This window comes from Acinetobacter sp. ANC 3929 (assembly GCF_000369405.1).
In the GTDB taxonomy this organism is placed as follows: Bacteria; Pseudomonadota; Gammaproteobacteria; order Pseudomonadales; family Moraxellaceae; genus Acinetobacter.
Genome location: NZ_KB849996.1, coordinates 1 through 57,422 on the forward strand (window position 1 = coordinate 1; position 57,422 = coordinate 57,422).

51 protein-coding genes are annotated in these 57,422 nt (G+C 40.7%); 26 read left to right on the forward strand and 25 right to left on the reverse strand.

What is annotated here, in order from left to right:
* Nucleotides 1-349 precede the first annotated feature (349 nt).
* From F909_RS16570 to F909_RS16555, 4 genes are all read right to left on the reverse strand, one after another.
* The gene (locus F909_RS16570; RefSeq protein WP_212749608.1) at nucleotides 350-904 is read right to left on the reverse strand and encodes a peptidylprolyl isomerase; all 555 of its coding nucleotides are present in this window, start codon (nucleotides 902-904) and stop codon (nucleotides 350-352) included.
* 149 nt (nucleotides 905-1,053) lie between these two features.
* Nucleotides 1,054-2,124, reverse strand: coding sequence for an alpha/beta hydrolase (locus F909_RS16565; protein ID WP_212749609.1), 1,071 nt, complete (start codon nucleotides 2,122-2,124; stop codon nucleotides 1,054-1,056).
* A gap of 361 nt (nucleotides 2,125-2,485) precedes the next feature.
* Complete coding sequence (locus F909_RS16560) at nucleotides 2,486-2,725, reverse strand: hypothetical protein (protein WP_005146216.1); 240 nt, start codon at nucleotides 2,723-2,725, stop codon at nucleotides 2,486-2,488.
* A gap of 382 nt (nucleotides 2,726-3,107) precedes the next feature.
* On the reverse strand, nucleotides 3,108-3,962 hold the full coding sequence (locus tag F909_RS16555; protein WP_005146218.1) for an MBL fold metallo-hydrolase: 855 nt from the start codon (nucleotides 3,960-3,962) through the stop codon (nucleotides 3,108-3,110).
* Nucleotides 3,963-4,069: 107 nt separating this feature from the next.
* Between F909_RS16555 and F909_RS16550 the strand changes: the two genes are divergently transcribed.
* The 3 genes from F909_RS16550 to dnaK all read left to right on the forward strand — a co-directional run bounded on the left by F909_RS16550 (nucleotide 4,070) and on the right by dnaK (nucleotide 7,766).
* Nucleotides 4,070-4,963 carry a LysR family transcriptional regulator gene (locus tag F909_RS16550; RefSeq protein WP_005146220.1) on the forward strand — a complete coding sequence of 298 codons (894 nt, stop codon included), beginning with the start codon at nucleotides 4,070-4,072 and terminating at the stop codon, nucleotides 4,961-4,963.
* A 159-nt stretch (nucleotides 4,964-5,122) separates the two neighbouring features.
* Nucleotides 5,123-5,668 carry a nucleotide exchange factor GrpE gene (gene grpE / locus F909_RS16545; protein ID WP_005146223.1) on the forward strand — a complete coding sequence of 182 codons (546 nt, stop codon included), beginning with the start codon at nucleotides 5,123-5,125 and terminating at the stop codon, nucleotides 5,666-5,668.
* A 151-nt stretch (nucleotides 5,669-5,819) separates the two neighbouring features.
* Nucleotides 5,820-7,766, forward strand: coding sequence for a molecular chaperone DnaK (gene dnaK / locus F909_RS16540; protein ID WP_005146226.1), 1,947 nt, complete (start codon nucleotides 5,820-5,822; stop codon nucleotides 7,764-7,766).
* A gap of 72 nt (nucleotides 7,767-7,838) precedes the next feature.
* On the opposite strand, the gene F909_RS16535 is transcribed toward dnaK, so the two are convergent.
* Nucleotides 7,839-8,723 (reverse strand): MBL fold metallo-hydrolase, encoded by an 885-nt coding sequence (locus F909_RS16535; protein ID WP_005146229.1) that lies wholly within the window; start codon nucleotides 8,721-8,723, stop codon nucleotides 7,839-7,841.
* A gap of 176 nt (nucleotides 8,724-8,899) precedes the next feature.
* Between F909_RS16535 and F909_RS16530 the strand changes: the two genes are divergently transcribed.
* From F909_RS16530 to F909_RS16515, 4 genes are all read left to right on the forward strand, one after another.
* Nucleotides 8,900-9,811 carry a matrixin family metalloprotease gene (locus F909_RS16530; RefSeq protein WP_032877652.1) on the forward strand — a complete coding sequence of 304 codons (912 nt, stop codon included), beginning with the start codon at nucleotides 8,900-8,902 and terminating at the stop codon, nucleotides 9,809-9,811.
* Nucleotides 9,812-10,201: 390 nt separating this feature from the next.
* Complete coding sequence (locus tag F909_RS16525; RefSeq protein ID WP_005146232.1) at nucleotides 10,202-11,113, forward strand: matrixin family metalloprotease; 912 nt, start codon at nucleotides 10,202-10,204, stop codon at nucleotides 11,111-11,113.
* Nucleotides 11,114-11,499: 386 nt separating this feature from the next.
* Nucleotides 11,500-12,408 carry a matrixin family metalloprotease gene (locus tag F909_RS16520; protein WP_005146233.1) on the forward strand — a complete coding sequence of 303 codons (909 nt, stop codon included), beginning with the start codon at nucleotides 11,500-11,502 and terminating at the stop codon, nucleotides 12,406-12,408.
* A gap of 132 nt (nucleotides 12,409-12,540) precedes the next feature.
* Nucleotides 12,541-12,912, forward strand: a complete 372-nt coding sequence (locus tag F909_RS16515; protein ID WP_005146235.1) for a hypothetical protein — start codon at nucleotides 12,541-12,543, stop codon at nucleotides 12,910-12,912.
* A 59-nt stretch (nucleotides 12,913-12,971) separates the two neighbouring features.
* Here the strand turns inward: F909_RS16515 and F909_RS16510 are convergent, their stop codons facing one another.
* From F909_RS16510 to F909_RS0120155, 4 genes are all read right to left on the reverse strand, one after another.
* On the reverse strand, nucleotides 12,972-14,267 hold the full coding sequence (locus F909_RS16510; RefSeq protein WP_005146237.1) for a lytic murein transglycosylase: 1,296 nt from the start codon (nucleotides 14,265-14,267) through the stop codon (nucleotides 12,972-12,974).
* 597 nt (nucleotides 14,268-14,864) lie between these two features.
* Nucleotides 14,865-15,986 (reverse strand): 5-(carboxyamino)imidazole ribonucleotide synthase, encoded by a 1,122-nt coding sequence (locus F909_RS16505; RefSeq protein ID WP_005146239.1) that lies wholly within the window; start codon nucleotides 15,984-15,986, stop codon nucleotides 14,865-14,867.
* An 11-nt stretch (nucleotides 15,987-15,997) separates the two neighbouring features.
* The gene (gene purE, locus F909_RS16500; RefSeq protein ID WP_004776464.1) at nucleotides 15,998-16,510 is read right to left on the reverse strand and encodes a 5-(carboxyamino)imidazole ribonucleotide mutase; all 513 of its coding nucleotides are present in this window, start codon (nucleotides 16,508-16,510) and stop codon (nucleotides 15,998-16,000) included.
* Between the two features lie 135 nt (nucleotides 16,511-16,645).
* On the reverse strand, nucleotides 16,646-16,999 hold the full coding sequence (locus tag F909_RS0120155; protein WP_032877644.1) for a DMT family protein: 354 nt from the start codon (nucleotides 16,997-16,999) through the stop codon (nucleotides 16,646-16,648).
* 221 nt (nucleotides 17,000-17,220) lie between these two features.
* Here F909_RS0120155 and mpl point away from each other — a divergent pair, with 221 nt between their 5' ends.
* Nucleotides 17,221-18,582: a UDP-N-acetylmuramate:L-alanyl-gamma-D-glutamyl-meso-diaminopimelate ligase gene (mpl, locus tag F909_RS16495; RefSeq protein WP_005146245.1), complete on the forward strand. Its 1,362-nt coding sequence runs from the start codon at nucleotides 17,221-17,223 to the stop codon at nucleotides 18,580-18,582.
* A 505-nt stretch (nucleotides 18,583-19,087) separates the two neighbouring features.
* Here mpl and F909_RS16490 read toward each other — a convergent pair.
* The 4 genes from F909_RS16490 to F909_RS16475 are packed head-to-tail and all read right to left on the reverse strand — an operon-like array spanning nucleotide 19,088 to nucleotide 22,912.
* On the reverse strand, nucleotides 19,088-19,831 hold the full coding sequence (locus tag F909_RS16490; RefSeq protein ID WP_005146248.1) for an SDR family oxidoreductase: 744 nt from the start codon (nucleotides 19,829-19,831) through the stop codon (nucleotides 19,088-19,090).
* 19 nt (nucleotides 19,832-19,850) lie between these two features.
* Entirely contained in the window at nucleotides 19,851-20,549 is a 699-nt protein-coding gene (locus tag F909_RS16485) for a histidine phosphatase family protein (RefSeq protein WP_005146251.1), read from the reverse strand.
* Nucleotides 20,546-21,667, reverse strand: coding sequence for a phosphotransferase family protein (locus F909_RS16480; RefSeq protein WP_005146254.1), 1,122 nt, complete (start codon nucleotides 21,665-21,667; stop codon nucleotides 20,546-20,548). Before F909_RS16480 ends, F909_RS16485 begins: the two co-directional genes overlap by 4 nt.
* Before the next feature lie 15 nt (nucleotides 21,668-21,682).
* Nucleotides 21,683-22,912, reverse strand: a complete 1,230-nt coding sequence (locus F909_RS16475; protein ID WP_005146256.1) for an acyl-CoA dehydrogenase family protein — start codon at nucleotides 22,910-22,912, stop codon at nucleotides 21,683-21,685.
* A gap of 105 nt (nucleotides 22,913-23,017) precedes the next feature.
* Between F909_RS16475 and F909_RS16470 the strand changes: the two genes are divergently transcribed.
* Nucleotides 23,018-23,935: a LysR family transcriptional regulator gene (locus F909_RS16470; RefSeq protein WP_005146258.1), complete on the forward strand. Its 918-nt coding sequence runs from the start codon at nucleotides 23,018-23,020 to the stop codon at nucleotides 23,933-23,935.
* A gap of 60 nt (nucleotides 23,936-23,995) precedes the next feature.
* Here F909_RS16470 and F909_RS16465 read toward each other — a convergent pair whose 3' ends face one another.
* Complete coding sequence (locus F909_RS16465; RefSeq protein WP_005146262.1) at nucleotides 23,996-25,195, reverse strand: low temperature requirement protein A; 1,200 nt, start codon at nucleotides 25,193-25,195, stop codon at nucleotides 23,996-23,998.
* Nucleotides 25,196-25,575: 380 nt separating this feature from the next.
* Between F909_RS16465 and F909_RS16460 the strand changes: the two genes are divergently transcribed.
* Nucleotides 25,576-26,532, forward strand: a complete 957-nt coding sequence (locus F909_RS16460; protein WP_005146268.1) for a TerC family protein — start codon at nucleotides 25,576-25,578, stop codon at nucleotides 26,530-26,532.
* Nucleotides 26,533-26,582: 50 nt separating this feature from the next.
* On the opposite strand, the gene F909_RS16455 is transcribed toward F909_RS16460, so the two are convergent.
* Nucleotides 26,583-27,185 (reverse strand): nucleotidyltransferase family protein, encoded by a 603-nt coding sequence (locus F909_RS16455; protein ID WP_005146271.1) that lies wholly within the window; start codon nucleotides 27,183-27,185, stop codon nucleotides 26,583-26,585.
* 172 nt (nucleotides 27,186-27,357) lie between these two features.
* Between F909_RS16455 and F909_RS16450 the strand changes: the two genes are divergently transcribed.
* Complete coding sequence (locus tag F909_RS16450; protein WP_005146272.1) at nucleotides 27,358-27,747, forward strand: hypothetical protein; 390 nt, start codon at nucleotides 27,358-27,360, stop codon at nucleotides 27,745-27,747.
* Nucleotides 27,748-27,768: 21 nt separating this feature from the next.
* Nucleotides 27,769-28,929 (forward strand): glutathionylspermidine synthase family protein, encoded by a 1,161-nt coding sequence (locus F909_RS16445; protein ID WP_005146275.1) that lies wholly within the window; start codon nucleotides 27,769-27,771, stop codon nucleotides 28,927-28,929.
* A gap of 219 nt (nucleotides 28,930-29,148) precedes the next feature.
* Here F909_RS16445 and F909_RS16440 read toward each other — a convergent pair whose 3' ends face one another.
* Entirely contained in the window at nucleotides 29,149-29,622 is a 474-nt protein-coding gene (locus F909_RS16440; RefSeq protein WP_005146277.1) for a hypothetical protein, read from the reverse strand.
* Between the two features lie 187 nt (nucleotides 29,623-29,809).
* On the opposite strand from F909_RS16440, the gene guaD reads away from it, so the two are divergent.
* The 3 genes from guaD to F909_RS16425 all read left to right on the forward strand — a co-directional run bounded on the left by guaD (nucleotide 29,810) and on the right by F909_RS16425 (nucleotide 32,359).
* Nucleotides 29,810-31,126, forward strand: a complete 1,317-nt coding sequence (gene guaD, locus F909_RS16435; RefSeq protein WP_005146278.1) for a guanine deaminase — start codon at nucleotides 29,810-29,812, stop codon at nucleotides 31,124-31,126.
* Nucleotides 31,127-31,352: 226 nt separating this feature from the next.
* Nucleotides 31,353-31,883 carry a hypoxanthine phosphoribosyltransferase gene (gene hpt, locus F909_RS16430; protein ID WP_005146279.1) on the forward strand — a complete coding sequence of 177 codons (531 nt, stop codon included), beginning with the start codon at nucleotides 31,353-31,355 and terminating at the stop codon, nucleotides 31,881-31,883.
* Nucleotides 31,884-32,107: 224 nt separating this feature from the next.
* Nucleotides 32,108-32,359, forward strand: coding sequence for a GlsB/YeaQ/YmgE family stress response membrane protein (locus tag F909_RS16425; protein ID WP_005146280.1), 252 nt, complete (start codon nucleotides 32,108-32,110; stop codon nucleotides 32,357-32,359).
* A gap of 59 nt (nucleotides 32,360-32,418) precedes the next feature.
* On the opposite strand, the gene F909_RS16420 is transcribed toward F909_RS16425, so the two are convergent.
* Entirely contained in the window at nucleotides 32,419-33,117 is a 699-nt protein-coding gene (locus F909_RS16420; protein WP_005146281.1) for a DsbC family protein, read from the reverse strand.
* Between the two features lie 437 nt (nucleotides 33,118-33,554).
* Between F909_RS16420 and F909_RS16415 the strand changes: the two genes are divergently transcribed.
* Entirely contained in the window at nucleotides 33,555-34,736 is a 1,182-nt protein-coding gene (locus F909_RS16415) for a PilT/PilU family type 4a pilus ATPase (protein WP_005146282.1), read from the forward strand.
* A 57-nt stretch (nucleotides 34,737-34,793) separates the two neighbouring features.
* On the opposite strand, the gene mnmE is transcribed toward F909_RS16415, so the two are convergent.
* From mnmE to rpmH, 5 genes are all read right to left on the reverse strand, one after another.
* A complete protein-coding gene (mnmE, locus tag F909_RS16410; RefSeq protein ID WP_005146283.1) occupies nucleotides 34,794-36,149 on the reverse strand; it encodes a tRNA uridine-5-carboxymethylaminomethyl(34) synthesis GTPase MnmE in 1,356 nt (451 codons plus the stop codon).
* A gap of 114 nt (nucleotides 36,150-36,263) precedes the next feature.
* On the reverse strand, nucleotides 36,264-38,021 hold the full coding sequence (yidC, locus tag F909_RS16405; protein WP_005146288.1) for a membrane protein insertase YidC: 1,758 nt from the start codon (nucleotides 38,019-38,021) through the stop codon (nucleotides 36,264-36,266).
* A gap of 5 nt (nucleotides 38,022-38,026) precedes the next feature.
* Nucleotides 38,027-38,347 carry a membrane protein insertion efficiency factor YidD gene (gene yidD / locus F909_RS16400; protein WP_005146289.1) on the reverse strand — a complete coding sequence of 107 codons (321 nt, stop codon included), beginning with the start codon at nucleotides 38,345-38,347 and terminating at the stop codon, nucleotides 38,027-38,029.
* 9 nt (nucleotides 38,348-38,356) lie between these two features.
* The gene (gene rnpA, locus F909_RS16395; protein ID WP_004656857.1) at nucleotides 38,357-38,752 is read right to left on the reverse strand and encodes a ribonuclease P protein component; all 396 of its coding nucleotides are present in this window, start codon (nucleotides 38,750-38,752) and stop codon (nucleotides 38,357-38,359) included.
* A gap of 27 nt (nucleotides 38,753-38,779) precedes the next feature.
* Nucleotides 38,780-38,914 carry a 50S ribosomal protein L34 gene (rpmH, locus tag F909_RS16390; RefSeq protein ID WP_000831329.1) on the reverse strand — a complete coding sequence of 45 codons (135 nt, stop codon included), beginning with the start codon at nucleotides 38,912-38,914 and terminating at the stop codon, nucleotides 38,780-38,782.
* Between the two features lie 671 nt (nucleotides 38,915-39,585).
* Here rpmH and dnaA point away from each other — a divergent pair.
* From dnaA to gyrB, 4 genes are all read left to right on the forward strand, one after another.
* Nucleotides 39,586-40,980, forward strand: a complete 1,395-nt coding sequence (gene dnaA, locus F909_RS16385; protein ID WP_005146292.1) for a chromosomal replication initiator protein DnaA — start codon at nucleotides 39,586-39,588, stop codon at nucleotides 40,978-40,980.
* A 286-nt stretch (nucleotides 40,981-41,266) separates the two neighbouring features.
* Nucleotides 41,267-42,415 carry a DNA polymerase III subunit beta gene (gene dnaN / locus F909_RS16380; RefSeq protein WP_005146294.1) on the forward strand — a complete coding sequence of 383 codons (1,149 nt, stop codon included), beginning with the start codon at nucleotides 41,267-41,269 and terminating at the stop codon, nucleotides 42,413-42,415.
* Between the two features lie 23 nt (nucleotides 42,416-42,438).
* Nucleotides 42,439-43,521: a DNA replication/repair protein RecF gene (gene recF / locus F909_RS16375; protein WP_005146297.1), complete on the forward strand. Its 1,083-nt coding sequence runs from the start codon at nucleotides 42,439-42,441 to the stop codon at nucleotides 43,519-43,521.
* Between the two features lie 46 nt (nucleotides 43,522-43,567).
* Complete coding sequence (gyrB, locus tag F909_RS16370) at nucleotides 43,568-46,036, forward strand: DNA topoisomerase (ATP-hydrolyzing) subunit B (RefSeq protein ID WP_005146299.1); 2,469 nt, start codon at nucleotides 43,568-43,570, stop codon at nucleotides 46,034-46,036.
* Nucleotides 46,037-46,511: 475 nt separating this feature from the next.
* Here gyrB and F909_RS16365 read toward each other — a convergent pair whose 3' ends face one another.
* Together F909_RS16365 and F909_RS16360 are read right to left on the reverse strand one after the other, a co-directional pair.
* Nucleotides 46,512-47,069: a VTT domain-containing protein gene (locus F909_RS16365; protein WP_005146304.1), complete on the reverse strand. Its 558-nt coding sequence runs from the start codon at nucleotides 47,067-47,069 to the stop codon at nucleotides 46,512-46,514.
* Between the two features lie 339 nt (nucleotides 47,070-47,408).
* Nucleotides 47,409-49,331 carry an ATP-binding cassette domain-containing protein gene (locus F909_RS16360; RefSeq protein ID WP_005146308.1) on the reverse strand — a complete coding sequence of 641 codons (1,923 nt, stop codon included), beginning with the start codon at nucleotides 49,329-49,331 and terminating at the stop codon, nucleotides 47,409-47,411.
* A 212-nt stretch (nucleotides 49,332-49,543) separates the two neighbouring features.
* On the opposite strand from F909_RS16360, the gene F909_RS16355 reads away from it, so the two are divergent.
* The 5 genes from F909_RS16355 to erpA all read left to right on the forward strand — a co-directional run bounded on the left by F909_RS16355 (nucleotide 49,544) and on the right by erpA (nucleotide 54,733).
* Nucleotides 49,544-50,551: a putative solute-binding protein gene (locus F909_RS16355; protein WP_005146310.1), complete on the forward strand. Its 1,008-nt coding sequence runs from the start codon at nucleotides 49,544-49,546 to the stop codon at nucleotides 50,549-50,551.
* 204 nt (nucleotides 50,552-50,755) lie between these two features.
* A complete protein-coding gene (locus tag F909_RS16350; RefSeq protein ID WP_005146312.1) occupies nucleotides 50,756-51,757 on the forward strand; it encodes a putative solute-binding protein in 1,002 nt (333 codons plus the stop codon).
* A gap of 217 nt (nucleotides 51,758-51,974) precedes the next feature.
* Nucleotides 51,975-52,982: a putative solute-binding protein gene (locus F909_RS16345; protein WP_032857880.1), complete on the forward strand. Its 1,008-nt coding sequence runs from the start codon at nucleotides 51,975-51,977 to the stop codon at nucleotides 52,980-52,982.
* Between the two features lie 288 nt (nucleotides 52,983-53,270).
* Entirely contained in the window at nucleotides 53,271-54,275 is a 1,005-nt protein-coding gene (locus tag F909_RS16340) for a putative solute-binding protein (RefSeq protein WP_005146317.1), read from the forward strand.
* A gap of 122 nt (nucleotides 54,276-54,397) precedes the next feature.
* Complete coding sequence (gene erpA / locus F909_RS16335; RefSeq protein WP_005146324.1) at nucleotides 54,398-54,733, forward strand: iron-sulfur cluster insertion protein ErpA; 336 nt, start codon at nucleotides 54,398-54,400, stop codon at nucleotides 54,731-54,733.
* A gap of 50 nt (nucleotides 54,734-54,783) precedes the next feature.
* Here erpA and F909_RS16330 read toward each other — a convergent pair whose 3' ends face one another.
* On the reverse strand, nucleotides 54,784-55,917 hold the full coding sequence (locus tag F909_RS16330; RefSeq protein ID WP_005146326.1) for an anhydro-N-acetylmuramic acid kinase: 1,134 nt from the start codon (nucleotides 55,915-55,917) through the stop codon (nucleotides 54,784-54,786).
* 61 nt (nucleotides 55,918-55,978) lie between these two features.
* On the opposite strand from F909_RS16330, the gene tyrS reads away from it, so the two are divergent.
* Nucleotides 55,979-57,211: a tyrosine--tRNA ligase gene (tyrS, locus tag F909_RS16325; protein ID WP_085940847.1), complete on the forward strand. Its 1,233-nt coding sequence runs from the start codon at nucleotides 55,979-55,981 to the stop codon at nucleotides 57,209-57,211.
* Nucleotides 57,212-57,422: the final 211 nt, after the last annotated feature.

Sequence of the window (57,422 nt, forward strand, 5' to 3'; positions counted from 1 at the left end):
TCGAGAAATTCTTACCATTCAATCAATGAAATATTTTCGATTGATCAACCAGTAAAAATCCACACAAGTTGTTCTTCTATTCTCTTAATGATCTTTTTGCTACCTCGTCAGCAGCAAATCAACGCAATAAACACCTAACAACTTAACCAGTAAAGCTAAGTTATTTTTGCTTCATCGCGTCGGGATGTGTGCATTATAGGAGATTTTTTTTGGTGTGCAAGCTTTTTTAAACCCTTGTTTTATTGAGTGTTCTTTTTTTGCCCACCAATATGTTTAACAAAACAGCAATATTATCATAAGTATATAAAATTAAAGCAGAAATATTTTATATATATTTCTGCTTTGCTTTTTACTTAGTGTTCTTTATCTGTACACTGATAATTTTAATCGGCTGTTTCGGTACATTTTGATGCATCCCAAAGTTAGCTGTTGGTACTTTTACGATTTTATCGACAATATCCATTCCTTTTGTCACCTTACCAAAAACGGCATAACCCGCATCCATTGGTGATTTATTTAAAAAGTTATTATCTGCGACATTAATAAAGAATTGGCTACTTGCAGAGTTTGGATCCTGAGTCCGTGCCATTGCTAAAGTACCACGGGTATTTTTCAAACCATTATTGGCTTCATTCACAATCGGTGCCTTGGTTGTCTTCTCAACCATGTTTGCATCGAGACCACCACCTTGAACCATAAAACCAGGAATCACACGGTGGAAGATGGTACCTGTATAGAAGTTACTTTTTACATAGCTTTCGAAATTCTTTGCAGATACAGGTGCTTTATCATCAAAAAGTTCGATTTCGATATTTCCCATACTGGTTTTCATATCAATCATGGTATTTGCAAATAAATGGCTGCTTGCCAAAATTAAACTGGTTGCCATGAACAACTTTTTCATCATTGCTTTTCTCGACTTGAACATAGATTTGTTGTGAAAGTTCATCTTAGTTTTGCAAATCCAATTTTGCTATTTCTATTTGTTATCTTTCATAAAGAAAACCGATGTTTCACGTGAAACATCGGTTCAAGGATTTTGTTAGTTAGTCATTAACTATGTTTATCCCAAAACTTTCTAAAGTTCTTGGCCACTTCAATGGTATTGCGTTTGGCCTTACTTGAGACAGGCGTTAGGTTAATAAAGCCATGTGTTTGGTCTGGATAATCGACATATTGGACTTTGACCCCATTCTGTCTCAGCTTATGACTGTAAATCGCCCCTTCATCATGCAATAAGTCATGTCCCGCAGTAATGACATAAGCAGGCGCTAATTTCTTAAGACTTCCATAGGTCGGTGAGATCAATGGATCATCGAGTGCAACATTATGCTGTGCTGCATAATAGTCCGTCACATAATCCACATCTTTACTGGTCAGTACCAAACCCTCTCCATATGCATAGAAAGATGGGTGACGGCTTTTGAAATCAACCGCTGGGTAAATCAATAATTGTGCTTGTGGTGCGTAGGCTTTCCCCACAGAGTGCTGTGCAACCACCGTACTGATATTGCCACCAGCACTATCACCTGCGACAGCAATGCGATTTTTATAAATTTTCAATTGACGGCGATTCTGATATACCCATGCCAACGCATCTTCGCAGGTTTTTATCAATAGCTGTGGCGATGCTTCTGGTGCGAGTGGATAGTCAATACTGAGTACCTGTACTTTTGCGTACTTGGCAATTAAGCGGCACGCTTCATCATGTGTATCCAAACCACCGACCACAAAGCCACCGCCATGATAAAACACGATGATCGGCAGTTTTTTACTGGGTGCTGGATGATAGTGTCTGGCAAAGACTGTTCCGCTTTGTAGAGGCAGACGAATATCTTCAACCGATGCAACCGAAGTTGGTTTATTGATAATTGCCAACATTTGCGCATCAAACTGACGGCGAGACTCAATCGGATCATCACCAATAAAACCAATGCGGCCTTGTTTAATTTGCACAGCCATCAGACATTTGGTAAATGAATCTAAATCTGGATATTGGTGCGGATAAGCTAAAATCTTAGCCAAAGACTCTTGTACGATTTTGGGGAGCTTATCGAGTGCTCGTGCAGCAGGACCTTGTCCTTTATCTAAAATCGTCTGAATTTTTTGAGGTAATGCTGTCACTTTTGTCCCCTTCTTCGCTCTATCCATAATTCTTGTTGCCTTCGACTATATGCTTTTATAAAGTCTTAGATCAAGTTCAAGATTTTAAATTATGTCGTACGCTAAAGGGCTATTATTAAAAAGTCATTAACCATTGTGCTTATTACCGCCTAGTTTTTATGTCAATCCAATTGTGTTTTAAGGTTCGATTCTCCAAACAATAAAACCAGAGCCAAGGTCTTGGCTCTGGTTTTATATCACTTTTAAAGTGTCAATTTGATGAATTAAGTCACTTTGCAAATATGTATAGCAGTACATAAATCGATTGAAATTAAAGTTGGCATCTCATTTCCAATCTCATGCTCGCAGACTTAATCAAAAATTATTGCGCAGAACCGCCTGCTGAACCAGATACAGAACCTGAAACGTCAGCAGAAGCACTACCTGGTTGAACATCTACCGATGTACCTGCTTGCACGCCAACACCGCCTTGTACACCTGATGGGCTTGCACTTGTTGTTTGAGCTGAACCAGAAGCATCCAACCCACCTTGAGTTGAGCAACCCACAGCTGTTAATGCAACACCAGATACAACCATAGAGATCAATGCTAACTTTTTCATTGTGTATTTCCTTTCATTATGACAAAAAGCAAAGTTGTCTTTGCGTTGCCTATAATTCACAATTTTTTTCTTGGACGTGATGCGTATTAGTTGCAGTTTGTTAAGCAAGCAGCATTGTTTTGCAATTTTTCTTAAATCAACTACGTTCAGGTTTCACACATTTTTGACGCGCTGCAAAATAGCTAAGGTGTTATGACTCAAGTGATTTCATCTTTATTTTGTCTATTAAAAAGTCTTTATCTTATTTTTTTATAATTCATAGAAACACCGCACAATCTGCTTAAAAGATTACAATCAAATAGTTTTGATTAAGAATAAATGTAGCACACATAAAAAAACCGTGATTTTTCATCACGGTTCCTTTTAAAACACTAGTCTAGAGTTAAGGCCATTGCATTTCGCCTTTAACAACTTTGGCACCCAGTTCCAAACTGCTGGACTCGCCTAAAGCTGGATATTGTTTTTGCATTGTTTTGATTAATTCGGCTGAGTTTTTCGTCACTTTAACCGCTTTTTCATACTGCTTTAAATAGTCGATTGAAAAGTTAACTGCATCCAGACCTTCAGCAGCGCCTGCTTTCATATGCGCAGGGACAACAACGTTCGGGTTCAAGGCTTTAATGCTTTCCAATGTTTGGACCACTTCAGCACGGTCTTTTGCTGTAGGGGTATCCGCAGTCCAAAGATGAATGCCTGATGACACTGGAATACCACCAACAACCGCTTTGGCACTCGGAATCCACAAGTAAGTGAGTTCTTTCTTCCCCTTAATTTCAATGCTTTCATTTTCAAGCTTTAAAGTTTTTGCGGTGTACGCTTGAGGAACAATAATTTGACTCGGTGCATTCGCACCCATTTTCGGTCCCCAGTACGCTACTTTCAGTGCTTGAGTATCCTGAATATGTTTCACTGTTTCAGGCGTAGCAATGATTTGCACATTTGGGAAGTATTGTTTAAATACATCTAAACCAAAATAGAAATCTGGATCGCCATAGCTGACAAAAATGGTTTTTAATGTTTTACCACTGTCTAAAATGTCAGCAGCAATACGCAATGCTTCTGATTTAGAAAATTGAGCATTCACCAATAGCACCTCTTTATTGCCTTCAATCAATGTTGAAGTCACACCGAAGTGCTCAGGTTGAGCTAGAAAGTTTTGGATTTTTAAATCTTGTGCAAAAGCAGCAGATGTTGCTGCCAAAGTAGATAAAGCAATAATATAAGGTTTAGTGTTCATCTTATCGTCTCCAATTTGATAAGGAACACTTTAAATTGCAATTATTGCTGAATAAACACTCTAAACTAAGATAAAATGTTGCATATCTTGCAACAATGCTAATAAATATGGATACCTTAAAAGCCATCCAAGTCTTTGTTTGTATTGCGCATCAAGGCAATCTGAGCAAAGCTGCTGAACATCTCGATTATTCAAAAGCGATGGTGTCTCGCTACCTAGACCATCTCGAACAAACCTTTTCAACACGACTGTTTCAACGCAACACGCGTAAAGTGTCGCTCACCCCAGCAGGTGAGAAAGCACTGGTCTATTGCGAAAATATTTTACAACAGCAACAACTATTAGAAGGCTTAGCCGCGCCAGAACAGCACAGTGGTACCATCCGTTTTACCTGTGGCTTGTTTTTATTTCAGCTCGGTGTCAATGAATGTATTAAACAATTTAAAAAGCGCTATCCACAGATTCATTTTGATGTGTATTTAACAGAGAATACCGTTGATTTAATGGATGCACATGTCGATCTGGCTTTGCGTATTACTCAGAAAGTTGCAGATGGATTAATTGCTCGACCTGTATGTCAAATCGAATCAACCTTTTGCGCACATCCTCACTATCTACAAGACCACACTCCCCTGTTACATCCCAGCCAACTCATTCAACATGAATGTATTGCTCATCACACTCATAATCAATATTGGACATTGTTTGATACAGATCAGCAACCCCAGAACTATCCATTAAATGTTACGTTTAAAAGCAATGATGTGATCGGGCTTTATCAGATGTGTCTTAAAGCACAAGGTATTGCGATGCTGCCAACGCTTCTGGTGCGTAAAGATATTGCTCAACAGCGTTTGCAACAGGTGTTTACCGATTTTTCGGCACCCGATCTGACTTTGTCTTTGGTTTATGCATCCAGACAACATTTACCGAAAATAACCCAAGAATTTATTGCTTTTGTGATTGAAAACTTAAATTTTTACTTAAATCAGCAAAATTAAAAGATTTAAATCAACCTGAACGCTTGAATTTTGTCGCGTTGCCCATACTTCATCCCTATCTATGAATGACCAAGATGTGGCAGTTCGGGTTTAACCCTATGAGCATTAACGCCAGAAGGACTGTACATGTTTAAGAACTTTTTTCAACGGAGATCGTCAATGGCTAATGAGCAGAATGAGCAAGCTCAAGACATTCAAAATGAGCAACAAACTGAACAAACTCAAGCTGAAGGTGTAGAGCAGGCAAACGAGCTTAGCGTTGAAGATTTACAAGCTCAAATCACTAAACTCGAAGAAAGCTTAAAACTCGAAAAAGCACGTACAGCCAATGCTGTTTATGAGGCACAAAAAAGTGTTGAGCGTATTCAACGTGAATCTGAAAAGCACAAAGAGACTGTGCTGGAAAAATTTGCGAAAGAATTATTGGATTCTGTCGATAACCTAGAACGTGCAATTCAAGCTGCGGGTGAAGAACAAACGCCTGTACTTGAAGGGATTAAGCTGACTTTGAAATCATTACTCACCACACTAGAAAAATTTGGTGTTGTTGAAGCAGATACCGAAAATGGGTTCAATGCTGATTTACATCAAGCTGTGGGAATCGACCCGAATGCCAAAGCCAATCAAATTGGCACTGTTTTACAGAAAGGCTATACCTTAAATGGTCGTTTACTCCGCCCAGCGATGGTGATGGTGGGTCAATAATCTCCGTGAGCAAAGCGTTTATTTGCTCAAAAGCGTACTAATCTGAGAGTTTTTTGATTTTTTTTCATAAAAATGCTTGAAAAATACCAATTGACTCTCATATCGAATAACAAGCAAAACATTGCAACAAAATTTTAGAGGAACACAAACAATGGCAAAAATTATTGGTATTGACTTAGGTACTACCAACTCATGTGTTGCTGTACTTGAAGGCGATAAAGTAAAAGTAATCGAAAACGCAGAAGGTACGCGTACAACTCCATCGATCATTGCATATAAAGATGGTGAGATCCTTGTTGGTCAAAGCGCGAAACGCCAAGCGGTAACCAACCCGAAAAATACATTATTCGCAATCAAGCGTTTAATCGGTCGTCGCTACGAAGATCAAGCGGTACAAAAAGACATCGGTCTTGTACCTTACAAAATCATCAAAGCAGACAATGGCGATGCCTGGGTTGAAGTTAACGATAAAAAATTAGCACCTCAACAAATCTCTGCTGAAATCTTGAAAAAGATGAAGAAAACTGCAGAAGACTATTTAGGTGAGACCGTTACTGAAGCAGTGATTACTGTTCCTGCTTACTTTAACGATGCACAACGTCAAGCGACTAAAGATGCAGGTAAAATTGCAGGTCTTGATGTTAAACGTATCATTAACGAACCAACTGCTGCGGCACTTGCGTTCGGTATGGACAAAAAAGAAGGCGATCGTAAAATCGCGGTTTATGACTTAGGTGGTGGTACTTTTGACGTATCAATCATTGAAATCGCAGACCTTGATGGCGACCAACAAATCGAAGTGTTATCAACCAATGGTGATACTTTCCTTGGTGGTGAAGACTTCGATAACGCATTAATTGAATTCTTGGTTGAAGAGTTCAAGAAAGAACAAAGTGTGAACTTGAAAAATGATCCACTTGCGTTACAACGTTTGAAAGAAGCTGCTGAAAAAGCAAAAATCGAGCTTTCTTCATCGAATGCAACTGAAATCAACCTTCCATACATCACGGCTGATGCAACTGGTCCTAAACACTTAGTGATCAATGTAACACGTGCAAAACTTGAAGGTTTGGTTGCTGATTTAGTTGCTCGTACGATTGAGCCTTGCCGTATTGCGCTTAAAGATGCTGGTCTTTCGACTTCTGACATCTCTGACGTGATCTTGGTCGGTGGTCAATCTCGTATGCCACTTGTACAACAAAAAGTACAAGAATTCTTCGGTAAAGAGCCACGTAAAGACGTGAACCCTGACGAAGCGGTTGCGATTGGTGCTGCGATTCAAGGTGCGGTATTGTCTGGTGACAAAACTGACGTACTTTTATTAGACGTAACACCGTTAACTTTAGGTATCGAAACAATGGGCGGCATATTGACTCCGATCATTGAGAAAAACACCACGATTCCTGCGAAGAAATCACAAGTGTTCTCTACAGCTGCTGATAACCAGCCTGCAGTAGACATTTCGGTTTACCAAGGTGAACGTAAAATGGCTCAACAAAACAAATTGTTGGGTAACTTCCAGTTAGGCGATATCCCACCTGCTCCACGTGGCGTACCGCAAATTGAAGTATCGTTCGACATTAACGCTGACGGTATCTTGAAAGTATCAGCTAAAGATAAGAGCACTGGTAAAGAGCAATCAATCCAGATTAAAGCAAACTCAGGTTTGTCTGATGCTGAAATCGAAGCAATGATCAAAGATGCTGAAGCGAATGCTGAAGAAGACCGTAAGTTTGAAGAGTTAGCGAAAGCGCGTAACGAAGCAGATGCACTCGTTTCTAGCTCAACAAAAGCAGTCAAAGATCTTGGTGACAAAGTGACTGAAGATGAAAAAACTGCGATCACGACTGCGGTTTCTGAGCTTGAAGCAGCAACTAAAGAAAATGATGTTGAAGACATCAAAGCGAAAACTGAAGCTTTACAAAACATCTTGATGCCAATTACACAACGTGCTTATGAACAAGCACAAGGTGCAGCTGGCGGCGCAGAAGGTTTTGATCCAAATGCATTCCAAGGTGGCGATGCAGGTCAACAACAGAAAGCGGACGATGGCGTTGTAGATGCTGAGTTCACAGAAGTGAAAGACGACAAAAAATAATTTGTCTCTTTAAAAAAGACCGCGCGAAAGCGCGGTTTTTTTTGCTTAAAACTTATTTATAAAAAGTGGCGATCAGATTGATTTAGATTGTTCAAAATATAGTTCACTCAAAATCGGCATAAACAAAGGCATCACACCACAGGCTTTTATTTCGTCTAGAAATTCAGGAATATTCACACCGGGCAATAACTGCGGTGGTGCATCAATTGGCGTGACCATGCTATCCCAATGACAGGGAATAATGTATTTCGGTTTCAATAGTCGCACCACATCTTTGACGTAGTTTGAACGATATTTGCGTCCGATTGCACACAAACACACAATATCAGCTTGTCTGCCCTGCAATTCCTGTTCAATAAAATCAGCGGAATCGATGTGAACAACGCGCAATTGTCCTGTATCAATCCACCAGTTTAAGACCAAACCATGCCGTAAATGATGAAATTTCGGTGGATACGGTGGTGGTTCAATCATATCTCCCGGCAATGGAACACGACCAAACAAGGCTTTACCATGGATTGAAGGCAAGCCAATTACTTGCCATTTCCCACACTCAATCACTTCCCTACCCTGTGTCGCCAGCATCTGTTGCTCAGGCAAGCCTGCAGAACGCCCATACATCATACTGGCTTGTGAACCAATCAGGCGAGCGCCTGTTTGTTTACACACTTCTGCAGCATCCAGAATATGGTCATAATGTGCGTGCCCGATAAATACCTCATCCGCATAAGGAATATAACCTTTAACCAATGTGGGATCGCTACATAAAGGTTGGGTAAAGGTTTGCCAAAAGTTTGGACGGCTAATAAAAGGATCGAGCACTAAAGTTCGGTTGGCATCAGACAAGATAAATCCTGCGGTCCCCAAATATTTAATTTTTAAATTTTCAGCTTTTGCCACGGCTGGTGAATTAGCCGTCCACGCAGTTTCAGGTGCTTTAAGTAGATATTTCAGCATGCATATTCCTTAAGCTTTCTTTTTATTGATCCATTCACGGCATTTATTAAAGCAGAATGCGCCGTGCGATGATATCTTTTCCCGTAATTCCCTATTTTTGCTATAGTCTGATCAATTTAAGGGGTTTATGGTCGAATCTCCCATTCATTGATTCTGCTTTTTTAGAAGAAAATAAAATGATTCGTTTGGTTATTTTTGCTGGATTAATTGTGTTCCTACTTTGGTCTGGCTATCAAACTCACCAACATCCACAACTTAAATTTAACTCTTTGGCTGATCGTATCAGTCATCCCTTTGATACTCGTCTACACTATCGGATTGCCGAAGTTGACCCACGTTTTAAACTCAGCATTGAGCAAGTCAAAAGCATCAGCCAACAAGCAACACAAATCTGGAAAGATGGCACAGGGCAAGATTATTTTGTCTATGACCCGAATGCCCAGCTTGCAATCCACTTGATCTATGATGAACGCCAACAAGAAAGTGAACAACGTCGCGAACACCTCAGTCAACTTCAATCAAACCAACAACACTGGCTAGAGAAAAAACAAAAACTTGATCAAATTGAACAGCAAATTGTTCGTAATAAGCAGGTTCTCGATTTAAAACAACAACAGCTTAACCAACAGATTCAACTCCATAATCAAGAACAACACAATGCGCAGCAGAATCGATCCTCAATTGCCAATCTAGAATATTTTCAGCAACGACAACAGGCCTTAGCGCAAAACGTACAGTTATTACAGCAAGAAATTAATCAATATAATCAAACAATCGTGGCGTTAAATCAGCAGATTGATGAGCTCAATGCTTTGGATCAGCAACTGAATGCTTCGGTGAATCAATATAAGCAACGCTTTAAACCCCATTTATTTCATAAAGGTTTGTTTAATGGCAAACAGATTTTAATTTATGAGTTTGAATCTGAAGATGACCTGCGTTTAACACTTGCTCATGAATTAGGTCATGCGTTGGGAATACAACATACGGATGATCCTCAAGCGCTGATGCATCCGATCATGAAAGATCAAAATACAGCGCATTTTCTTTTAACTCAATCAGATCGTGATTTGTTGTTGGCAAGATAGCTGCTGCAAAATATTGTGCTTAGACCACCTGCTCAGATAGTAAAAAACTGATGGACGATAAATGTCACAAATAAACAAATTTTTATCTAAAATTCAAAAACTTTACCATTTTATATAATATTTACAAAAGTTAACAATTAGGGGGTTTTTAGGATTCTCTCATGTAGAATCTTCCATATTTCACTAAGATGAATTTAATGTCTTGATATTTTTAAGCTTATGCTTAAAAAGCATACGATTTGTCGTTTTTATCATTCTGCAAATCATTCGATTTATTTTTTTATTTTTTGGAAAAAAGTCACAGTTTTTACTTTTATTTATTAACCAGATAGCATTTTGACGCTCGCAAAATAATGATGAAAAATAAGTCTTTATTTGGGGAGATTTACAATGCGAGCTCATTATCTAGCAGCCTTAATGGCTTGTATCAGTATGATAACGCCTCAACTGAGCAATGCCCAAACCAATACAAATCCTATTGATGGACATCAGCATCAAACGATAAAAAAAACCTTACGCTACCGTATCGCTGACGTTGATCCCCGCTTCAATCTCAGTCAACCGCAAGTCCTCGAATTAACCCAACAAGCCGCTAAACTTTGGGAGCAAGAAACGGGACAACAAAATTTTATTTATGATCCACAAGCTGAATTTACCATTAATCTGGTCTTTGATGAGCGCCAACAACGCAGCACTGATCGTATACAAAGCTTAGATCAACTCAAACAACAACAAAAACAATGGGAAAATCAAAATCAACAACTACAACAGGTAAAAAATGAAATTCAAAGAACTACTGCATTAATTGCCAGCAAACAAGCGCTATTGAATGCCCAATTCCAACAATATAATGCGGAAGTACTCCGCTTCAATCAGACACGTTCTACGTCTAAAGATATGGCTCAACAATTTTCACAAAGACAGAAAATGTTGGAACAGCAATCTTTAGTGCTACAGCGAGAAGTCCAAGAACATAATCAACGGACACAGCAACTCAACCAAAGCATTCAAAACTTAAATCAAAGTAATCAACAACTGGTTGCATCGGCAAGCCAATTTAATCAGGTATTTCAGCCACATTTACTACATAAAGGTCATTTTAATGGTAAGCAGATCCTGATTTATGAATTTTCATCTGCAAATGATCTACGCCTAACACTGGCACATGAGTTTGGACATGCACTCGGTTTAGAGCATACCAACGATCCTCGCTCACTGATGTACCCTGTCATTCAAAAACAAAACTTCCAGCAATTTGCACTTACCGATTCTGATAAAGATTTGGTAAAAGCCATTTATTGATAACACCAACAGATTTTGCTTTACAAGAATTAACACTAACTAGACTCTAAGTATAGTTTTTGTACAAACAGATAAGTTTTTTATGTGAAATAGAATGTATTTTTTATCTCTAAGAAAAATCGATTTTTTAACTTACTCCATTAAAATTTTAGCGATTCCGTCTATTCACAATAAAAAATAAATCGTTGTTCTCATTTTAATTTTAGATCATTTAATAAACAAATCTCTTTTATTTATCATGATTTTTCACGACTATTTCTACAAATGTATTTTTATTCATTTTCCAGAAATATCGTAAAAACTCATAAGAAACTCTACAGGCCATCAATTTGACTAATGTTTTTAATTGAATAAAATGTGATCTCTTTCATGTTTTATCTCCTATTATGCGCTTTATGTCTCTCCTGATGGCTGCATGTTTTACCTTGCTAGCCCCTGCTCCCGTTTTTGCTAAAATTTCTTCGACGACATCGGCTCAGTCGCAAGTTCGCTATAGCACAGAACAGCCTCTACGTTATCGTATCGCTGAGCTTGACCCACGCTTGAACATCGATCAACAACAAATGATTGAGCTTAGTAAACAGGCTGCTGCAATTTGGGAAAAAAATACGGGACAAAGATATTTCATTTATGACCCAGAAGCTGACTTCGCAATTAATCTGGTTTTTGATCAACGTCAAATTCGTAGTATGAAACGCGCAGAAAGCTTAGGCCAACTTGAGCAGGAACAACAGAATTGGCTCAACCGAAATGAGAAATTACAGCAGATCAATTCAGAATTGACTGAAAGCAATGCTCAGCTTGAGCTACAAAAGAAAGCCTATGAAACTCAGGTTCAACAATATCAGCTAGGCCTAGCTCAATATAAAGCAGACAGCAGTAATAAAGCACTATTCTCTGCACTACATAAACAGCAACAACAATTGCAACAACAAGCCCTTAAGTTGCAAGAAAAAATTGCTGAATACAATCAAAAAGTTCAGCAAAATCAAATAAAAGTCGAAAAATCAAAGCAGATTCATCAACAACTCACAGCTTCTGTTGATGAGTTCAATCAGACCTTCAAACCTGAAGTGCTACATAAAGGTCAATTTGATGGAACGCAGATTTTTATTTATGAATTTTCTTCAATCGATGACTTACGCTTAACATTAGCACATGAATTTGGGCATGCACTCGGTCTCAAACATACTCGTGACCCAAAGTCTTTGATGTATCCACGCATTAAAGAACAAGATGCCAAAGATTTTCAACTCACAGAAACTGATCTTAAGTTACTAGGTTTGGCAGATTAAAAGCTGATCAATAGATTATCCTAAGTGGATATAAGATGATGTGCTAAGCAATAACAAGAATGGGTCGATTGTTTTGATTTATTCATGCTATTGTGGTGTTAAAACATCATCTTAGCCTTAACGGAGATCAGCATGAGTTATTATCATATCTTAATTGAAGTGAACGACCACATCAGTACGATTGAACAGACTCGTGATATCGAACTCTTAGATATTCAAGATATTAGCCCCTACTTACACTCGATTTTAATTCCTTATTTCAACGAACATGAAATCGAGCTTGAAGAGGACAATGTTGCTTATGATGAAATTCTACATTTAGAAGTCAAACAAACTTTATTACCGATTGAACATTTAATTGAAGAAGAACAAAAACAATTACCAAGTGATACTGATGTTACCATCACAGCTTATGAAATCTTTAATGATCGTGATTTAAGCCAAGATGTCACTGCTGTAATTTTTGATATTTTAGAAGCAGTTAAATTAGACGCTGCACCTTAAGCCTAGAAATAAAAAAGGTCTGCACTTGGCAGACCTTTTTTATTTTATCTGATACAGATTTATTGCATCATTTGCTTCGCCTGTTCCTGACGGAAGGCACGTAAAATCTGTTGTCCTGCTCGTCCTGTTGGATTTAAGCCCAGGCGAGTTTGTTCTTGACGAATGGCTTGACGACTTTTATCACCAATCAATCCATCAACAGCACCAATATCATAGCCACGTTGCACTAAAAACTGTTGAATTTCACGACGTTCAGCACGCGATGTACCAGCATCATCGGTTGGCCACGCGGTTAAGAATGGCGTACCACCACGTAAACGATCTGATAAATGCGCAATGGCTAAACCATAACTTTCAGCCGCGTTATAACTATAAATCGCATCAAAGTTTTTAAAGACGAGGAACACTGGACCGTTTGCACCGGCTGGAGAAATCAGTCCTGCTGGCGTACTGCCCGATAAATTACCTTGGATCAATGCAGTACCATCAGCACGGGTGACCCCTTGTGCAATCCAACTATTCAGTGCTTTTTTATTACGGCGACTTTCACCAGAGATCGACATACCTTGTGGGATTTTGACTTCAAAGCCCCATGGCATACCCGTTTGCCACCCTGCTTTCTTTAAGAAATTTGCTGTCGAAGCCAAAGCATCAGTGGTACTTGAAACCAAATCACGACGACCATCGCCATCGAAATCCACCGCTAAGCGTTCATAGGTCGATGGCATAAATTGGGTATGACCAAAAGCACCAGCCCATGAACCATACAGTTGATCTTGAGTTAAATCACCACGTTGTAAAATACGCATGGTGGCAAAAAACTCACCACGGAAATAATTTTGACGGCGACCTTCACAGCTCAAAGTCCCTAAAGCCTGTAATAAAGGATATTTACCCGAAATATCACCATAATTACTTTCGACGCCCCATACTGCTACGACCGTTTCAGCAGGCACACCATAGGCCTGCTCAACACGATTGAGTACCGCTCGATGTTGATTTAATTTTTGTTGTCCAGCTTGTACACGTTCGTTATCCACAAGGCCAGACAAATAATCCCAGATCGGGGTCGAGAATTCAGGCTGATAATTTAATTTATCAATCACAGAATAGTCAGGCGTTAAATTTTGCGTATAACGATCATAAGTTGCTCCAGAAACACCTGAAGCAATCGCTTGCGAACGCAAATTGGCAATACAGCCCTGAAAATTGGAATTTGGCGTATAATTACTGCTTACAGGTGCTGTCGTCGTTGGTGTCGAAACTGCTGCACCATTAATGACTAGCTCGGCATGCGCCTGATTGAAAAAAGTAAATAAGGCAGTGCCTAGAAAAAAAGAAAAATGACGTTTCATGACTGAACCAAAAATTTTGAATTTAAATTTCCTCTCCACCTTAGCATGCTCTATCAAGATGTATAGTTTGGAAACGTAACTTTGAATTCATTTCTCGGGTTTTAAATTTAAAAACCTACTTTTAAATTCATAATTCAGGCTTTATTTTAAATTTAAAAGTTATCAACAAGCCCTATTTAAATTCAAAAATGCAACACTGGACTACATAATGGTTTTAAATTTAAAAAACTTAACCACTTTTAAATTCATTCCTTTAAATAGAATAGCAATCAATTCAGCTAGAACATCAAAAAGACGATAAGTTTATATTTTTTATATCATTATTTCAGAGAAAATAGATATCCACAGCCCATCATTTAAATTTAAAAGACCAGCATCGTCTTATTTTTAAATTTAAAACAGGATCTCTATTTTGAATTTAAAAAGCAAAATGACTTATCCACTTTTATTTAAATTCAAATAAACACTGTTATTTTAAATTCAAAATCACACAACCAAGTTATCCACAAAAGATGAGTTCTTATTTTTTAAATTTAAAAAGCAATATGCAATAAAAAAGCGATCCGAAGACCGCTGTTTTAGCTATTGTGGATAAGTTTAGAGCTTCATATCTGCTGTTAATGCCAATGGTACAGGTAAAATCTGAGCCAATTGGCGACATAAAACTGTTAAATCATCCGAATTATTTGGCATCAGTGTAATATGTCCTAGCTTACGACCAGTACGCTCAGACTTATTATAGAGATGTAAATGTGCGCCATTCAGGGCCAGAACATCTTCAGATTTTGGATGCTCACCAATAATATTGATCATCACCGTTGGGCGAATCACTTCTGTTGAGCCCAGAGGTAAACCTGCAACTGCTCGAATATGGTTCTCAAATTGTGAGCAAATCGCACCTTCAATTGACCAATGACCTGAATTATGGACTCGACATGCCATTTCATTGGCATAGAGGCCTTGTTCAGTCACAAACAATTCAAGCGTGAGTACGCCCACATAATTTAAGTGATTCAACAAACGGGTAATATAGTCTTGTGCAACCGGCTGTAAATCAACGCTATTCGGTGCAGGTACAATCGAATGCGACAAGATCCCATGATGATGATGGTTTTCTGCCAATGCCCAAGTTCTTACATCACCATTCTGTCCACGCACTGCAATAATCGATACTTCACGGCTGAATTTAACAAAACTTTCTGCAATCAAGCTTTTTGCAGGACCGAGCTCAGCCCAAGCTGTATCGATTTGATCTTCAGTACGCAACACGAACTGACCTTTGCCATCATAGCCGCCCGTCACAGTTTTTAAGACGATGGGTAATCCAAGATCAGCAACAGCTTGTTTTAAGCTTTCTAAGCTATCCACAGCACGATACGGCGCAACAGGAATACTGAGCTCATCAAACAAACTTTTCTCAGCCAAGCGGTTTTGTGCAGTCGCTAACGCAAGGCGAGGAGGGTGCAAGGTTTTGCTTTGGGTTAAAACGTCCACATCCGCAACAGGTGTATTTTCGAATTCAAGACTAAATACGTCCGCACTGGCAATAAAATCTTGTAAACCCTGTGCCGCTTGGCTCGAAAAGACGGGACCCAGAATCGCAGCAGGGCAATTCGTTTCCGCTTCAAAGAAGGTGCATTGAATATTAAGTGGTAATGCCGCCTGCGCCATCATACGGCCTAGCTGTCCGCCACCAAAAATGCCAATGGTTTTATTCATGATCAGCTCCGTTACACTTGACCAGGAATGTTATTACTCGATACTTTTTCTGTTTGTGCAGTTCGGAAATCAGCCACATTTTTAGCGATGTCTGGACGGGTTAAACCTAAAATCTGTGCTGCCATGATTGCGGCATTGGTCGCACCAGCCTGACCAATCGCCAAAGTACCCACTGCAATGCCTGCTGGCATTTGCACAATTGAAAGCAATGAATCAACGCCATTCAAAATCGATGATTTAACAGGTACACCCAATACAGGTAAATCAGTTTTAGCCGCACACATTCCTGGTAAATGTGCAGCACCACCAGCACCCGCAATAATCACTTGGATCCCGCGATCACGTGCTGTTTCCGCATATTCAAATAAACGATCTGGCGTACGGTGCGCAGAAACCACTTCAGCTTCAAAAGGAACACCCAATTGTTTGAGCATGTTAGCGGTATGTTCAAGTGTTGCCCAATCTGATTGAGAACCCATGATAATTCCGACTAAAGGTTGGCTATCTGTTGCGACCGCATTCATTGGCTTTTCCAAAACATGATAAAAATAGACAAGTATCTCGACTCACGCCAAGCACGAGGGAATAAATTGGCAAATATTATAGCCTTTTTTTCAGGCATCCCCAACAAAAGAACGCATGAACTGATCTATGAAAAATTAGCTCTGATTTCTAAAAACGAAATAGACACAGCCCATTAAACAAAGCATTGCCCAAATATAATCTAGCTTAAAAGGCTGTTTAAATAAGAACATCATAAAAGGTACAAAAACAATTAGCGTCACCACTTCTTGGGTAATTTTCATTTCCCCCAGACTCCAGCCATGCTGATTGAGTAACTTTGTGGCAGGGATCATAAAACTGTACTCCAACAAAGCAATACACCAGCTAAATAAGATCGCTTGCCAGATCGGCGCATCATGCAGAATTTTCAGATGCCCATACCATGCCAAGGTCATAAAACAGTTGGAAATAATCAACAAACATAACGCTAAAAGAGTAGGGCTCAACATAATGTGCTTTTATCCAGATAAGGGTTGAACAGCAGAGATGAAATGCTTGTAAAAACGCTGAAATTTTAGCATTCATCTGTGCAATTAGAACTAAACAACAACAACGAATTTTGACTATCTTTTCCATGCAAGCCTTGCTATCGTTGCGTTTGATTTTTATTGATAACGACAATCATACATACGATATCGTGCTGTATGACAAGCAGTGGAGAAGGCGCGTTATGCATCTGCATATTTTGGGTATTTGTGGCACATTTATGGGGTCTTTGGCTCTGTTAGCACGAGATTTAGGACATAAAGTCACAGGTTCAGATGCCAATGTTTATCCACCGATGTCGACTCAATTGGAAAATGCAGGTATTGAATTGATGCAGGGCTATGATCGTAGCCATTTACAACCCCATCCTGATCTGGTCATCGTCGGCAATGCCATGAAACGTGGTATTGATGCGATTGAATACATGCTGAATGAAGGCCTGCCTTATATTTCTGGGCCACAATTCTTGGCAGACCATGTGCTCCAAGGTAAACATGTGCTCGGTGTTGCAGGCACACATGGTAAAACCACCACCACTACCATGCTGGCTTGGGTGCTGGATCAAGCAGGTTTAAATCCTGGTTTCTTGATTGGCGGTGTACCATTGGGTTTTAGCGAAAGCGCACGTTTAGGTGGTGGTCAATATTTCTGTGTGGAAGCGGATGAATATGATTCTGCATTCTTCGATAAGCGTTCTAAGTTCGTTCACTATCACCCTAAAACCGCGATTTTAAACAACCTCGAATTTGACCACGCTGATATTTTTGATGATCTTGCTGCGATTCAAAAACAGTTCCATCATTTAGTGCGCACCATTCCAAGCGAAGGTCGTATTATTGCGCCAATTACTGAAACCAATATTGATGAAGTGCTGGAGCAGGGCTGCTGGACACCTGTGATTCGTACCAGTCTAGAGCCAAATGAGCAGGCCGCTTTATCTGCTGAGTTAATCAGTGCTGATGGTAGCCACTTTAAAGTGCTTGAACACGGCCAAGTGGTGGGTGAAGTGAAATGGAATATGACAGGGCAGCACAGCGTTGCCAATGCTTTAGCGACCATTGCTGCTGCACAACACGTGGGTGTTAGCCTTGAACAGGCTTGTGAAGCATTATCCAACTTCGGTGGGGTAAAACGCCGTATGGAGCTATTAGGCACGGTGCGTGGTATTGAAGTCTATGATGACTTTGCCCACCACCCAACTGCGATTGAAACCACTTTGGACGGCGCACGTAAACGTCTTGGTGAACGTAAGCTATGGGCGATCATTGAACCACGTTCTAACACCATGCGTATGGGCAGCCATAAAGATGGTTTAGCGCATTCAGCTCGTTTAGCGGATGAGGTAATTTGGTATCAACCAGAAGGTCTGGATTGGGATTTACAGCCCATCATTGCAGCTTCATCAAACAAGGCAGAAGTCAGTCGTTCTTTGGATGACATCATTGCCCGTGTGGTGAATGAAGCAGGTGAGGGCGATGCTGTGGTGATCATGTCCAATGGCGGTTTTGGTGGTTTACATCAAAAGTTGATTACAGCTTTGTCTTAATAAAGATGAACTTTGCACGGCCTCGTATACAAAGAAAGAACAAATGACTTTTGTATAGGCATTTATTACTTTGGCTGGGCAAAGTAACCACACCCCTTTATTTGGCAGAGGGTACATCCTTGTAACCCCTGCCAAACTGGCGGCATCCATGCCGCCGTCACAATAGTAAATATCAGCAAGAAATTAATTTAACCTGAGTTCGACAAAAAAGATGATACTCGGAAACGTCATCCACAACCTGAGCTAACCAAAGCGCTTAAAGCTTTGGGCTAGCGCAAGACAAACAAAGTGCGTAGTTTATTGCTCAAGCAGAGCTTTTACCTTGCGGTACGGCAAAGATTATTAATCTTTGCTATTCGTACCTCAGGTTTTGCCTACTTTTCCCAAAAGAAAAGTAGGTCGAGCCTGAACAAAGTTGAAATATATTTCAACTGAAGTGCAAGACGTAGTGGCTTATCCCGAAATAGGATGAGACCACAGTAAGCCTCCGCTATAACCATTTAAATCAACTCAATTTATTGACCCATTTTAACGGCAAAATCTTCATTGCAATCCCCATTGGCAACCACGGCCACTGCGGTACATAGGCTTTCACAGGCTCTCTCTCAATTGCTTTGACCAAGGCCATACTTCCTGTTTTCTCCTCCACTTCAAATGGTAGTTTTTTCGCACCCTCATTCAGCTCAGTCCGAATATAACCTGGGAAAATCGTCGAGACTTTAATTGGTGTGCCCAACAACTCCGCACGAATGCCCTCGGCCAAATGCGCCACCGCTGCTTTGCTGGCGGCATAAGTCGATAAATGCTTCGGTAAACCACGCATCGCACTCATGGAGGAAATTACCACCAAATGCCCTTTGTTTTGCGTTCGAAAAATTTCAACTGCCGCTTCGCATTGCGCCAAGGCAGAAATAAAATTGGTCTCCGCCGTAGCCCGATTCACCTCAAAATGCCCTTTGCCAATACGGCGGCCATCACCCACACCTGCATTGACAATAATTCGGTCAATGCTGCCAAATTCTTGCTGAAAAGCTTTAAACACAGTAAACACATCATCGTAATGGGTCACATCCAGAGTCTTAATCTTGACCTGAATTGAAAACTGGCTTTGCAACTGCTGTTGTAACGCTTCTAGGCGCTCTAAACGTCGTGCACAAAGTGCCAGATTGTAGCCTTTGGCTGCAAATTCACGTGCCATACCTGCACCTAAACCCGAACTTGCACCTGTAATTAAAATTGTTCTTGCCATTTCCGCCACCTATTCTTGTTTAAATCCATGTAAGAAGTTCTGCATCATGTGTTTTTAAATAATGATGTTCATTAAAACTCAGTAATTGCAAACATCCATCCACCCAACGCAACGTGGTAATACTGGCATTGGCAATTGACCAGTTCAGTGCAAAAATCTGTTTGGCATCCAAACCTAACACCTTGCCAACTGCCACAGAAATGACACCGCCTGAACTGAATACCACGGCTTGACGCTGCTGGGTTGCATCAATGTGCTGACACAACAGCTGTAAGGCATTTTCTACCCGCGATTGAAAGCCCAACCAGGTTTCATGATATTCATGGTCATATTGTTCCCCAATCCAGCGATCAATCGCCCCATCAAAAATTTTGGCAAGGTAAGCACGTGGATTGGCCACCAATTCAACATCCTGCTTCAATAATTCAGGCTGATTAAAACGCGGTTCGTATTGTGCAAACACATGTTGGTGATCAAACTCATTCCATGCCGCTTCGGTTTGAATCGGCGCATCATGAAAACTTTTTGATAAAGCCAATTGCGCTGTTTGCTGGTGACGTTGCATCGAACCTGCCACAACCAATGGCATTTGCTTCAGGGTTTGCTTAAAAAAATCACCCACGACCTGCGCTTGCTGTTCACCTTTGGCTGAAAGTTGGTCATAACTTGCTGCACCAAAAGACGCCTGCCCATGTCGTACCAAATAAATTGTGGTCATCGTTTTAAAATATCCTGTAGTTTTGCGCCATATTCAGCAATCAATGGTCGTGCTTGCGGGTGATCTTGCACAATCAGTTTCAAAGCCCGAATATGTAAGGCATGAATCATAATCCAGAAATCTTTAAAGGCTGGATTATCCGTTTGTTGATGGTAATAGCGATAATAAATCTGTTGGGCAATCACGGCTAAACGGAATAAACCAAACACTTCATAAAATGCCCAGTTGTCAGGCTGTAAACCTGTTTTTTCCAGATAATAATCGACCACCTGTTGCCGTGTCAGCATACCTTTTAAATTGGTCGGCTGGCGGCGGCTTGATTTCATCAAAGCATCATCATCATCCTGAATCCAATAGGCGAGAGCACTGCCCAAATCCATTAATGGATCACCAAGCGTCGCCATTTCCCAGTCCAGTACACCAATCACTTGAGTCGGTTGTTGTGGATCTAAAATGACATTATCAAAACGCCAGTCATTATGAATCACACAGGTTTTAGCGTCTGTTGTAATATGTTCCAGCAACCACTGACGCACAAACGCAAAATCAGGAACATTCGGTGTCAGCGCCTGACTATATCGCGCATCCCAGCCTTCAACCTGACGGCGGCAATAGCCTTCACCTTTGCCCAGTTTTTCTAGCTCTGTGCCTTGATAAGGCACTTGATGCAGCTCAATCAATTTATCTAAGACATTCAGGCAAAGTTGCTGTACCTGTGACTCATCCAGCTGTAATTCTTTGGGTAAATTCGCACGTGGAATAATGCCCTCAATCCGCTTCATTACATAGAAATCACAACCAATCACACTGTCATCTTGGCACAGCGCAATCATTTCAGGCAGGACAGGGTAGAACGGTGCAAGATGCTTCTGCACATTGTATTCTCGAGCCATATCGTGTGCTGATTTGGCTTTGGTGCCTTTCGGTGGGCGACGTAAAATCAGATCGCTATTGTCATACTGTAGCCGATAGGTCCAATTTGATGCTCCACCCGAATACTGGGTGACTTGTGCTTGTCCCTGTAGCTTCACACCTTGTTTTTTTAACCACGATTCAACCGCTACAATATCCAGCTCTTCGCCATGACGAACCTGACCGCCAACATCAATTACTGCCATTTGCTTTTTTCCTTATCAACGACCATAGCCACGTTTTTTAAGTTCTAATTTGGCAATCATGCCTTTATGAACCTCATCTGGTCCATCGGCCAAACGTAAACTACGTGCTTGGTTAAAAAATGCAGTCAGCGGAGTATCACGTGAAACGCCTTCACCCCCGTGGATTTGAATCGCCATATCGACCACATTTTGTAATACAGTCGGTGCGACCACTTTAATCGCAGAGATTTCGGTTAATGCCGCCATATTCCCCAAGCTATCCATCTTATACGCTGCATACAGCGTCAATAAACGCGCCTGATCGATTTGTACACGTGCATCAGCCACACGTTCTAAATTACCGCCCAGTTTAAGAATTTCTTTACCAAAGGCTTTGCGTGACATGCCACGGTCAATCATCAACTCCAAGGCTTTTTCTGCTGCGCCGATACAACGCATGCAATGGTGAATCCGCCCAGGCCCTAAACGACCTTGAGCAATTTCAAAACCTTGTCCTGCACCCCCAATAAAGCTACTGACTGGCACACGCACATTGTCAAAATTCACCTGTCCATGTCCATGCGGTGCATCGTAATCACCAAACACTGGCAACATTCGCTCAATACTCACGCCTTGCGTTTCAATCGGCACAAGTACCATCGAATGTTGATGATGACGGTCTTTATTCGGGTCTGGGGTATAGGCCATAAAGATAATCACTTTGGCATTGGGATCACCCAAGCCCGATGACCACCATTTGCGTCCATTCAAGACAATTTCATTGCCCTGAATCACCGCCGTGGCCTGCATATTAGTGGCATCACTAGAAGCCACGGCGGGTTCAGTCATACAGAACACTGAACGGATTTCTCCTGCGAGCAAAGGTTGTAGCCATTGCTGTTTTTGCGCCTCGCTACCATAGCGCCATAACACTTCCATATTGCCGCTATCAGGTGCATTACAATTAAATACGGTTGGCGCAAGTAAGCTACGTCCAGTCAGTTCGGCAATATGAGCATATTCCTGAACTGATAAACCAGCACCCAGCTCGGCATCGGGCAAAAACATATTCCATAAGCCAGCCGCTTTAGCCTTATCTTTTAATTGTTGTAATTGTTCAGGCCACTGCCACTTGGTCCAGTCACCATCCACATTGAGATGATGGACTTCATCCCAAAATGCCTTTTCGATCGGTTCAATTTCTTGTTGGATAAAGGCTTTAGTTCGTGCAATAAAATCCTGTGCGCGCTCAGATAATGCAAACATCATCATTTCCCTCAATGTAAAATGTGGCGAATATTGATTCGCTGCTTTACATCACCATAAGTGAAAATTTATTATGAATGAAATGATTTAATTTTATTCAAAACTATGAATCAGATTCATAATACTCACCCACTCGAAGTGGGCAATTTTCATCGCATTGATATCAATTTGTATCCTCTTTTTATTGCCATTTTTGAGCAAAACAGTATTTCAAAAGCTGCGCAACTCCTCTGTATCAGCCAATCTGCGGTCAGCCATGCTTTACAGCGCCTAAGGACCCAATTAGGTGATGAGCTCTTTGTTCGTAGCGGACAAAAGATGTTGCCCACGCCCTATGCCGAACAAATTTATCAACCAATTCAGACTGCATTACTGACGATTCAGCAGATTGCAGTACCTCAACACGACTTTGTGCCAAGCATGTTACAAAGCTTAAAAATTGCCATTCACGATGAAATCGAACCGATTATTTTTCCAGAACTGGTCAATCATTTTGCTCAACTGAATTTGGATATCCAGTTTCTAAGTTCGAAACTGGATCGTAAAAATATGCTGGCAGATCTCTCTGCGCAGCAAATTGATTTTGTGATTGATCTGGTTCAACCCCATCAAGCTCATTTGCAGTTTGAAAATCTGATTGAAGATCATTTTGTGGTGTGTACCCAACAAACTGAGATGAACGTGTCGCTCTATTTATCATCACCACATATTGGCGTGTCATCACGGCGTACAGGCTTATTACTTGAAGATATTTATCTAAATCGACAACAATTGTCTCGGCAAATTTTTCTACGTTGCCAGCACTATTCGACAGCTTTACAGGTGTTAGCGCAACACCCAAATGCAATTTTAACCATTCCTAAGAGCATTCTGAAAAACCTGCATTATGCTGAAAATCTGAATATACATGCCTTGCCCATTGAACTACCTAAAATCAATATGGGCATGTATTGGCATGAGCATGTCAAACACAATCCACGCCATCAATTTTTACGCGCAGAGATTTTAAAAATCTTTAATTAGAACAAACGACTGCATTCAACATCCGCTTGTTCTGCTCATATCGCTATTAGGAGACTTTGATTATTTTCTTAATGCCAGCTGGTGCTCATCATGGCAATTCATCAAGTAAACTTTAGCAAACATGAGACGAAGCATATAAACCACCGCCATCGCAAAAACGATATAGCCAATATCCGCAAAAAACAAAGGAATCACGAAAAGGATCAGAATGGTCAATGGATAGAGCCAACGTCGCCATCCAGATAAATCAAAGGCCTCGTAAAATAACCAAATGTAAGTGCTATAGATCGCCAAACAGGCAGCAATCAGCCATCCCATCATTTGACTGGAAATGTGGGCATGTTGCGTTGAAACATCAACCGCTGCTGCTAAAGCTGCGCCTAATACGGCGATACTAATAAAGATAAAAAAATGACCATAACCCCATAAAAAAGGCTGTACCCCACGACGTTGATGGTGGTGATGACTACGGTCAAAGTAGACCCACCACATTGCAAACATCATCAGTAATCCACCAATGACTAGAAAGATTTCTTTGAAATTCACGGCATGATTGGAAAATGCGTCCTGTGTTGCAGCAAAACTCCCGATGATCGATTCCCCCAAAACGATGATCGTGAGTAGTGCATAACGCTCAACAATATGATGCGGGTGCCAAGGTGTCACGGCATACTTTTCGGCATACAGCGGTACGGCTAACTCAGCGAAAACCAAAATCAGAAATAACACAGGCGTCATATGGATGGCACTAAAATTACCAATTAACCATCCCAACTGAACCAAGACAATGCCAATGGCATAGCGATAAGCTGTTACCCTCCGTTCGGGATCATGTTTCGCGACACGTATCCATTGTGTCACCAAAGCCAAACGCATAATCACATAACCAATAATAATGACATCGAAATTATGTTCTTGAAAAACAGCAGGGATGCCAGCAGCCATCACCAATGATCCGACAATCTGTACAAAGGTCAAACAACGGTACAGCGTGTCATCATTGTCATACGCGGAGGCAAACCAGGTGAAATTCATCCATGCCCACCACAGGGCGAAAAACACCATAAAATAGGTCGGTAAAGCGTGCCAAAAATGACCTTCAATAATCGCGTGATGGAGCTGTTGCCCTGCGGTTGCGATTGCAACCACAAAAATCAGGTCAAATAAAAGTTCTAATGGGGTAGCTGCACGATGGGCTTCCTCAGGATCACGGGGAGCAAATAATTTTCGTGTTTTATTTTGATTTTTTTCAGCACTCATCTCTTATTCTCGGAATAATACCAACCTTAGGTCTTAACTTAATCGATCTTCATAAATTTACCTATCGTCTAGATCATAAAAATGCTTAAAATTTATGCATTGAAAATTTGCTTAAATCGATTATTTATGTAATTCTATGCGCATATTTGGATAGCATTATCCATACAGAATTTGACAAGGGGAGTAGCCTCCTCCAAACCTAAGTCACAAACAGCTTAGGTGTCAGAGTTTCGTCATTACACTTTGCAAAAAGTCGGACTCTGAGCATCACGATCAATCGTGATGTAGGCAAGACCTTGATCATGTTGAAACAGGTGTATTAATTCATCTGGCAACTGGTCAAGGTTTTTTTATGCCCATTTGCCAGATAGGGAGTTGTGATGGAAACTATCGGTAATTTATGGCTATATGCTGTGTTCTTCGGCCTCGTCGCTGTCATGCTTATCGTCGACTTTTTAGGCTTCAAACAAAAACAAAACCAAGATGTTCCAATCAGACAAGCTGCTTACTGGAGTATCGCGTGGGTCACTGTCGCGGTGCTATTTGGTGGAGGTTTATGGTTCTACCTACAACAAACTGTAGGCGCAACCATTGCAAACCAGAAAACCATGGAATATTTCGCAGGTTATCTACTGGAAAAATCATTAGCGATTGATAACGTTTTCGTCTGGTTAATGATTTTCGCAGCGTTTGCGATTCCACCTGCTTTCCAGCGTAAAATCTTACTGTATGGCGTACTCGGTGCAATTATCTTAAGAACCATCTTTATCTTTATTGGAGCATGGTTTGTACAAGAGTTCTCTTGGGTGCTGTATATCTTCGGTGCATTCTTGGTCTACACAGGCTTTAAATTCCTGAAAGGACAGGATGATGAAGACACTAATATTGAAGACATCAAGTTTCTGAAATGGTTACGCAAACATATGCGTATCACACCACAATTGCATGGTAACAACTTCTTCGTCCGTCAAAACGGCTTACTCTGGGCAACACCTTTATTTTTAGTGTTGATCTTGGTTGAAGCGTCTGATGTGATTTTCGCGGTTGACTCCATTCCCGCGATCTTCGCTGTCACGACTGATCCCTTCATTGTTTTAACTGCAAACTTGATGGCGATTTTGGGCTTACGTGCGATGTTCTTTTTACTTTCCGGTGCGGCAAGTAAGATGCATTACTTACCTTATGGCTTAGGTATTATCCTCGTGTTCATTGGTGCGAAAATGTTATTGCTCGATGTGTTCCATATGCCAATCTGGATCTCGCTAGGCTTTATCGTACTGGTATTAAGCATCACCGCTTATCTATCAATACGTCATAATAAGCGCCAAGCTCAATAATAGCTTGAACATAAAAAGGGTCTTCAATGAAGACCTTTTTTATTTGGCACTCATCGCCCAATATTTTCTATTTCTGGATCAACTGCTTGTAATAGAGGCCACTGCTGTAACCATTGTTTAGAGGCGATACGCTTTTTAAACGTGGCATAACTGACCAATGCTGGATTCCAGCAAAGTTTTAACTCAAATAAATCCTGCAAACCAAACGGTGCAATCAATTCCAGTTCTCCTAAACCATTTAACCGTATCGCAAGGGCTGTTGCTGTGTCGGGCCATAACGATAGAGCCTGTTCAATCGACAGCAAAGGCTGAATTTGTTCTCCATTATCTTTGCGATACCATGTATGCACCAATGCTTGATTGACCACATCCCATTGCTGTTGTGGAAACAATTGTTCTAGATGCTGTTGCAGCTGCTTTTGTGAATGTTGATCCATTTCTGTTGCATCATAATAAATCACATCTACATCGCTATATTTCAAATCAAAAGATTGACCATGTAAATGTGCCCACACGGTATTTCGCAGCACACCAGCACTTAAATACGTCTGAGGATGTAAATGAGATAATGTCTGCAATATTGCAGAAAGTGCAGGGGATTGAGTAATCATTTCGAAAAGGATCGATTGATAATACTCATGCGGGTTTTTCATGCTTCGATCAGCTGCATATATTTATTGAATCCACACATAATCATGCCTGAGTACTCTGTACTTTAAAAGCACAGATCAATATCATATGTCGGCTTTCCTAATCAGAAACATAATAAAACAAGGCTGTTCACCTATTTATGTTGATCATGCCAATTAAAATGAGTGGGGTCTCATGCGTTCTAAAAAAATTAACCTAGTGGTCGTACCGTTACTATTAACGGCATGTAGCCATAATGATGGGCCATTGGTTCAAGATGTCTACAACAATCAATATGACTGTGCAACAGATTGGAATACTGAAACCTGCGAAGAAGAAAATAGCTCAGGCAGTAGTGGCTCAACTGCTGGGGTTCGGTATTATGGTGGCTTTGGCTCAGGACGTTATTTAGGGCCTCAATATTATCAAAACAACCGTGAGGTCTCGTTCCGTGGCAATACTTTAAGCCCACGTAGCAATCTCAGTGTCGGGCAACCCTCCATTTCAACCACTGCAAAAACCTATTCTGCATCATCTCCTATTCGTGGCGGCTTTGGTCGCGGCGGTTTTTCCTTTGGTGGTTAATTTCAAAAACTGATATTTAAAATGAAAAGAAAAATCTTCACCCCACGTACAGATTGGCAAATTGAACACCAAAATATTGGCTTTGATTATTATAATTTACCCTCGCTGGACGGCTCAATTTACTGGTCGGAAGGCATTGCCTACGAATTTAGCCTAAAACAAATTGAACAGCTTGAAGATGCCGCCAATGAATTACATCAAATGTGTTTATCGGTTGTAGGCGATCTGATTCAGCGCGGTAATTACCCCGATTACTTCCATATACCCACTGCGGCAATCACACATATCGAGCAATCTTGGCAACAGAATGCACCGATGTTGTATGGCCGTTTTGACTTCGCTTACGATGGCCGTAACATCAAAATGCTGGAATACAATGCGGACACGCCAACGGGCTTACTCGAAGCATCTGTGGCGCAATGGTTATGGATCGAACAAGTTTCAGGTATTCCCAATCGAGATCAATTTAATAGTATTCATGAAGACCTAATTAAACGTTGGAAAACCATTCTACCGCGTGGCAGTCATGTTCATTTTGCTGCATGTCAGGAAGCAGGGCGAGAGGATTGGGGCAATCTAGAATATTTAATGGATACTGCCTTTCAAGCGCATCTGCAAGTCTCTGAACTCTCGATGGAGAACATAGGATGGAACGGACAAGACTTTGTTGATTTAAATCATCATCCGATTCAAAACCTGTTCAAGCTTTATCCATGGGAATGGGTTTGGGAAGAAGCTTTTGCGCAATATCTCAGCCCTCAAACGCAATGGATTGAACCTTGTTGGAAAATGCTGCTCTCCAATAAAGCAATTTTAGTCGAGCTGTGGAAACGCTATCCCAATCATCCTCTTTTACTCGAAACTCACGCCTTTGATCCACAGCAAAAGTACGCGGAAAAATGGGTAAAAAAACCAATTTTGGCAAGGGAAGGGGCCAATATTCGGGTGTTACAAAATGGTCAAGATCAAGGCGCTGCCTCAGGAAGCTTTTATTTTGAAGACTATGATAAGTATGGTTATGTTGTACAAAAATGGGTGGACACACCATCATTTTCGGGTCAATTACCAACCTTAGGTTTATGGATGGTCGGACATCAATGTGCGGGGATGTCCATTCGAGAAGACTGCTATGACATTATTGGCAATGATGCTCATTTTGCTGCACATTATTTTGTAGAATAAAAGACGTAATTTATATAAATCATCTACAGTTTTATTTTTTAAAGCTGCCCCCACATGCTCTAGTGCTAGGTGGCATCAATGCCGCTGGTTGAGCTGTGATAGATGAATGTATCATCAGCTAAACAGCGGATTTTCCTTACTTTTTATTCATCAAAAGCAAGAAAAATACTTATATAAAATAATGGAATAAACGAGATCCATTTAATCATCACTATGGATTTAAATCGTATGTGTTGCCACACGGTTCATATACGCGATCAAGCGAGTAAAAAATAAAATCTGCAGAAAAATCGTAAATGCTGAAACGCACCACTCATACCACATATCAAAAACGGTATCAGCCAAACCAAAATATTGATAAATCGCCAACAACACAATACCAAATACCATGCCTGCAACTGTCGTCTGCATCAAAATAGGAAATGACAGGGCCGTTATCCGATTTAAGAAATGAATACCTTGATCACCACCATTGGCCTGATAAGTCCGTTGAATTCCGATAACCATAATCAAAAGAGTCAATACTGCTTCAACCCCAATTACACGCGCATCAGAGTAAGGCGAGTACATACCGTAGTAGTACACCACACTCACCACCAATGCTGCAGCAAGATAATAGTTTTTATAATGTTGTTTACTTAAAGTGTCCTCAGCCAACTCATGCGCCAAAGCTTTTGTATTCCAATAATACATACGTATTTTTCTCAAGAAGTATCATTATTGCTGACAATTTACGCATTTCCACTCAAAAGTAAAGTGAATTGATTCAATCGATTACTCACATTTATACAGGTTTTAACGGCTTTAATTAGGCGAATAATCCAGTAAGTTAGGTAAAATCGGGTACAATCAATCGAAAAAAGTAAAATTGAAGGTTGTTATGACTTTGGCTACTCCAATCACGGTGATTCGTGGTCGTTTCTTAGATATTCAAAAAACCGTTTCCCAAGCTGCTGAAATTGCTGATCAAATTCGTTATATCGAAGATGGTGTTCTCATCACGGAACAAGGCAAAATTCGCTGGTTTGGCACGTGGAACGACGCTCAAGCCCATCTTCCTGCAAACATTGAGATTCAGCATTACCCAGAACAATTGATCATCCCAGGCATGATCGATACACACATTCACTTTCCACAAACTGAAATGGTCGGTGCCTACGGCGAACAGCTGCTAAGCTGGTTGAACACCTATACCTTTCCCACTGAAATCCAGTTCAAAGACAAAGCTTATGCACAAGACATTGCCAAGTTTTTTGTCAATGAACTACTTAAAAATGGCACCACCACGGCCTTGGTATTCTGTACAGTTCATCCTGAATCTGTGAATGCCTTATTCGAGGCCGCAGAACAACACCAGATGCGTTTAATCGCAGGTAAAGTGATGATGGATCGTCATGCACCAGAAGCCCTATGTGATACCGCAGAGAGCGGCTACGATGACTCTAAAGCACTGATTGAAAAGTGGCATGGGCAGGGTCGTGCGTTATATGCGATCACACCGCGTTTTGCGCCAACATCTACGCCTGAACAGTTGGAAAAAGCAGGACAGCTCAAAGCACAATTTCCAGATGTCTATGTACATACACATTTAAGTGAAAACAAAGATGAAATCGCTTGGGTGAAAGATTTATTCCCCGAACAAAAAGGCTATTTAGATGTTTATCATCATTATGGTTTAACGGGCCAACGTTCTGTATTTGCCCATTGCGTTCATTTGGAAGATACAGAATGGAAATGCATGCATGAGACCGATTCTGCGATTGCCTTCTGTCCAACCTCAAACTTATTCTTGGGCAGTGGTTTATTTCCGTTGAAAAAGACCTGGGAACAGCAAGTGAAAGTCGGCTTGGGTACAGATGTCGGGGCAGGGACCTCATTTAGCTTATTACAAACCGTAAATGAAGCCTACAAAGTCCAGCAGTTACAGGGTGACAAACTCTCTGCATTTGAATCGCTGTATCACGCCACTCTGGGTGGTGCAAAAGCCTTGGATTTAGATGACAAGCTCGGTAACTTTAACCTTGGTAAAGAAGCTGATTTTGTGGTGCTCAATCTCAAGCCAACGGCATTACAACAATTACGTCAATCCCGTTCAAAATCGATCGAAGACAGCGTATTTGCATTATTCACCATGGGCGATGACCGAAATATTGAGGCAACTTATATCTATGGACAAAAAGCCTATAGCCAAAACTAAAATTTTAAACAAACAAAGACTTGGGTTAATGCTATTCGCCATAGGATGTGCTGTTCTGTTAAAACGTGACAGTCACTTATCTCAAAATGATACATATTCTTCATCATCAAAAGGTGCATGAAATGTGATTTTGTTTTAAAATTCCCACATTAGCTCAAGTTTTCGAGGTGTTGCAGGTCAACACCTTTTTTATTTTTCCATTTTTTAAAGTGTTAGGAATCTACCGATGACCATTGCAATGCGCATTATGATTTCAAGTGAAGAGATTCAAGCTAAAGTGAAAGAACTTGGCGAAAAAATCAATGCACACTATGCTCAAAGTGATAAAGAACTGGTATTGATTGGCTTGTTGCGTGGGTCCGTTATTTTTATGGCAGACTTATGCCGTGCAATTGAAAAGCCACACGAACTCGATTTTATGACTGTTTCTAGTTACGTCAACGGCACGACGATTTCATCACGTGACGTAAAGATCCTCAAAGATCTTGATGGAGAAATTCACGGTAAAGATGTACTTGTGGTCGAAGATATTATCGACTCAGGCAATACTTTAAGCAAAGTGGTAGAGATGCTTAAAACCCGCAATCCAAATTCAATTGAACTGTGTACCTTGGTAAGTAAACCATCACGTCGTGAAATTCCTTTGGAAGTAAAATTTTTAGGTTTTGAAGTCGAAGATCGTTTTATTGTGGGTTATGGTTTAGATTTTGATCAAAAATATCGCCATCTGCCTTTTATCGGTGAAATTGGTCTTTAATTTATAAACATCGTAGATATTTCATCGATGCTTAATATGTAATGAGCTGAACATGGCTCTTACTTTAGGTGCTTTCGGGCACCTTTTTTATATCTTGATATTAAACAAACCTTGCTAAAGAATGCACAAAAATACGACACAAATAGGCAATCCACTACAGACAAAGCAAGATCAGATCAAGCAGGATAGTACGAAATATCACTGTTAAAACAAGGAGAAAGACAATGTGGTCTCTAATTGTGGCAATTGTAGTTGGTTTTTTTGCTGGTTTAATTGCCCGAGCGCTACACCCAGGTGAGGATAAAGCAGGCTTTATTGTAACAACATTATTGGGTATTGCTGGTTCATTACTGGCTACGTATGGTGGTCGCTTACTCGGCTTATATGGTGAAAATTCGGCGGCAGGTTTTATTGCTTCAGTACTTGGTGCCGTGATTATTTTATTTATCTATAAGTTAGTCACAAAAAAAAGCTAAACACATAAAAAACTCCCAATTCATTTTGAGCAATGGATTGGGAGTTTTTCTTTATGAATCTATAGACCCAATTCTTTCCAAATCATTTGAATTTCTTCAGCACTACGCCCGCCAACCATTTTCAAACCATTGCCAAAAATCAACGTCGGTGTGCCATCAACACCCAATTTACGTCCTAACTCAAGATTACGTTCAATTGGATTGGCACAATTTTTTTCTTTCGGCTGTACATTTTTTTGCAACAAGTTTTTCCACGTATAGACTTGATTTGCATCACACCAAACCGATTTAGCCACTGCAATAGATTGTGGTTGTAACGGATACATAAACGTATAAATCGTGACATCATTGAGCTTATCTAGCTCTACTTCTAATTTTTTACAATAAGAACAATTTGGGTCTGAAAATATGGCAAGCTCATGTTTTCCAGTGCCTTTGACTGTTTTAATCGCATCTTTAAAAGGCAGTTGTTTCCAGTCAATCGAGTTTTGTTTTAACACCAAATCTTTCGTGAGGTTTTTCTGATCTTTTAGACGGACCATAGAACCCACAAACATGTGTTCTGCACTTTCATTTAAATAAATAATCTGATTATCCAGACTTGCACTATATAGGCCAGTCATTTCTGTAGTTTGAATATTGGTCACTTGAATATTGGGATATTGCTCGGCTAAATTGCTTTTTAATGTCTCCACATTAGCGAAACTGATTGCAGAAACACAACTTAGTAATGAGAACATCCCAATTTTTTTTAACATGACTGACACTCTATTCAAAAATCAGTGGCTATTGTAATGACTCTCTGATCGACAAACAGCTTAGCTTACTGAGCAACAACCAAAAATCAACTAACACTCGCGATGTTTCACGTGGAACGTCGGAACTTATAGTTCAATGTAATAACATGCCAAACTTAACTTATACAATTGGTAAAAAACTGACAATATTGATATATCATATTGATATTTATTTAATATTTTAAATACTCAGTAGCTCAAAGCTTTTCTTTTTGGAATAATCTGTTCCAATTCGTCAGGAAGCGGGGAATGCAGTAATAAAAGCCCCCAGACTCAAAGGAAATGAATATCGATAGGTAACCTCATTTTTAAGTCATCAAAATATGTTTGTATTATCGAACGATTTTAGTCATATCATAGGAATGGACACCGTTTCATCTTAAAATTTAGGTACATCAATGTATAGCGCGGAACTATTAGAAGAAGCCAAAACCTTTATGTTTCATATGCTCACCAAAGTGGTGGAATATGGCGGTTCAGATTTATTTATCACCGCAGATTTTCCACCGAGCATTAAACTACAAGGCTTAATGCGACCTTTGGGGCAACAAGCCTTAACAGCAGATAAAACCAAGCTGTTTGCCTATAGCTTAATGAATGAAAAACAACGCCAAGAATTCGAAAATGAATGGGAATGCAATTTTGCAATCAATGTGCCCAATGTTTCACGTTTCCGTGTCAATGTCTTTAAGCAACAGCTACAGATTGGCATGGTGATTCGTACGATTACTTCTGAAATTCCCACCTTCCAAAAGCTTAAACTCCCAGAATCCTTGAAAAATGTGATTATGGAAAAACGTGGTTTAATGCTGGTGGTTGGTGGAACAGGTTCAGGTAAATCCACCTCATTGGCCGCCATGATCGACCACCGCAATGAAAACTCAGCAGGGCATATCATCACCGTTGAAGATCCTGTGGAATACGTTCATAAACACAAAAAATCAATGATTACCCATCGTGAAGTCGGTGTTGATTGTCATTCATGGCAGCATGCCTTGAAAAACACCTTACGTCAGGCACCCGATGTGATTCTGATTGGTGAAATCCGTGATACTGAAACCATGGAACATGCAATTGCCTTTGCTGAAACAGGCCATCTTTGCTTAGGCACTTTACATGCCAACAATGCCAATCAAGCCTTGGATCGGATTATTAACTTTTTCCCGGAAGAACGTCGTAATCAATTGCTCATGGATCTTTCATCCAATATAAAAGCGATTATTTCGCAACGGTTGGTAAGGACTCAAGACGGTCAAGGTCGCCGTGCAGCGATTGAAATTTTGCTGAATACCCCATTAATTGGAGACAATATTCTAAAAGGACAATTCCACGCGCTGAAAGAGATTATGAGCAAATCACGCGAGCTGGGTATGCAAACCTTCGATCAAGCGCTATTTGAGCTCTATAACGAAGGCGCAATCAGCTACGACGAGGCTTTACGTAATGCCGATTCAGTCAATGAATTACGTTTACAGATCAAGCTCAAAGCCACACGTCAGGAAGGCGTACCCGTTGCCATGATGACTGCATTAAACGTCGTACCAGAACAGAAAGCTGAGGAAGAGCAAGAACAAGGTTAATTGAACAGTGGCTTAGATCACACAATGATCTAAGCCACTTATCTTTGATTTAATTGATTATTTCCCAATACAGAACGAACCAAAAATCTTACCCAGCAGATCATCAGCACTAAAATCACCTGTGATTTCACCCAATGCATTTTGCGCCAAACGTAATGACTCTGCCACCAGCTCACCCGCATTAAATACCACAAGTTGCTCACGTGCTTCAGATAAATAGCGCTGAGTACGCTTCATTGCGTCTAAATGACGTGTTCGAGCAATAAAGGTGTCTTCCTCAGGCTGGAAGCCAGCATGTGCTGTAACCGCCTCTATGAGCGCTTGAACACCCATCTCCTGTTTTGCAGAGACACTGATATGACGGAAGCCTTGATAATCACTTAACGCAGCATCCTGACCGGTTAAATCACATTTATTGCCAATCAATAGCAAACGTTTTGGCTCAAGATGCTCTGCAAAATATTCATGTGCCAATTGCAAAGGTTCATCTCCCTGATTTAGGTCATAAACCAATAGCAATAGATCCGCCTGTTCGATTTCCTTGATGGCACGACGAATACCTTCTTGCTCAACGATATCGCCAGTTTCACGTAGACCAGCAGTATCGGTTAGGGTAATTGGCAAACCATTTAAACTGATCTTTTCATGCAACACATCACGAGTAGTACCCGCGATATCAGTCACGATCGCGCGCTCATGCCCAGCCAATGCATTTAACAAACTGGATTTGCCTGCATTCGGTTTACCTGCAATCACCACCTGTAAACCTTCACGTAGCAATTGGCCTTGGCGTGCAGATTGCTGTACTGCTTGAACTGAATCCTGTACATCATCTAGCAAGGCTAAAATCTTACCATCGGCAAGAAAATCAATTTCTTCTTCTGGGAAATCAATGGCCGCTTCAACATGCAAACGTAAGTGAATCAATTTTTCTAAAACGGTATTAATTTTGGTTGAGAATGCACCTTGCAAAGAGCGGACCGCAGAACGTGCTGCAGCTTGTGAAGTCGCATCAATCAGATCGGCAATTGCTTCTGCTTGTACCAAATCCATCTTGCCATTTTCAAAGGCACGCATGGAAAACTCACCCGCTTTTGCAGCAGTCGCGCCCAAATCGAGTAAACGTGCTAGCAAAGCATTTTGGATGACAGGACCACCATGCCCCTGTAATTCCACCACATCTTCACCCGTAAACGAATGTGGGTTAGGGAAACACAATACAATCCCTTCATCCATCACCGAGCCATCGGCATCACAAAACTGACGGAAGCCAGCTACTCGTGCAGCAGGAAGTTTTTTCTGGGTTAGTTGTTCTGCTATCGCATAGGCTTTCGGTCCAGAGAGTCGAATCACCCCCACACCACCACGACCTAATGGGGTAGCAATCGCAGCAATAGTGGTTTGATGTTGCATGTTAAATTCACCTAAAAACAAGCGGGGTATACAATGGATAACCCTAAATACAGACAAAGAAAAATCCGCCTAAGATTACCATCTTAAGCGGATTTATTCAGTAAAAGTTCGAACTTAAGCGCTCGGCTCAACCTTGTTGAGACGGTCTTTTTCGACACCTTTGTTAATAAACCATTGTTGCAAAATGGTAATACTGTTGTTGACGATCCAGTAAAGCACGAGGCCCGCAGGGAAGAACAACATGAATACCGTAAACATGATTGGCATGATACGGAATACTTTTGCCTGCATTGGATCAGTTGGCTGTGGGTTCAACATTTGCTGAACGAACATGGTCACACCCATGATCAACGGCAAGATAAACCATGGATCCATTGCTGATAAATCTTGAATCCAGCCTAACCATGGTGCATGACGGAGTTCAACAGATTCCATCAATACCCAGTACAAGGCCAAGAAAATCGGCATTTGTAACAATAACGGCAAGCAACCAGACAATGGATTGACTTGTTCACGCTTGTATAACGCCATCATTTCTTGCGAGAAACGCATACGGTCTTCACCAAATTCTTCTTTCATGCGTTGCATTTCAGGTGCAATCACGCGCATTTTCGCCATTGAGCGATAACTTTTTGAAGAAAGTGGCCATAAAATCAGTTTCACCAAGATCGTCAATAGAATGATTGACCAACCCCAGTTACCAATGATGTTATGGAAGAATTGCAAACCTAAGAATAACAATTTAGCAATTGGCCATAACCAACCATAATCTACAGTTTGGTTTAAACCATCTGCCAAATCTTTTAGTTCAGACTGAACTTTTGGACCAGAATAAAGCTTAGCATCCACTTCCATTGACGTACCCGCTGGTACATTAATCACTGGAGAAGTGAAGCCCATGATATTCATGTGATCAGCAGACTGACGAGATTCCAACTTAGCAACATAGGGCTGACCATCAGCTTGAGTAAGTTTTAAATTCCCAGGAATCCAAGCACTTACAAAATAATGCTGAACGATAGCAACCCAGCCACCTTTTGCATCAACATTCAGTTTTTCATCATTAAAATTAGTAAATTTTAACTTGTTATAGTGCGCATCAGGTGCGCCCCAAGCGCCACCCAGATAGGTTCCCAAAGTGAAAATACCTTGCGAAGATTTACCTGGATCGTCTGAATTATCACGCTTTAACTGACCAAACATTTGCCCTTGCCAGTTTTGCTGACTACGGTTAATGACTTGGTGTTTTACCGTAATCGGATAATCACCCTGCGTGAAGGTGAACGATTTGATCACTTCTACGCCTTCTGGTGTTTTAAATACCAACGGCACAGTCAAAACTTGATGTGTTTTGCCATCTTTCGATGCGACGCTTTTTGCATCCGCCAAAGTATATGCTGTTTTTTCAACATCATACATTGGACGACCACTACGGCTGCTATCAGGTCCATTTAAACCAATTAAGCCAGATTGAGCGACGTAAGTACGTTTCGCATCACTTTCCAGCATAACAAAAGGTTTTTCGCTGTCTTTGCTTTCATCGTGGCTTAACAATTCAATACGAACAATATCACCACCCTTTGGATTGATCCAAAGATGATAAAGATCAGTTTGTACTGAAATCAATTGCTGACTCACAGAAGGCGTTTCTGTGGTTTGTGATGCAGTCACATTTGCTTGTGGCAAGTCTGAAGCCGCTGTTGCATTTTGAGCATTTGGCAAATCTGCAGATACGTCATGCGCACTTACAACAGCCGCTTGTTGTTGCGGAGCTGGTGTCGCATGACCGTAATCTTTTTGCCAAGCCAAAATAAGCAAATATGCGGTAACAAACATGGCTCCAAGAATTGCAAATCTGGCCCATTGTTGCATATCTATTATCCCAAATGGTTAGAGAGATTTTGCTTGAATAAACGATCACGAAAGGGTACAGCAACGTGATGCATTTGAGAATCTATTTGATGAAACGAAATAAAACGAAGTGCTTTGCGTGGAACTGGATCGTAGCCTGAACCACCCCATGGATGACAACGGCAAATTCGCTTCGTCGAAAGCCATACACCTTTTGCTGCACCATGTGTCTGCAGTGCTTCAATTGCATATTGAGAGCAAGTGGGAATATAGCGACAACGAGGACCCAATAAGGGACTAATTGCGATTTGGTAACATCTTATCAACCAATGTAGTAAACGTACCATTGGAGATCTCTAATTTTGGAGGGATGTCACAACGACTTTAGAATGCTTCTTTGCTAAGCGTTGTAATTTTTGCCAAGCAAAATCTAATTGTTGATGTAATTCTTGATTTGCGATTGCTTCTATACCAACTTTAGGCATCACCACAATATCGATATCAGCATTAAATTGCGCTTGATGTAAGCGAAAGCTCTCCCGAGCAAGACGTTTTATTCGATTTCGTTCATGCGCACGGCGCACCTTTTTTTTAGCAACGACAATACCCAAACGGCTTTTCGGCTGTTCGGTTAATTTTGCTAAAAAAAGGAAATGGGGCTGATGCACTTTAAAAAGCGCACCATCAAATACACTTTTATAATCTGCAGCACAACGAATACGAGATTCAGTGCCAAAACTGTAAAGTGTCATCACCCAAGTCTGGTCAGCTTAACAGTATTAAACAGTTAAGCTATGACGACCTTTTGCACGACGACGAGCTAAAACTTGACGACCAGCTTTTGTTGCCATACGAGCACGGAAACCATGAACACGCTTACGCTTTAATTCAGATGGTTGGAAAGTACGTTTCATATCGAAACTCCCAAAAATGATCTTTCTATAAAGGTCCGCGATTTTATGGTGCAAAGCTCAGTCTGTCAATGGGAAATCAAAATCTTTACATTTTGTTTGTTCTGTTTGACATCAGTAGAGAACCGCGAATGTTGTCTAGTTAATTGAAAACAAAAAATATACACATGCTATCTATTTAAATTATATCAATATTACGCTATATTCACACCTTAACCACAAGCTTATCAACAATTCATTTTGGATTTTAAATTTAATTCTTGGATTTTGAATTTAAATTTCGATATGCTCAGTTATCCACAATTCGAGTAACCCCTATAAGTAAATTCAAATTTTAAAATTTAAATTTATTACTATTAGGGAGGGTTTATTCTGTGGAAAGGCACGTTTTTTTATAAATAAACATATAGTTACTTTGTGGATAACCATGTTTTTATTAATTTTATAATTTGTGGATAACTTCTTGGTTAAAACTATCCACAGCTTGTGCAAAAAGTTATGCACATGTGGTTTTAAATTTGAATTTATAAACGATTGCTTTCTTTTTCAGCAAAAGTCCCATAAATTTGCCTGACAGATGTGGATAACTTGGTTAGAATGGCGACCCCTTCGAAAGATGGGGATAGCGGTTTCTTTGTTTTTGAATTTAAAAAATGGATATATAGGGGATGCACATGCTCTGGACAGACTGCTTAACTCGCTTGCGACAAGAGCTCTCTGACAACGTCTTTGCGATGTGGATTCGTCCTTTGGTTGCTGAAGAGGTTGACGGTGTGATGCGTTTATATGCACCCAACCCATATTGGACACGTTATATTCAAGACAACCATTTAGAGTTGATTTCAATTCTTGCTGAGCAATTATCGGAAGGCCGAGTACGTCAGGTTGAAATCTTGGTTGATTCACGTCCAGGTACCATTTTGTCGTCTCATGAGCAACCTGCAACCACGACAGCTGCTTTAACCACACAAGTTTCTGTTCCAACAAAAGTCAAAAAAGAATCAGATTTAGTACAACCCAGTCAAAATGTCAGCAAAATACCTAAGAAAAGACAGTTAAATTCCCTATTTACTTTCTCACTCTTTGTGGAAGGTCGCTCTAACCAGATGGCTGCTGAAACATGTCGTAAGGTTTTAACCCAATTAGGGGCATCGCAGCACAACCCTTTATTTTTATATGGCCCAACAGGTCTGGGTAAAACACATTTAATGCAAGCTGTGGGAAATGCTTTATTACAAGCAAAACCGAATGCGCGCGTGATGTACATGACCTCAGAAAGTTTTGTACAAGATTTTGTGAGTTCTTTACAAAAAGGTAAGGTTGAAGAATTTAAGAAAAATTGTCGTTCTTTAGATTTGTTATTGGTCGATGATATTCATTTGCTCGCTGGTAAAGAAGCTAGTTTGGTTGAGTTTTTCTATACATTCAACGCTTTACTTGATGAGTCTAAACAAATTATTTTAACTTCAGATCGTTATCCAAAAGAACTCACCGAACTTGATCCTCGTTTAGTCTCTCGTTTTTCTTGGGGTTTATCTGTTGGTGTTGAGCCACCAGATATTGAAACTCGAATTGAGATTTTGCTGAAAAAAGCTGAAAACAGTGGCGTTGATTTACCACGTAATTGTGCTTTATTTATTGCTCAACAAGTCGTTGCCAATGTGCGTGAGCTTGAAGGTGCCCTGAATAAAGTGGTGGCGATTTCACGTTTCAAAGGTACTGTCATTGACCTCGATGTGGTGCGTGAATCTTTAAAAGATGTATTGGCGATTCGTGCACGGACCATTAGTGTGGAAAATATTCAGCGTGTGGTGAGTGAATATTTCCGCATTCCACTGAAAGAATTGGTTGGACCAAAACGTACTCGTATTTATGCGCGCCCGCGTCAGTTAGCCATGGGGCTTGCACGCGAATTAACTGGAGACAGTTTTCCTGAAATTGGGATGGCCTTCGGTGGTCGTGACCACAGTACCGTGATGCATGCTTGTGAAAAAGTCACAAGTTTGCGTGAAGAAGATCCAATTTTTAATGAAGACTATAAAAATCTCCTTCGTTTGCTGCAAAGTTAATTTTAGGCGTCGTGATATTTGATCTTTGCGATGAAAATAGGGCTGAATCAAGAAAATCAGCCCAATAAATATCTATTCATTGGTAAGCTGTTTAATACGATCTTAGTGTCATTGAGCCATTTTTCATGCAAAAACAAGGCACAACCTTCTTTACTTGAATCCGCAAAAGTGAATTGGGGGATTAAATGTCAATAGACCCTGCTTTCAGAGTTGCAAACTGCTTTTAAGTGCAGCATAGTACACTGCTAACATTCATATCAGCTTCTGTTGTAAGAGGAATAAAATCGTGCGTTTGAAAATCGCTAAAGAAAGTTTAGTCAATGTTTTATCACATGTGGTGGGGGCTGTTGAACGTCGCCACACCTTGAATATTCTTTCAAATGTTAAAATTCAAACCACCCAACAGGCCTTAACGATTACGGGTTCTGATTTAGAAGTTGAATTGGTTGCAAGCACAACGTTAGCTGATGGCGCTTGTTTAGAAGCAGGTGAAACAACGGTTCCTGCACGTAAATTAGTCGAAATTTGTAAATCTCTTCCAACAGCAGCCTTGATTGATTTGCAGATTACAGAAGACCAACGCTGTATCTTAAAATCGGGCAATAGCCGTTTTGTTTTAGGTACCCTTCCAGCTGAAGATTATCCATTGTTGACCACTGAAAATAGTCAGGGGACACAGGTTCAGGTAACGCAGCGCGAATTGAAGCGATTATTTGAAAAAACAGCCTTTGCAATGGCTGTACAAGATGTTCGTTTTTATTTGACTGGTACTTTGTTAGAAATTGATCAAAATCAATTGCGTACAGTAACAACTGATGGACATCGTCTAGCTTTGTGTGAAGTGTTAGCTTCATCTACAGCAGCATCACCAATGCAGGCAATTGTCCCACGTAAGGCGGTTGGTGAATTACAACGTTTACTGAGTATTGAAGATGAACAGTTGACCCTGTTGATTGGACGCGAATTGTTGAATGTCACGATTAATACGCCAAGCCGCGATAAAGAGCAGGGTGATATTACTGTGCGTTTCACTACCAAACTAATCGATGGAAAGTTCCCTGATTATCGTCGTGTGATTCCTAAAAATGGTGATAAGCATGTCTTTATTGCACACGATGTATTCAAGCAATCTTTACAACGTGTTGCTATTTTAAGTAATGAAAAACTTCGTGGTGTTTTCTTGAATTTTAATCAAGATTCATTGCAGTTGCGTGCTAATAACCCAGAACAAGATGAAGCAGTCGAAGATATTGCAATTCAATATCAAGATGCACCTTTAGAAATGTCATTTAATGCGCAATATATCCTTGAAGTACTTGGTGTACTGGATGGTGATGACGTGAAAATGAGCATGAGTGAAGCCAATCAATCTGTACTTGTTCAAGATCCAGCGCATCCTGATCAAACTTATGTCGTGATGCCAATGCGAGTTTAATGACGAGATTTGAGTTTTAAAGCATGCAAATCACGCGTTTAAATATCGAACGTGTACGTAATTTAAAGACGGTTGCACTCCATGAGTTGCAACCGTTTAATATTTTTTACGGCGCAAATGGTTCTGGAAAAACTTCAGTTTTAGAGTCGATTCATTTACTGGCAACAGGGCGTTCATTTCGTACTCACATTCCAAAACATTACATTCAATATGAAGCAGGGGATGCGATTGTTTTTGCGCAATCGGCCAGTGAACGTATTGGTATGCAAAAGTTGGCTTCGGGTGAACAGGTGATTAAAGTCAATGGCGACACCATTGCGACACAAGGTCAGCTGGCAAAGTTATTGCCTTTACAGCATATTGACCCACAAAGTACGGATATTATTGACCACGGCGCAAAGCCAAGGCGACAGTTGCTAGACTGGTTGATGTTCCACGTGGAACCTGAGTTCTACTTTGCATGGCAATACTATTCTCGCGCACTCAAACAACGTAACAGTTTGCTCAAGACACGGCGTAATTTGACTTTGGCTGATTTAGAGCCTTGGAATAAAATGCTGAGTGATTATGGCGAAATGCTGCACTCACAACGGGTCAGTATTGTTGAGCAATGGAACCAATTTTTCCATGAAGATTTAAAACAACTTCTACCCGATCTTGAGATAGAACTGGAATACAATCCAGGTTTTCATACTGAGCAAGGTCTACTTCAGGACTTGATTCAACAGCATCAAAAAGACCTTGATCGGCGCTACACTGAGTATGGGCCGCATCGCGCTGATTTACGTTTAAAAACGCCTTTTGGCAATGCGGATGATGTGTTATCTCGCGGACAAAAAAAGTTGTTAATCATGGCATTAAAACTGTCACAAATTGCAATGCTACATGCGAGTAATAAGGAAACTGTGGTATTATTAGATGATCTGACAGCAGAGTTAGATGAGACTGCACAGCAACGTTTAATTGAGCGATTGAGTCAGTTAGGAAGTCAAGTTTTTATGACCACCTTAGACCATGCGTCGGTATTAAAACACTTACAGGATTTGTCGATTTCTTTTCAATTATTCCATGTTGTTCACGGTCAAGTCAGTCTTGCTGCACCATAATTTTATTTTTCATCTTTAAATAGATCAATATTACTAGGGAGTAACCATGAGTTCAGAGTCTCAATCAGTCTCTCAAACAGAACAAACAAATGAAAAGGCTTATGATTCCTCTAGTATTAAAGTATTACGTGGATTAGACGCGGTTCGTAAACGTCCTGGCATGTATATCGGTGACACCGATGACGGTACAGGTTTACACCATATGGTGTTTGAGGTGGTGGATAATGCCATCGATGAAGCTTTAGCAGGACACTGTGACGAGATATTGGTGACCATTCACGAAGATGAATCTGTCAGCGTAACTGATAACGGACGTGGTATTCCAACTGATATTCATCCTGAAGAAGGGGTGTCGGCGGCAGAGGTGATTCTGACTATCCTGCATGCAGGTGGTAAGTTCGATGACAACAGCTATAAAGTGTCTGGCGGTTTGCATGGTGTCGGTGTATCGGTTGTAAATGCATTGTCTAAAAAATTGCATTTAACCATCCATCGTGCAGGTCAAACCCATGAGCAAGAATATGCGCATGGCGATCCGCAATATCCATTAAAAGTAGTGGGTGAAACAGATAAGTCGGGTACAACGGTTCGTTTTTGGCCGAGTGAACTCACCTTTAGTCAAACGATTTTTAATGTCGATATTTTGGCTCGCCGTTTAAGAGAACTTTCTTTTCTAAACGCAGGCGTGCGAATTGTTTTGCGTGATGAGCGTGTAAACTTCGAACATGTTTATGACTATGAAGGTGGTTTATCTGAGTTCGTTAAATACATTAACGAAGGTAAAACTCATTTAAATGAAATTTTCCATTTCACAGCTGATACGGATAGTGGTATTGCTGTTGAAGTTGCATTGCAATGGAATGAGAGTTATCAAGAAAACGTTCGCTGCTTTACCAATAATATTCCACAAAAAGATGGTGGTACACACCTTGCAGGTTTCCGTGCTGCGTTAACCCGTGGTTTAAACCAGTATCTTGAAAGTGAAAATATTCTTAAGAAAGAAAAAGTTGCTGTCACAGGTGATGATGCGCGTGAAGGCTTAACTGCAATCATTTCAGTGAAAGTCCCAGATCCAAAGTTTTCTTCACAAACCAAAGAAAAACTGGTCTCGAGTGAAGTAAAACCTGCGGTTGAGCAGGCCATGAACAAAGAGTTCTCGGCTTATTTGCTGGAAAATCCGCAAGCGGCGAAATCAATTGCTGGCAAGATTATTGATGCAGCTCGCGCGCGTGATGCAGCTCGTAAAGCACGTGAAATGACCCGTCGTAAGAGTGCTTTAGATATCGCTGGTTTACCAGGTAAATTGGCAGACTGTCAGGAAAAAGATCCAGCCTTGTCTGAATTGTATCTGGTCGAGGGTGACTCTGCGGGCGGTAGTGCCAAACAAGGTCGTAACCGTAAGATGCAGGCCATTTTACCATTGAAAGGTAAGATCCTGAACGTTGAACGTGCACGCTTTGACAAGATGATTTCCAGTCAGGAAGTGGGGACTTTAATTACCGCTTTGGGCTGTGGTATCGGACGTGAAGAATATAACCCAGACAAATTACGTTATCACAAAATCATTATCATGACCGATGCGGACGTGGATGGTTCACATATTCGTACTCTGTTATTGACCTTCTTCTTCCGTCAAATGCCGGAATTGGTTGAGCGTGGATATATTTATATTGCACAGCCACCATTGTATAAGTTGAAGAAAGGCAAGCAAGAACAGTACATCAAAGATAATGATGCACTTGAAACCTACCTGATCTCAAATGCGATTGATGAACTTGCATTACACGTGAGCGCTGAAGCACCTGCGATTAACGGGTCTGCATTAGCGAGTGTGATTGCCGATTATCAGGTATCGCAAAAGAGCTTACAACGCCTCACTCAACGTTATCCTGCAAGTTTGTTGGATGGTTTACTTGAGCTTGATGCATTTAAAGCAGATCACAACCATGAACGTGACTATGTTGAATCATGGGCTGAGCAATTGCGTATTGCGATTGAAAAATTACAACCAAGCTTGCGTCCTGAGATTAGCTTAGAATCGTTTGAGCGTGAAAATGCACAAGGTGAGAAGTCAGCGCATTATTGGCCACGTGTTACGGTCTATGTGCATAACTTACCGCATTCTTATTTACTCGATGCGGGGCTGTTAAATTCTGCTGAGTATGCGCGTTTACTGAAGAACTCTAAGAGCTGGTTTAAATTGCTCGAAGAAGGGGCTTATCTACAAAAAGGTGAGCGTCGTATCCAAGTCAGCAATTTCCATCAAGTGTGGCAGCATATTTTGCAGGACTCACGTCGCGGTATGATGATCCAACGCTATAAAGGTTTGGGTGAGATGAACGCTGAGCAACTGTGGGAAACCACGATGGATCCTGAAAACCGTAATATGTTGCAAGTGACCATTGATGATGCGATTGAAGCAGATCGTATGTTCTCATGCTTGATGGGGGATGACGTAGAACCACGTCGTGCCTTCATTGAAGAAAATGCGTTAAATGCAGATATTGATGCTTAATTAGTTTAGGCATCAATACCAAACAAAATGGCTTATCTTTTACCTCACTGTAAAAGATAAGCTCTCCGTCCTGAAACTAACAGGGGTGGCAGGGCAATAATTAGAAAAATAACATCTGCAATACCATCCATCAGCAGCATTCCAACAATCCTAAGACACTTAATTTATTCCACAGTTGCATTATTAACTCCTTCTAGGCTTTTTTGCTGACGTTTTGCCCACCAGAACCATGCGCTATTTAAAATGATAAATAGGGTCAATAGCGGACAGAGATTCTATAAGATATTTAAGGGCATGCTGCCGGAATTGCCAAAGTGCGGAGGTTGTGTCAGCTATTATTTTTTACGTTCCACGTGAAACTTTACACGGAATGAAATGCTTAAAAAAAGGTAGCCGATGAAATCAGCTACCTATCAATGATCTATTTAAGCTTGAGTTGAATGAAACTTGAAATGAAGACTAGCCAAATAGTTGATTAATTTTCAACAAAGTCGCTCACCTGAATTAATGCATGTCCAAACAAATAACCAGCCGTGACCAAAACACTGATCCAAAGCAAAGCACCTAAAATGTTGTATACCACAAAGTGGCTATAATTCATGTTACTTGAACCTGCAGCCAACGGTGCAAATGAACGAGCAAAAGGAATAAAGCGAGCCAGTAGAATGGTTTTCCCACCGTGTTTTAAGAAGAACACATTGGTTTTTTGCAGGTATTCTTGCTTAATAAAGCGTGATTTAACATTGAAAATACGATCGCCAAAATGACGGCCAATATGGTAATTCACCATATACCCCAATGCCGCAGCGAAAAACAGTAAGCTGATCATGTAGCCAAGATGCATGATTTCAACAACGGAGCATAATGCCCCCACCGTCAATAACAGGCTGTCGCCAGGTAAAAAGAACATAAAAACAAAGGCGGTTTCTGAAAAAATAATCAGAAAGAGGATGAAATAAATCCATAGGCCATATTCTTGAACCAAGACAGGCAAAATATGTTCAAAATTAAAAATAAAATCTAAAGAATTCATTCAGTTTGTATAATCCAAAATAGAGTACTCACCAAATTTAAGTACAAAAAATGTGAAATGAATTTAACCCTCAGGATTCATTCGTCAGTGATAACTATACAACAATGGGAGTCGAGTATATCGAGCCTGAAGCTAAAGCTCAATTTTCTGAGAAAATTCCAATTTTTACCTTATCTTAAATTATCGACAAATTCATGACACTTTTAATGACATTCATAGTGTTTTTAAGTATCTGCATCCCTTTTAGATCAGAAAAATGAAGGATTATTTGAATGTATATGCTTAAAAAGATGCAATCCACACATGCAACAAATGAGCATGTATGGATCAATGCCGAACTTAGTCAGTAAAGGAACCTTCTAATTCTTCGAGTTCCATCATCAGCTCTAGCAGCAGCTCTTCATGCTGTTCTAGCTTTGCTTTCAGCTCATTTTGTTCATTCATCAGCTTGATCAAATCATCTTTGCGATTGGCATCGTACAATGCACTGTCTGCCAATGCGTGTTCAATTTCGGCTAAGCGAGGCTGAACCTTTTCAATTTGAGCTTCGACTTTTTCAATATTTTTACGAATTGGACGAGTCAACTCACGGCGGCGAGCAGTCTCTTTACGTTGTGCTTCTTTATCAATTTTTCCAGTTGGGGTACTTGCTGTTTGCTGCTGTGATGCATTTTGGGCATTGATGAGTTGTTGGCGTGCTTCACGTAACCATTTGGCATAGTCTTGCAAATCACCCTCAAATTCAGTGCATTTACCTGCATGAACTAACAGCAGATCATCACAAACACTGGCAATCAACTGACGTTCGTGTGAAACCAGAACTACGGCTCCTTCAAAATCTTGCAATGCCATTGTCAAGGCATGACGCATGTCCAAATCCAAATGGTTGGTAGGTTCGTCCAGAATTAGCACGTTTGGACGCTGCCACACGATTAAGGCCAATGCTAGGCGTGCGCGTTCGCCACCAGAGAAGCTTTCACACGGTGTATCCATACGTTCGCCACTAAAACCGAATCCACCTAAAAAGGCACGTAACGCAGCTTCGCTGATTTTTTTATCGGCAATCCGGGCCAGTTGCAGCATTGGACTGGCATTTGCATCTAATGCATCCATTTGATGCTGAGCAAAATAACCAATATTGAGTAGTTCTGAAGCCTTACGTTCACCAGCCAAAAGTGGCAAATCCCCGACCAGAGTTTTGATCAGCGTTGATTTACCTGCACCATTCATCCCTAATAAACCGATACGTGAACTTGGGGTGATTTGCAGACGAATCTTTTCGGCAATCATTTTATCGCCGTAACCAATTGTGGCTGCATCTAAACTCAGCAAAGGTGAACTCATTTTTGTCGGTTCACGGAAACTAAAGGTAAATGGTGTATCGACATGAGCAGGTGCAAGCTGTTGCATCCGTTCAAGTTGCTTGATACGGCTCTGTGCTTGACGGGCTTTGGTCGCTTTTGCCTTAAAACGATCAATAAATTTTTGTAGGTGTGCACGCGTTTCTTGCTGTTTCTCAAACGCTTGTTGTTGTTGCGCTAAACGTTCACTACGTGTGGTTTCAAAGGTTGAATAGTTGCCTGTATATAGCGTCAGTTCCTGATTTTCGATATGCAAAATATGGTCAGTAATGGCATCGAGGAAATCACGGTCATGTGAAATAAGAACCAGTGTGCCTTCATATGCTTTAAGCCAGTCTTCTAACCACAAGATTGCATCTAAATCTAAGTGGTTGGTTGGCTCATCCAATAATAAGAAGTCTGAACGGCTCATCAAGGTACGTGCAAGATTTAAACGCATACGCCAGCCGCCAGAGAAGCTCGCCACATTTAAACGGATTTGACTATCCACAAAACCGAGTCCAGCCATGAGTTGCGCGGCTTTGGCTGGTGCTGCATAGCCATGAATTTCATCAAAACGACCATGAAGTTGAGCCAAGTCATCATTACTGAGTAGATCGGGATGCGCTAATTTTTCTTGAATGTCCCAATATTCTTCGTCGCCAGACAAAACAAAATCTATTGCTGGCATTTCCAAGGCTTTAATTTCTTGCGCCATGTGCGCAACAGTCCAGACTGCTGGGCGGGTCAGATTGCCCTCATCTGCGACCAAGTCACCCAGAAATGCAGCAAATAAAGTTGATTTACCTGCACCATTTACCCCTGTAAGACCAATTTTCCAACCTGGATGGAGCTGCATCGATGCTTTTTGGAACAGAACACGCCCACCGCGGCGTAATGAAACTTGGTCAAACTGGATCATGAGTATGCAAAATAGCGAATAGATAGCTGCATTTTAAGGTGATCGCCCATGAATGCAAATTTTTATATTTAAGATCAAGCTGTTTCAATTGAGCTGATCAATTAATCATAAAATAGAGCAAAAGCTCTATTTTTGTGACGCGAATCAGATTATCATTTAAATTATATGAAAAATAAGCAATTAGACAAAAAGCAGATCAACAGGATTTAAGGATGAAGAAGGGAATTCTTGCATTGGGGGCAATGCTGATTTTTGCTGTGCATACAGAAACACAGGCTGCGACAAAAATTTGTGTTTTTGATCTACTCGGCAAATCGGGAGAAGCTTATAAGGCTATGGAGGAATGGGCTTTAGCTGCTAAAGGCTGGCGTGGTGATAGTTATTTGATTAGTTACCAAAACGAAGCGCTGGCCGAAAATGATTTTGAACAAGGCAAATGTGATGGTGTGTATATGACCTCCATGCGTGCACGCCGTTATAACAAGTTTGCGGGTTCAATTGATGCGATTGGGGCTGTTCCTAGTTATGCCATTGCACAGAAAGCGATTAGTTTTGCTTTGGATAAGCGCAATCAACGCCGTTTGATCAGCACTGTCGATAATGAAAACTATGAAGTTGCTGGAATTTCGCAAATTGGCCTGGCTTATATTTTTGTCAAAGACAAGAAAATGAATACGATTGAGCAAATCAAAGGCAAGAAGTTTGCTGTTCTTGGTTATGATGAAGCGCAAAAAATCGTAGTCAAAAGCTTGGGTGGACAAGCGGTCCTTACGGATGTATCTGATATCGCGAAAAAGTTTAATAATGGCCAGGCCGATATCATGGCTGCACCAGCCTATGCCTACAAACCATTAGAGTTACATAAAGGATTGGGTAATGATGGGGCTATTATTACCTTTCCTGCTGTAAATATGACCATGGATTTAATTATTCGTCCTGAAAAATTCTCCAGTAATTTTGGGCAAAATTCACGAGCATGGTTCTTAGGTCGTCTGAATACCAACTTTGCCCTGATTCAACGTCTAGAATCAGAATTGCCAGCCAAATACAAAATAAATCTCAGTACTGAAGATAAAACTCGTTATCAGCAAATCCTGCGTGAAGCACGTATGGGATTGACTAAACGTGGTATTTACGATGCCACCATGATGAACGTGCTCAAACGTGCACGTTGTACCGTGGATCGCACTAATTTTGAATGTACTTTAGGTGGTGAATAAACGAATACAGAAGGTATAGATGTTTCAATATTCTCCTTTTGAGTTGATATTGGCCTAAAACATTAAAACGTGATCAAGTCTGTTAAAACTGATGAAAACCCGATGTATGTATATAAAAGCGCTATGCATTTAGGAAAAAGCTGACTATATTTATCGAGCACTGATGGAAAATTGTGCAAGATAGTAAAAATAAGGGAAAACGAGATGAAAAAAGGACTTTGGGCATTGAGTGCTACGGCTCTATTTGTCATGACTACTCCTGTACAGGCAAAACAACAAATTTGTGTTTTTGATTTATTGGGTAAGGCTGGGGAGTCTTATAAACTGATTGAAGAATGGAAGCTTGCCTCTAAAACATGGCAGGGCGACGTTGAATTAATTCCTTATCAAGATGAAGAAAAAGCGGAAAAAGATTTTGATGCAGGCAAATGCGATGGTGTGTATATGACCTCGATGCGTGCACGTAAATATAATAAATTTGCGGGCTCAGTCGATGCGGTTGGCGCTGTTACCAGTAATGCCATTGCACAAAAGGCAATTACCTATGTATTGGATAAGCGAAATCAGCATCGTTTAACGGCAACAGTCAATGGCGATAAATTTGAAGTCGTCGGGATTATCCAAGTGGGGTTGGCGTATATTTTTGTTCGCGACAAAAAGATCGATACCATTGAAAAAGCCAAAGGTAGAAAATTTGCTTATCTACACTATGATCAAGCACAAAAAACCATTGTTGAAAGCATAGATCTGGTTGCTGTCCCATCTGATATTTCTGATTTTGTGAAGAAATTTAATAGTGGCCAAGTAGATGTGATTGCGGCGCCAGCATATGCTTATAAGCCACTTGAAATTAGTAAAGGCTTGGCTAATGGAGCGCTGTTTAACTTTCCTGTGGTGAATATTACAGGTGACTTAATTATTCGCCCGAGCCAATTCCCGAATGGATTTGGCCCACAATCTCGACAATGGTTCGTCAATAAACTACCAAGTAACTTTGCCATGGTGCAACGTTTAGAAGCAGGAATGAACGCAAGAAAAATTACTTTGTCGAGCGAAGATAAAGTCCGTTATCAAAAAATGTTACGTGATGGTCGCATGAATTTAACCAAGCAGGGCGTATACGATGCTAGTATGATGAATGTACTCAAGCGTGCCCGTTGTACGGTTGAACGGACAAACTTTGAGTGTACTTTGAGTGGTGAATAACGAGGAGAACAGCAGTACAAAAATATAAATCTATAAACAAAGTGAGGCATATATAACAAATTTGCCTATGAAAATAATAGAAATAGATAAAACTGGGTAAAAAGTATACAAACTAGACATAAAAATAGAGTATAAGCTCTATTTTTTTTCAAAAAACATGATTAATATTTGCTTCGAACAAGGAGACAAACATAAAGTTTGTGAAGGGATGAAAAATATGAAAAAAATTGCACTTGCTCTTGCAGCAACTTCGATCTTAGGTGTATCTGCTTCTACTCAAGCAGCAATTGATGTGTGTGTATTCGACTTATTAGGAAAGTCAGGTGAATCATACAAAATGATGCAAGACTGGGCACTCGCAGCGAAAAGCTGGGGCGCTGATGTCAACCTTCTCGCGCTTACAGATGAGCAGGTTGCGGATAACAACTTTAAAGCAGGTAAATGTGCTGCTGTTGCAATGACCGCTATGCGTGCCCGCCCATATAACAAGTTTGCTGGTTCTGTAGATTCATTAGGTGGTGCGCCAAGTAATGAAGTTGCACAACGCGCAATTACTTATGTTCTAGACGCACGTAATGCAGCAAAAATGACCACCACTTTAGGTGGGAATAAATATGAAATTGGTGGTATCGCTCCAATGGGTGCCGCATACATTTTTGTACGTGACAAGAGTATTAATTCAATTGAAAAAGCAGCGGGTAAAAAATTCGCAGTATTGGGTTATGACGATGCGCAAAAAATCATGGTACAACGCGTAGGTGCTCAAGCCGTACTTTCTGATATCTCTAACTTCGCTGCTAAATTTAACAATGGTCAAGTGGACATGGTTGGTGCGCCTGCTTATGCCTACAAGCCATTAGAATTAAGCAAAGGTTTGGGTACCAATGGTGCAATGTTTAACTTCCCTGTATTACAAGTAACAGCGGATCTTGTTTTACGCCCAGAAAAATTCCCAGCAGGTTTTGGTCAAAAATCTCGTGATTATTTTGTGAAGCAACTTCCAAAAGCGTTCTCAATGATCAAGCGTTATGAAGCTGAAATCCCAGCGAAATACAAAATGAATTTAACGGCTGAAGACACATTGAAATATCAAAAACTAATGCGTGATGGCCGTTTAGAAATGACTAAACGTGGTATTTACGATGCTGGTATGATGTCTGTATTGAAAAAAGCGCGCTGTTCAGTAGACAAAGCTAACTTTGAATGTGCATTACCTGGTGAATAATCCATAATTGCCATTAATAGCTCTTAAAGCCTAGATTCATCTAGGCTTTTTGTTTTTTAGGCTTTGTCATTTGAGTCATTGTCTTTATTTTGAAAGATCGTAATCATACCAATATATAAAAAGCCAAATGAAATCTTGAAGATTTAAAATATGTTTTAATCAGGAAGATTGGACATGACTGAACAAAAACATATTTTTATTTGAAAGCCCAGAGCAGGATGTTAGGTAATTCTTAAATTTTTGGGTTTGATGCAACAACAATCAGCATAGATGCAAAGGAAAAATAAAATGCAATGGTTTAAAACATTATTACTTGCAACAGGTATCGCTGCGGTATCTGCAGGCGCTCAGGCAAAACAAACAATTTGTGTATTCGATATCGTGGGTAAAAGTGGCGATGTCTATGCATTAATGAAAGATTATCAGCTTGCCGCAAAAAACTGGGGGGCTGATATTGAACTGAAAGTAGCGACCAATGAAGCCGTGATCGCGGAAGACTTTAAAGCGGGTAAATGTGATGGCGTGAGTATCACAGGCATGCGTGGCCGTCAGTTTAACCCATTTACTGGATCATTGGATGCGATTGGAGCAATTACCGACCTTAAGCTTGCTGTGAAGGTAATGCAAGGTTTGGCGAGTCCAACTTTTGCCAAAGCAATGGTCAATGGGAAATATGAAGTCGTCGGTGTTATTCCTGTGGGTGATGCGTATTTGCTGGTCAATGACCGTAATATCAATACGGTTGCCAAGGCTGCTGGTAAGAAAATCGCCGTTTTAGATTATGACGAAGCCCAAAAAATTATGGCGTCACAAGTCGGTGCACAAGCGGTCAGTTCAGATATCACCAACTTTGGTGCGAAGTTTAACAATGGTCAGGTCGATATTATTGGGGCACCAGCAGCAGCGTTCAAACCTTTGGAACTTTATAAGGGCTTGGGAACCAAAGGTGCGATTGTGAATTACCCAATTTTACAAGTCACCGGTAATTTGATTATTCATCCAGATAAATTCCCTGAGGGCTTTGGTCAGAAATCAAGAGAATGGGTGAAAGGACAATTGCCGCGTGCATTTACAATTCTTGGAAAAATGAAAGCAGACATTCCACAAAAATATTGGATGGAAGTTCCAGCTTCTGATAAACCAGGCTATCAAAAATTGATGCGTGAAGCGCGTATTAACCTGACTGCAAAAGGAATCTATGACAAACGGATGATGAAATTGCTATGGCAATTCCGTTGCCGCGAAGATGCGAAGAATTTTGAATGTGGTCTGCAAGATGAGAACTATAAATAATCTTGTAAAAAGTCATTAACAGCACTTTAAACTTCAAATACAGACCCGATATTGAGTATGCTATACTAAATATCGGGTCTTTTATTTATTAAAGACGTATTGAAGTCTGAGGAATGTGCATCATGAACGCCCAAGCTCTAGAATTGTCAGATAATGCTGCCAAAAAAGTTCGCCAACTGCGCGAAAGTGAAGGGAATAACGACCTTATGTTACGTGTCTATGTAACGGGTGGTGGATGTTCAGGATTCTCTTATGGCTTTAATTTCGCTGAAAGCGTCAATGAAGATGATGCTGAGTTCATGAATGGTGATGTAAAAATGTTGGTCGATTCCTTGAGCTACCAATATTTGGTCGGCTCCGTTGTTGATTACCTTGAAGGGCTAGAAGGTTCACGCTTTGTGATCCAGAACCCGAATGCGACGACAACCTGTGGCTGTGGTTCATCGTTCTCGATCTAACAGATTCTAGATATAAAAAAAGCTTCTCCAATTGAGAAGCTTTTTTTGCTTTATACCGTGGTTATTGTTCCGAGGATACGATCCCCAGCTGCCCCTGTCACAGCGGGTAAATTGCCACTCAGCTGTTGTACGAAGCGCATCGCCAACCATGCAAAAGCAGTTGCCTCTACCCAAGTTGGTGCTAGACCAAGCGCATCTGTTGTTTGAACTGACCAATTATGTTTACGTAGGCGCCAACGTAGCTGTTCAAGTAGATGGGAGTTATACGCACCGCCACCACAGACATAGATTTCACCAGTCGGCATCCATTCCTTGCTACGATAAATTGCTTTTTTAATCGCACGCGTGGTGAGTTTCATTAAGGTCGCTTGGACATTCTCTGGCGTATCCTCTAATTCCTCATACTCTAGGCCATTGCGCCAATCACTCAGCTGTTCATCGAGCCATTCCAGATTAAAGTCTTCACGACCTGTGCTCTTCGGTGGTTCTTTAGCAAAAAACTCATGATTCTGTAGACGATCTAATAAGGAACGAATTGGATTGCCATATGCTGCCCAGTCACCATTTTCATCATAAGGATGCCCAGTGTGGCGATGACACCAAGCATCCATCAAAATATTGGCAGGGCCCGTATCAAAGCCATATACGCCGTTTAAATCATTTGCAGGCAGCATGCTGACGTTTGCAATACCACCTAAATTTAAAATGACACGATGGATACTCTCATGTAGGAATAAGGCTTGGTGGAAGGCGGGTACTAAAGGTGCACCTTGGCCACCTGCGGCCATATCACGACGACGGAAATCAGAGACGACAGGGAGTTGCGTGATTTCCGTGATGATATTGGGGTCGCCAATTTGTAAGGTAAAACCATGTTCAGGACGATGGCGAATGGTTTGTCCATGCGAACCGATGGCTTTAATTTGAGTGCGGTCTAAATTGTTCTTTTCAATCAGTTCATTAATGCCATGCCCAATCATTTGCGCTAAAGCAACATCAGCTTTACCCATACGATCAATTTCATTGTCGTCGGGAAGCGTTAATGCCATCAGCTCATCGCGTAATTCAGGTTCAAAAGGCACAGTCAGCGTAGCATGCAGCGTTAAAGGATCGAATGAAGTTGCAACAATATCAACACCATCCATGCTCGTGCCTGTCATTACACCAATATAGATTGCGGTCATATACAACTTATCCTGCAAGATGCTGAAAAAATGTTAGTATATCGCACAAATTGAATAACTGATGTGTTTAGGTTTTGTGATGTCAAATTTCTTGCCAGCCGAAGAACAGCTTGCTCTCATTCAACGAGGCACGCACGAGATTATCTCTGAAGAAGATTTACTTAAAAAACTGAAAGAGAATCGTCCACTCCGTGTAAAAGCAGGCTTTGACCCTACGGCTCCTGATTTACACTTAGGACATACGGTTCTAATTAATAAATTAAAAACCTTCCAAGATTTGGGACATGAAGTCACGTTCTTGATTGGTGATTATACTGCCATGATTGGTGACCCAACGGGTAAAAGTGCAACGCGTCCGCCGTTGTCACAAGAGCAAGTCATTGCCAATGCAAAGACCTATCAAGAACAAGTCTTTAAAATTTTAGATCCGAATAAAACCAAAGTCCGTTTTAACTCGGAATGGTTTAATCAGAAATCTGCGGCTGATCTCATTCAATTGGCAAGCCAGCAAACCGTATCACGTATGTTAGAACGTGATGACTTTACCAAGCGTTATAACAACCATCAGCCGATTGCGATTCATGAATTCTTGTATCCATTGGTGCAAGGCTACGATTCGATTGCACTTGACGCAGACGTCGAATTAGGCGGAACAGACCAGACTTTTAACTTGTTGATGGGCCGTACTTTACAAGGTCGTTATGGTCAAGAATCACAAGTGTGTATCACTGTGCCAATTCTTGAAGGTTTAGATGGCGTCAATAAGATGTCTAAATCTTTAGGTAACTATATTGGTGTATTTGATGCACCTGGTGCGATGTACCAAAAAATCTTATCGATGCCAGATAGCTTAATTGAGCGTTATTTTGATTTACTCAGCTTTAAGTCACTCGATGAAATCAAAGTATTGCTTGATGAAATGGCTACAGGTCGTAACCCACAAGAAATTAAACGTATCTTGGCGCTTGAGCTTGTGGAGCGTTTCCATGATGCAGAAGCAGCGGAAAATGCACATAAGAGTGCAGGTAACCGTGTAACTGAAGGTGAAGTGCCAGAAGATACACCAGAAGTAACCATTTCTCGTGGTGAATTTGGCGGCGAGTTATTTATTGCAACCATTCTGCGTGTTGCTGGTTTAAACCCGAATGCTGCTGCTGCAAAAGATGCAGTGGGTCGTGGTGCAGTAAAAGTCGATTGGAATGTGGTTGATATGAGTTTCTCGGTAAAAGAGAATGTCACTTTAATCATTCAGTCAGGTAAAAAAGCCATTGCACGAGTGACTTTCACAGACTAAATCGAAAAGAAAATAATAAAAAGCAGGCCATGAGCCTGCTTTTTATACGCAAATAGCTGATAAAAACAACGAAAACATCAGTTTTGTAGAAAAAAGAAACATGCAAAAGAAAATAATAAAAAATGGGGTTGTGTCTGATGTGAAATGCTGTAGAATGCACATCCATCGGCGGTGATGCAGATAAAAACTTGTTGAGAAACAAGGATTTGGC

Coding starts and splice junctions, on each gene's coding strand:
- F909_RS16460 (WP_005146268.1), top strand. CDS start 25,576: ATGGAAACTATCGGTAATTTATGGCTATATGCTGTGTTCTTCGGCCTC.
- F909_RS16485 (WP_005146251.1), bottom strand. CDS start 20,549: ATGACCACAATTTATTTGGTACGACATGGGCAGGCGTCTTTTGGTGCA.
- mpl (WP_005146245.1), top strand. CDS start 17,221: ATGCATCTGCATATTTTGGGTATTTGTGGCACATTTATGGGGTCTTTG.
- dnaA (WP_005146292.1), top strand. CDS start 39,586: ATGCTCTGGACAGACTGCTTAACTCGCTTGCGACAAGAGCTCTCTGAC.
- F909_RS16550 (WP_005146220.1), top strand. CDS start 4,070: ATGGATACCTTAAAAGCCATCCAAGTCTTTGTTTGTATTGCGCATCAA.
- purE (WP_004776464.1), bottom strand. CDS start 16,510: ATGAATGCGGTCGCAACAGATAGCCAACCTTTAGTCGGAATTATCATG.
- F909_RS16445 (WP_005146275.1), top strand. CDS start 27,769: ATGAAAAGAAAAATCTTCACCCCACGTACAGATTGGCAAATTGAACAC.
- F909_RS16530 (WP_032877652.1), top strand. CDS start 8,900: ATGATTCGTTTGGTTATTTTTGCTGGATTAATTGTGTTCCTACTTTGG.
- F909_RS16350 (WP_005146312.1), top strand. CDS start 50,756: ATGAAAAAAGGACTTTGGGCATTGAGTGCTACGGCTCTATTTGTCATG.
- F909_RS16510 (WP_005146237.1), bottom strand. CDS start 14,267: ATGAAACGTCATTTTTCTTTTTTTCTAGGCACTGCCTTATTTACTTTT.
- yidD (WP_005146289.1), bottom strand. CDS start 38,347: ATGGTACGTTTACTACATTGGTTGATAAGATGTTACCAAATCGCAATT.
- guaD (WP_005146278.1), top strand. CDS start 29,810: ATGACTTTGGCTACTCCAATCACGGTGATTCGTGGTCGTTTCTTAGAT.
- F909_RS16570 (WP_212749608.1), bottom strand. CDS start 904: ATGAAAAAGTTGTTCATGGCAACCAGTTTAATTTTGGCAAGCAGCCAT.
- F909_RS16420 (WP_005146281.1), bottom strand. CDS start 33,117: ATGTTAAAAAAAATTGGGATGTTCTCATTACTAAGTTGTGTTTCTGCA.
- F909_RS16450 (WP_005146272.1), top strand. CDS start 27,358: ATGCGTTCTAAAAAAATTAACCTAGTGGTCGTACCGTTACTATTAACG.
- rnpA (WP_004656857.1), bottom strand. CDS start 38,752: ATGACACTTTACAGTTTTGGCACTGAATCTCGTATTCGTTGTGCTGCA.
- F909_RS16470 (WP_005146258.1), top strand. CDS start 23,018: ATGAATCAGATTCATAATACTCACCCACTCGAAGTGGGCAATTTTCAT.
- F909_RS16525 (WP_005146232.1), top strand. CDS start 10,202: ATGCGAGCTCATTATCTAGCAGCCTTAATGGCTTGTATCAGTATGATA.
- grpE (WP_005146223.1), top strand. CDS start 5,123: ATGGCTAATGAGCAGAATGAGCAAGCTCAAGACATTCAAAATGAGCAA.
- F909_RS16515 (WP_005146235.1), top strand. CDS start 12,541: ATGAGTTATTATCATATCTTAATTGAAGTGAACGACCACATCAGTACG.
- mnmE (WP_005146283.1), bottom strand. CDS start 36,149: ATGCAACATCAAACCACTATTGCTGCGATTGCTACCCCATTAGGTCGT.
- dnaK (WP_005146226.1), top strand. CDS start 5,820: ATGGCAAAAATTATTGGTATTGACTTAGGTACTACCAACTCATGTGTT.
- gyrB (WP_005146299.1), top strand. CDS start 43,568: ATGAGTTCAGAGTCTCAATCAGTCTCTCAAACAGAACAAACAAATGAA.
- F909_RS16505 (WP_005146239.1), bottom strand. CDS start 15,986: ATGAATAAAACCATTGGCATTTTTGGTGGCGGACAGCTAGGCCGTATG.
- F909_RS16330 (WP_005146326.1), bottom strand. CDS start 55,917: ATGACCGCAATCTATATTGGTGTAATGACAGGCACGAGCATGGATGGT.
- F909_RS16440 (WP_005146277.1), bottom strand. CDS start 29,622: ATGTATTATTGGAATACAAAAGCTTTGGCGCATGAGTTGGCTGAGGAC.
- F909_RS16465 (WP_005146262.1), bottom strand. CDS start 25,195: ATGAGTGCTGAAAAAAATCAAAATAAAACACGAAAATTATTTGCTCCC.
- F909_RS0120155 (WP_032877644.1), bottom strand. CDS start 16,999: ATGTTGAGCCCTACTCTTTTAGCGTTATGTTTGTTGATTATTTCCAAC.
- hpt (WP_005146279.1), top strand. CDS start 31,353: ATGACCATTGCAATGCGCATTATGATTTCAAGTGAAGAGATTCAAGCT.
- F909_RS16345 (WP_032857880.1), top strand. CDS start 51,975: ATGAAAAAAATTGCACTTGCTCTTGCAGCAACTTCGATCTTAGGTGTA.
- F909_RS16455 (WP_005146271.1), bottom strand. CDS start 27,185: ATGAAAAACCCGCATGAGTATTATCAATCGATCCTTTTCGAAATGATT.
- F909_RS16365 (WP_005146304.1), bottom strand. CDS start 47,069: ATGAATTCTTTAGATTTTATTTTTAATTTTGAACATATTTTGCCTGTC.
- F909_RS16355 (WP_005146310.1), top strand. CDS start 49,544: ATGAAGAAGGGAATTCTTGCATTGGGGGCAATGCTGATTTTTGCTGTG.
- F909_RS16340 (WP_005146317.1), top strand. CDS start 53,271: ATGCAATGGTTTAAAACATTATTACTTGCAACAGGTATCGCTGCGGTA.
- F909_RS16360 (WP_005146308.1), bottom strand. CDS start 49,331: ATGATCCAGTTTGACCAAGTTTCATTACGCCGCGGTGGGCGTGTTCTG.
- rpmH (WP_000831329.1), bottom strand. CDS start 38,914: ATGAAACGTACTTTCCAACCATCTGAATTAAAGCGTAAGCGTGTTCAT.
- yidC (WP_005146288.1), bottom strand. CDS start 38,021: ATGCAACAATGGGCCAGATTTGCAATTCTTGGAGCCATGTTTGTTACC.
- recF (WP_005146297.1), top strand. CDS start 42,439: ATGCAAATCACGCGTTTAAATATCGAACGTGTACGTAATTTAAAGACG.
- F909_RS16490 (WP_005146248.1), bottom strand. CDS start 19,831: ATGGCAAGAACAATTTTAATTACAGGTGCAAGTTCGGGTTTAGGTGCA.
- F909_RS16480 (WP_005146254.1), bottom strand. CDS start 21,667: ATGGCAGTAATTGATGTTGGCGGTCAGGTTCGTCATGGCGAAGAGCTG.
- erpA (WP_005146324.1), top strand. CDS start 54,398: ATGAACGCCCAAGCTCTAGAATTGTCAGATAATGCTGCCAAAAAAGTT.
- F909_RS16555 (WP_005146218.1), bottom strand. CDS start 3,962: ATGAACACTAAACCTTATATTATTGCTTTATCTACTTTGGCAGCAACA.
- F909_RS16535 (WP_005146229.1), bottom strand. CDS start 8,723: ATGCTGAAATATCTACTTAAAGCACCTGAAACTGCGTGGACGGCTAAT.
- F909_RS16415 (WP_005146282.1), top strand. CDS start 33,555: ATGTATAGCGCGGAACTATTAGAAGAAGCCAAAACCTTTATGTTTCAT.
- tyrS (WP_085940847.1), top strand. CDS start 55,979: ATGTGTTTAGGTTTTGTGATGTCAAATTTCTTGCCAGCCGAAGAACAG.
- F909_RS16560 (WP_005146216.1), bottom strand. CDS start 2,725: ATGAAAAAGTTAGCATTGATCTCTATGGTTGTATCTGGTGTTGCATTA.
- F909_RS16475 (WP_005146256.1), bottom strand. CDS start 22,912: ATGTTTGCATTATCTGAGCGCGCACAGGATTTTATTGCACGAACTAAA.
- F909_RS16520 (WP_005146233.1), top strand. CDS start 11,500: ATGCGCTTTATGTCTCTCCTGATGGCTGCATGTTTTACCTTGCTAGCC.
- F909_RS16425 (WP_005146280.1), top strand. CDS start 32,108: ATGTGGTCTCTAATTGTGGCAATTGTAGTTGGTTTTTTTGCTGGTTTA.